At 64.9% G+C, this 57,671-nt stretch carries 44 protein-coding genes (1 of these 44 running past the window's edge); 14 read left to right on the top strand and 30 right to left on the bottom strand.

Annotated elements, in window-relative coordinates; all coding sequences use genetic code 11:
• Positions 1-135, top strand: the 3' portion of a protein-coding gene (locus tag W930_RS0112750; RefSeq protein ID WP_023597306.1) for a helix-turn-helix domain-containing protein. The gene continues 795 nt to the left of window position 1, outside the view; 135 of the gene's 930 nt are visible here — the last part of the coding sequence; the start codon falls outside the window, past its left edge; it ends in the stop codon at positions 133-135.
• 52 nt (positions 136-187) lie between these two features.
• Here W930_RS0112750 and pcaD read toward each other — a convergent pair whose 3' ends face one another.
• The 5 genes from pcaD to pcaH form a co-directional block, all read right to left on the bottom strand.
• Positions 188-1,009, bottom strand: a complete 822-nt coding sequence (gene pcaD / locus W930_RS0112745; RefSeq protein WP_028731027.1) for a 3-oxoadipate enol-lactonase — start codon at positions 1,007-1,009, stop codon at positions 188-190.
• Positions 1,010-1,022: 13 nt separating this feature from the next.
• Positions 1,023-1,448: a 4-carboxymuconolactone decarboxylase gene (gene pcaC / locus W930_RS0112740; protein WP_023597308.1), complete on the bottom strand. Its 426-nt coding sequence runs from the start codon at positions 1,446-1,448 to the stop codon at positions 1,023-1,025.
• Positions 1,445-2,821 carry a 3-carboxy-cis,cis-muconate cycloisomerase gene (locus W930_RS0112735; RefSeq protein ID WP_028731026.1) on the bottom strand — a complete coding sequence of 459 codons (1,377 nt, stop codon included), beginning with the start codon at positions 2,819-2,821 and terminating at the stop codon, positions 1,445-1,447. Before W930_RS0112735 ends, pcaC begins: the two co-directional genes overlap by 4 nt.
• A 111-nt stretch (positions 2,822-2,932) precedes the next feature.
• Positions 2,933-3,523: a protocatechuate 3,4-dioxygenase subunit alpha gene (pcaG, locus tag W930_RS0112730; RefSeq protein ID WP_023597310.1), complete on the bottom strand. Its 591-nt coding sequence runs from the start codon at positions 3,521-3,523 to the stop codon at positions 2,933-2,935.
• Positions 3,524-3,526: 3 nt separating this feature from the next.
• Entirely contained in the window at positions 3,527-4,237 is a 711-nt protein-coding gene (gene pcaH, locus W930_RS0112725; RefSeq protein WP_023597311.1) for a protocatechuate 3,4-dioxygenase subunit beta, read from the bottom strand.
• A 131-nt stretch (positions 4,238-4,368) separates the two neighbouring features.
• Between pcaH and pcaQ the strand changes: the two genes are divergently transcribed.
• A complete protein-coding gene (pcaQ, locus tag W930_RS0112720) occupies positions 4,369-5,316 on the top strand; it encodes a pca operon transcription factor PcaQ (RefSeq protein WP_023873283.1) in 948 nt (315 codons plus the stop codon).
• Between the two features lie 19 nt (positions 5,317-5,335).
• Here pcaQ and W930_RS0112715 read toward each other — a convergent pair whose 3' ends face one another.
• The 14 genes from W930_RS0112715 to W930_RS0112650 all read right to left on the bottom strand — a co-directional run bounded on the left by W930_RS0112715 (position 5,336) and on the right by W930_RS0112650 (position 25,689).
• The gene (locus tag W930_RS0112715) at positions 5,336-6,244 is read right to left on the bottom strand and encodes an amidohydrolase family protein (RefSeq protein ID WP_023873282.1); all 909 of its coding nucleotides are present in this window, start codon (positions 6,242-6,244) and stop codon (positions 5,336-5,338) included.
• Positions 6,241-7,989, bottom strand: coding sequence for an acyl-CoA dehydrogenase family protein (locus tag W930_RS0112710; protein WP_023873280.1), 1,749 nt, complete (start codon positions 7,987-7,989; stop codon positions 6,241-6,243). The genes W930_RS0112715 and W930_RS0112710 overlap by 4 nt, the downstream gene beginning before the upstream one ends.
• 1 nt (position 7,990) lies before the next feature.
• The gene (locus tag W930_RS0112705; RefSeq protein ID WP_024788917.1) at positions 7,991-9,865 is read right to left on the bottom strand and encodes a feruloyl-CoA synthase; all 1,875 of its coding nucleotides are present in this window, start codon (positions 9,863-9,865) and stop codon (positions 7,991-7,993) included.
• Between the two features lie 83 nt (positions 9,866-9,948).
• The gene (locus W930_RS0112700) at positions 9,949-11,400 is read right to left on the bottom strand and encodes an aldehyde dehydrogenase (RefSeq protein ID WP_023873278.1); all 1,452 of its coding nucleotides are present in this window, start codon (positions 11,398-11,400) and stop codon (positions 9,949-9,951) included.
• Between the two features lie 52 nt (positions 11,401-11,452).
• Positions 11,453-12,283: a p-hydroxycinnamoyl CoA hydratase/lyase gene (locus W930_RS0112695; RefSeq protein WP_023597317.1), complete on the bottom strand. Its 831-nt coding sequence runs from the start codon at positions 12,281-12,283 to the stop codon at positions 11,453-11,455.
• A gap of 139 nt (positions 12,284-12,422) precedes the next feature.
• Positions 12,423-13,532, bottom strand: a complete 1,110-nt coding sequence (locus W930_RS0112690) for a porin (protein ID WP_028731025.1) — start codon at positions 13,530-13,532, stop codon at positions 12,423-12,425.
• A 237-nt stretch (positions 13,533-13,769) separates the two neighbouring features.
• Positions 13,770-15,026 carry a 3-(3-hydroxy-phenyl)propionate transporter MhpT gene (gene mhpT, locus W930_RS0112685; protein ID WP_023873276.1) on the bottom strand — a complete coding sequence of 419 codons (1,257 nt, stop codon included), beginning with the start codon at positions 15,024-15,026 and terminating at the stop codon, positions 13,770-13,772.
• 301 nt (positions 15,027-15,327) lie between these two features.
• Positions 15,328-15,855: a MarR family winged helix-turn-helix transcriptional regulator gene (locus tag W930_RS0112680; RefSeq protein ID WP_023597320.1), complete on the bottom strand. Its 528-nt coding sequence runs from the start codon at positions 15,853-15,855 to the stop codon at positions 15,328-15,330.
• Between the two features lie 77 nt (positions 15,856-15,932).
• A complete protein-coding gene (locus W930_RS0112675; RefSeq protein WP_023597321.1) occupies positions 15,933-16,298 on the bottom strand; it encodes a response regulator in 366 nt (121 codons plus the stop codon).
• Between the two features lie 46 nt (positions 16,299-16,344).
• Entirely contained in the window at positions 16,345-16,989 is a 645-nt protein-coding gene (locus W930_RS27235) for a chemotaxis protein CheX (RefSeq protein ID WP_023597322.1), read from the bottom strand.
• A 40-nt stretch (positions 16,990-17,029) separates the two neighbouring features.
• The gene (locus tag W930_RS0112665; protein ID WP_023873274.1) at positions 17,030-17,584 is read right to left on the bottom strand and encodes a hypothetical protein; all 555 of its coding nucleotides are present in this window, start codon (positions 17,582-17,584) and stop codon (positions 17,030-17,032) included.
• Between the two features lie 26 nt (positions 17,585-17,610).
• On the bottom strand, positions 17,611-18,339 hold the full coding sequence (locus W930_RS0112660) for a methyl-accepting chemotaxis protein (protein ID WP_023597324.1): 729 nt from the start codon (positions 18,337-18,339) through the stop codon (positions 17,611-17,613).
• 97 nt (positions 18,340-18,436) lie between these two features.
• Positions 18,437-20,881 carry an MCP four helix bundle domain-containing protein gene (locus W930_RS27230; RefSeq protein WP_023873273.1) on the bottom strand — a complete coding sequence of 815 codons (2,445 nt, stop codon included), beginning with the start codon at positions 20,879-20,881 and terminating at the stop codon, positions 18,437-18,439.
• Between the two features lie 419 nt (positions 20,882-21,300).
• A complete protein-coding gene (locus W930_RS0112650; protein WP_023873272.1) occupies positions 21,301-25,689 on the bottom strand; it encodes an Ig-like domain-containing protein in 4,389 nt (1,462 codons plus the stop codon).
• 238 nt (positions 25,690-25,927) lie between these two features.
• Here W930_RS0112650 and W930_RS0112645 point away from each other — a divergent pair, with 238 nt between their 5' ends.
• Positions 25,928-28,216: a hypothetical protein gene (locus tag W930_RS0112645; protein WP_023873271.1), complete on the top strand. Its 2,289-nt coding sequence runs from the start codon at positions 25,928-25,930 to the stop codon at positions 28,214-28,216.
• A gap of 147 nt (positions 28,217-28,363) precedes the next feature.
• Here W930_RS0112645 and W930_RS27225 read toward each other — a convergent pair whose 3' ends face one another.
• The 8 genes from W930_RS27225 to W930_RS27220 form a co-directional block, all read right to left on the bottom strand.
• Entirely contained in the window at positions 28,364-30,628 is a 2,265-nt protein-coding gene (locus tag W930_RS27225) for an autotransporter outer membrane beta-barrel domain-containing protein (protein ID WP_058952726.1), read from the bottom strand.
• Positions 30,629-30,801: 173 nt separating this feature from the next.
• Positions 30,802-33,057 (bottom strand): autotransporter outer membrane beta-barrel domain-containing protein, encoded by a 2,256-nt coding sequence (locus tag W930_RS0112635; RefSeq protein WP_036655888.1) that lies wholly within the window; start codon positions 33,055-33,057, stop codon positions 30,802-30,804.
• Positions 33,058-33,455: 398 nt separating this feature from the next.
• Positions 33,456-35,093: a gamma-glutamyltransferase family protein gene (locus W930_RS0112630; protein ID WP_023597330.1), complete on the bottom strand. Its 1,638-nt coding sequence runs from the start codon at positions 35,091-35,093 to the stop codon at positions 33,456-33,458.
• Between the two features lie 58 nt (positions 35,094-35,151).
• Positions 35,152-36,084, bottom strand: a complete 933-nt coding sequence (locus W930_RS0112625) for an ABC transporter permease (RefSeq protein ID WP_023873269.1) — start codon at positions 36,082-36,084, stop codon at positions 35,152-35,154.
• 26 nt (positions 36,085-36,110) lie between these two features.
• Positions 36,111-37,055, bottom strand: coding sequence for an ABC transporter permease (locus tag W930_RS0112620; protein ID WP_023597332.1), 945 nt, complete (start codon positions 37,053-37,055; stop codon positions 36,111-36,113).
• A 10-nt stretch (positions 37,056-37,065) separates the two neighbouring features.
• Positions 37,066-38,565, bottom strand: coding sequence for an ABC transporter substrate-binding protein (locus tag W930_RS0112615; RefSeq protein ID WP_023873267.1), 1,500 nt, complete (start codon positions 38,563-38,565; stop codon positions 37,066-37,068).
• A gap of 53 nt (positions 38,566-38,618) precedes the next feature.
• Positions 38,619-39,725 (bottom strand): ABC transporter ATP-binding protein, encoded by a 1,107-nt coding sequence (locus W930_RS0112610; RefSeq protein WP_024788920.1) that lies wholly within the window; start codon positions 39,723-39,725, stop codon positions 38,619-38,621.
• Positions 39,722-40,747: an ABC transporter ATP-binding protein gene (locus W930_RS27220; RefSeq protein ID WP_023873265.1), complete on the bottom strand. Its 1,026-nt coding sequence runs from the start codon at positions 40,745-40,747 to the stop codon at positions 39,722-39,724. Before W930_RS27220 ends, W930_RS0112610 begins: the two co-directional genes overlap by 4 nt.
• A 127-nt stretch (positions 40,748-40,874) precedes the next feature.
• On the opposite strand from W930_RS27220, the gene W930_RS0112600 reads away from it, so the two are divergent.
• Positions 40,875-41,744, top strand: coding sequence for a LysR substrate-binding domain-containing protein (locus W930_RS0112600; protein WP_023597336.1), 870 nt, complete (start codon positions 40,875-40,877; stop codon positions 41,742-41,744).
• A gap of 66 nt (positions 41,745-41,810) precedes the next feature.
• Here the strand turns inward: W930_RS0112600 and W930_RS0112595 are convergent, their stop codons facing one another.
• Complete coding sequence (locus W930_RS0112595; RefSeq protein WP_023597337.1) at positions 41,811-43,145, bottom strand: MFS transporter; 1,335 nt, start codon at positions 43,143-43,145, stop codon at positions 41,811-41,813.
• Between the two features lie 160 nt (positions 43,146-43,305).
• Here W930_RS0112595 and cyoA point away from each other — a divergent pair, with 160 nt between their 5' ends.
• The 5 genes from cyoA to W930_RS0112570 all read left to right on the top strand — a co-directional run bounded on the left by cyoA (position 43,306) and on the right by W930_RS0112570 (position 48,329).
• Complete coding sequence (gene cyoA / locus W930_RS0112590) at positions 43,306-44,343, top strand: ubiquinol oxidase subunit II (protein WP_023597338.1); 1,038 nt, start codon at positions 43,306-43,308, stop codon at positions 44,341-44,343.
• Between the two features lie 65 nt (positions 44,344-44,408).
• Positions 44,409-46,400, top strand: coding sequence for a cytochrome o ubiquinol oxidase subunit I (gene cyoB / locus W930_RS0112585; RefSeq protein WP_024788923.1), 1,992 nt, complete (start codon positions 44,409-44,411; stop codon positions 46,398-46,400).
• Entirely contained in the window at positions 46,393-47,061 is a 669-nt protein-coding gene (cyoC, locus tag W930_RS0112580) for a cytochrome o ubiquinol oxidase subunit III (protein ID WP_023597340.1), read from the top strand. Before cyoB ends, cyoC begins: the two co-directional genes overlap by 8 nt.
• Positions 47,058-47,468 (top strand): cytochrome o ubiquinol oxidase subunit IV, encoded by a 411-nt coding sequence (gene cyoD / locus W930_RS0112575; protein ID WP_023873263.1) that lies wholly within the window; start codon positions 47,058-47,060, stop codon positions 47,466-47,468. The genes cyoC and cyoD overlap by 4 nt, the downstream gene beginning before the upstream one ends.
• A 12-nt stretch (positions 47,469-47,480) precedes the next feature.
• Entirely contained in the window at positions 47,481-48,329 is an 849-nt protein-coding gene (locus W930_RS0112570; protein ID WP_024788924.1) for an SURF1 family protein, read from the top strand.
• Position 48,330: 1 nt separating this feature from the next.
• Here the strand turns inward: W930_RS0112570 and W930_RS0112565 are convergent, their stop codons facing one another.
• Complete coding sequence (locus tag W930_RS0112565) at positions 48,331-48,561, bottom strand: hypothetical protein (protein WP_023873260.1); 231 nt, start codon at positions 48,559-48,561, stop codon at positions 48,331-48,333.
• Positions 48,562-48,573: 12 nt separating this feature from the next.
• On the opposite strand from W930_RS0112565, the gene W930_RS0112560 reads away from it, so the two are divergent.
• The 3 genes from W930_RS0112560 (at position 48,574) to W930_RS30830 (ending at position 53,070) form a co-directional block, all read left to right on the top strand.
• Entirely contained in the window at positions 48,574-49,233 is a 660-nt protein-coding gene (locus W930_RS0112560) for a M24 family metallopeptidase (protein ID WP_023873259.1), read from the top strand.
• 578 nt (positions 49,234-49,811) lie between these two features.
• Positions 49,812-51,434: a gamma-glutamyltransferase gene (gene ggt, locus W930_RS0112555; RefSeq protein ID WP_369798656.1), complete on the top strand. Its 1,623-nt coding sequence runs from the start codon at positions 49,812-49,814 to the stop codon at positions 51,432-51,434.
• Positions 51,435-51,810: 376 nt separating this feature from the next.
• The gene (locus W930_RS30830; protein ID WP_024788925.1) at positions 51,811-53,070 is read left to right on the top strand and encodes a serine hydrolase; all 1,260 of its coding nucleotides are present in this window, start codon (positions 51,811-51,813) and stop codon (positions 53,068-53,070) included.
• A 75-nt stretch (positions 53,071-53,145) separates the two neighbouring features.
• Here W930_RS30830 and W930_RS0112545 read toward each other — a convergent pair whose 3' ends face one another.
• Positions 53,146-54,660, bottom strand: a complete 1,515-nt coding sequence (locus tag W930_RS0112545) for an MFS transporter (RefSeq protein WP_051399324.1) — start codon at positions 54,658-54,660, stop codon at positions 53,146-53,148.
• Between the two features lie 328 nt (positions 54,661-54,988).
• Between W930_RS0112545 and W930_RS0112540 the strand changes: the two genes are divergently transcribed.
• Complete coding sequence (locus tag W930_RS0112540; protein ID WP_023873257.1) at positions 54,989-57,049, top strand: OPT family oligopeptide transporter; 2,061 nt, start codon at positions 54,989-54,991, stop codon at positions 57,047-57,049.
• A gap of 417 nt (positions 57,050-57,466) precedes the next feature.
• On the top strand, positions 57,467-57,671 hold a 205-nt coding region (locus W930_RS30825; RefSeq protein ID WP_235195540.1), incomplete at its 3' end, for a hypothetical protein.

Raw genomic sequence — 57,671 nt, 5'->3', positions numbered from 1 at the left:
GTCTCGCATGTGGCATACGAACTCGGATTTCAGGATCCGGCCTACTTCTGCCGCGTTTTCAAGCGGCATGTCGGCGTTACGCCGTCGACCTTCCGGCGCGACGCGCAACACGCCCATCTGGGCGACGAACCGTAAACTCCGGGGCGGGTTGGCGGGGCAACGCCGTCGCGCGCCCCGCCCCGCGCTCTCACGCCGTCATCGGCACGGCGCCGACCGGCGTCTTCCCCCGCAGGAAAGTCAGCAGCGCCTCGGTCACGGCGCTCGCGCATTCGATGTTCGACAGATGCGCGCCGGGCACGATGACCTGGCGTGCGCCGCGAATGCGCTCGACGATGGCCGTCGACATGACCGGCGGCGTGGCGAGATCGCCCTCACCGGTGACGACCAGCGTGGGCGCCTCGATCGTGGCAATCTCGTCGAGCTGGTTCATCTCGCGCACCGCGGCGCACGCCGCCGCATAGCCCGGCGCCGAGAGTGAGCGGAACATCGCCTTCATGCGCTCGACGAGCGCCGGTTCGCGCTGCGCGAACGCCGGCGTGAACCAGCGCGACACCACCGCATCGACGACGGCCGCCATGCCTTCGGATTGCACGGCACGAATGCGCGCGTTCCAGCCGTCCTCACCGCCGATGTGCGCGGACGAGCACACGATCGCCAGACGCGCCAGGCGATGCGGCGCATGAATGCCCAGCCACATGCCCGTCATCCCGCCCATCGACACGCCCGCCAGACTCGCGCGCCCGATCTCCAACGCATCGAGCAGCGCAAGCACGTCGCGGCCGAGCTGGCCGATCGTGTACGGACCCGGCGTCACCGACGATCCGCCGTGGCCGCGCGTGTCGTAACGAATCACCCGGAATTCCCGGGCGAGCGCGGGCACCTGCGGTGCCCACATGTCGAGTGTGGTGCCCAGCGAGTTCGACAGCACCAGCGCGGGTGCGCTCTCGTCGCCATCGATCGCCACACGCAGCGTGGCGCCGTCGACTTCGACCAAACGTTCCATCGTCATGCGGTCCGCCTCCTCAGCCCTGAGCGCCATCGCGCGCGCGCGTGGTCGAACCGGGGTTGGCGGCTTCCATCTCCGCGAAGACTTTCTCTGCGTCGTGGATCGCCTGGTTCGCCGCGGGCAGACCGCAATACAGCGCGGCATGCAGGAACAGTTCCTTCATCTCCTCCCGCGTCACACCGTTGTTGAAGGCGGCACGCACATGCATGCGAAATTCATCGCCGCGGTTGAGCGCGATGAGCAGCGAGAGGGTGACCATGCTGCGCATGTGGCGCGTGAGGCCCGGACGTGTCCACACGTCTCCCCAGGCAAAGCGCGTAATGAAATTCTGGAAGTCGTCGTTGAAGTCGTTGATGTGGCTTAGCGAGCGGTCCACGTGCGCATCGCCGAGTACGGCGCGGCGCACCTGCATGCCGTTGTCGTAGCGTTCCTGATCGTTCATTGGGATTTCCTGCCGGAGAGGTTGAGCGCGAGCGCCGCATCGGCCAGCGCGAGCACGCGGCTCACGAACGTGTCTGCGGCGCCCAGATAATGTTGCGGATCGGTCAGACGTTCGAGCGTCTCGCCGGAAAGAGTGCGGGCGATCTCGGTGTCGTCGCGCAGCACGTCGAGCAGATGACGCTGCTGCGCGATGGCTTCGCGGCAGCAGGCCTCCACGCGGCGGTGCGCTTCGAGCCGGCCCATGGACTCGCCCAGCGCCATGGTCACGGCCTCGGCCATGATCAGCCCGCGCGTGATGTCCACGTTCTCGCGCATGCGCGCGGTGTCGACAGTCCAGTCCGCCACGAGCGTGCGTGCCGTCGCCAAGGCCCCACCGCACAACATCAGCAGTTCGGGCAATACTTCCCACTCGGCGTGCCAGGTGCCAAGACCACGCTCATGGTCCTGCTGCATGGCGGAGAACAGCGTGGCGGCGAGTTGCGGCGTGCGCGCCGCGGCGGTGAGTATCGCCGCGCAGCCGACCGGGTTGCGTTTGTGCGGCATGGTGGACGAGCCGCCGCGTCCCGGTCCCGACGCCTCCGCGATCTCGCCGACTTCGGTCTGCGTGAGCATCGCCGTGTCGCGTGCGAACTTGCCGAGGGAGCCGGTGAGCGATGCGGCCCAGCTGCCCACGCGCACGATGCGGTCGCGCTGGCCGTGCCAGGGCGTCGCGGCGTTGCGCAGGCCGAGATGCCGGGCAAGCGCCGCGGCCACCGCCGGGCCATGCTCGCCGAGCGACGCCAGCGTACCCGCCGCACCGCCAAACTGCACACACAGGGCTTGCTCGCGCACCTCGGCCAATTCGGCCCGGGCGCGCAGCAACGCGTCGAGCGTGCCGGCGAGCTTGAGCCCGAACGTGATCGGCAAGGCATGCTGCAGCCAGGTGCGTCCGACCATGACGGTGGCGCGGTGCTGCCGGACCTGCTCGGCCAGTTGCGCGAGCAGGCCGTCGAGGTCGGCGCCGAGATCGTCGAGCGCGCCGCGCACTTGCAGCACGAGGCCGGTGTCGATGGCGTCCTGGCTGGTGGCCCCCCAGTGCACGAAGCGCGCGGCTTCGGCGTCGCGCGCGGCAACGAGGGCGGTGAGTTGCTTGACCAGGGGGATGGCGAGGTTGCCCGCGCGGGCCGCGGCATCGCGCAGCGCGGGCCAATCGAGGTCGCCGGCGCGCGCGGAGGCGGCAATCGGGGCGACGGCTGCGCCCGGAATCACTCCGGTTTCGGCTTCGGCGGCGGCGAGCGCCGCTTCGAAGTCGAGCATGCCCTGAAGCGTGGCGTCGCGCGAAAAACGCGCCGTCACGGCGGAGCCGCGCAGCAAGGAGTCAAGCAGTTCCGTCATCGGAGAATCGATGGTTGGTGCGTTGCAAAAATGCAGATACGACCTCGGGCCGCCGGCACCATCGTGCCGGCAGCCCGAGGCCGCGCCAGTTTCAGCCTTGCATGACCGACATCAGAGGTCGAGGAACACCGTCTCCTCGTCGCCCTGCATGCGGATGTCGAACCGGTACGACACACGGCCGCCGGTCACCTCGCGGCGGGCGATCAACGTGTGGCGCCGCTCGGCCGGCACTTGCTGCAGCACGGGGTCGGCCGCGTTGGCCGATGCCTCGTCGTCGAAATAGATACGCGTAAACAGATGATTGAGCAAGCCCCGCATCGTCAGGATCACGTCGATACGCGGTGCCTCGCCCGGCGCGGCGGCGCCCGGCTTGACCGTCTCGATGACGAAGCGATTCTCCGCATCGGTGCCGGTGCCGCATCGGCCGGCGCCCGCAAAGCCGGTGCGCTCGATGTCTTCGGCGGTGCGCACGTAGTTGCCGTGCGCGTCGGCCTGCACCACTTCGATCAGGGCATCGTTGATCGGATTGCCCGCGCCATCGTACACGCAGCCGATCAGGCGGATGCGCTCGCCCTCGGCGCGATCGCCGGCCACCACGGGCGTGAAGGCGCTCTTGAAGTCGTACAGGTACTGCTCCGGCGACAGGCCGTAGGCGAAATACGGGCCGACGGTCTGCGACGGCGTTTGCTGGTAATCGGACATGACTCAGGACTCCATCGGCGTTTGGTCGGCACCGCGCAGCACGATGTCGAATTCATAACCCAGCGCGTACTCGGGCTCCGTGATATCCATCGAGAAGCGCGCGATCAAACGGTCCCGGGCGTGCGCCGGCGTGGCCTGGAAGATCGGATCGTAGGCCAGCAGCGGGTCGCCCGGGAAATACATCTGCGTCACCAGACGGGTCGCGAAGTAATGGCCGAACACCGAAAAGTGAAGATGCTGCGGACGCCATGCATTGTGGTGGTTCTTCCACGGATAGGCGCCCGGCTTGATGGTCAGGAACCTGTAGCGGCCCTGCGCATCGGTCAGCGCACGGCCGGCGCCGAGGAAGTTCGGGTCGAGCGGTGCGTCGTGCTGGTCCACCTTGTGCACGTAGCGGCCGCAGGCGTTGGCCTGCCACAGCTCCACGAGCGTGTTCGGGACCGGACGGCCGCCCTCGTCGAGCACGCGGCCCGTGACGATCATCCGCTCGCCGAGGGGCTCGCCGTTGCGCACCGCATTACGCGTGAGATCACCGTCGAGCGCACCGATGATGCCGTTGCCGTAGACCGGCGAGCGCAGATCGGCGAGGTTCTGTTTGACGGGGATGAGCAACTGCTTGGGACCGCGCAGCGCCGTGGACTTGTATCCGCTGTCGATGAGCCTGGGATGCGAATCCCAGTCGCGCGGGCGCAGGACGGTTGTCGTGTTCGACATGGTCTCACTCCATTTCGTGTTGTCTGTCCGGGCAGGCGTCGTGGTCTGTCACCGGTCGGTTTTCGACACTATATCCATAATCAAAGGATATATTTATTGACATTTTCTTAGGCTTTTCATAACTTTCCGGCATGGAAAGACACCTACTCGATGGGCGCATCAAGCTGCGCCATCTGCAATGCCTGCTGGCCGTGGCGCAGCACGGCAGCCTTCAGCGCGCCGCCGAAGCCCTGTCCATCACGCAACCCGCCGTGAGCAAGACGATTGCCGAACTCGAGGACCTGCTTGGCGTGCGCCTGTTCGAGCGCGGGCGCAACGGCGCCCGGCCCACCGCGCAGGCCGAGTTGTTCCTGCGGCATGCCGGGGCGAGCGTGAGCGCCCTGCGTCAGGGCATCGATGTGCTCTCGCGTGCCGTCGGCCAGACCGGCGGCGTGATCTCGCTTGCCGTGCTGCCCACGCTGGCCGCCGCCATGATGCCCGCCGTGCTCGAAACGTTCCGGCGGGAATGGCCCGGCATCGTGGTGCAGGTACACACCGGTGCGAACCAGCAATTGCTCACCCGGCTCAAGTCCGGCGAAATGACGCTCGCGCTGGGCCGGATGTCCGACCCCGAAGGCATGGCGGGGCTCACGTTCGAGCACCTTTGCGCCACGCCGTTGTGCGTGGTGGTGCGCCCGGCGCATCCGCTCGTGCAGCAGCGTCGAGTGTCGATGGCCGATCTCGCGGATCATCACGTGATCCTGCCGCCGCATGGCACGATCCTGCGTCATACGGCCGACAGCTTCTTGCGAGCGCATGGCGTGGGCACGCTCGATGACTATTCCGAGTTGCTTTCGATGTCGCTCGCCCGTGCCATGACGTTGCGCGACGACGTGGTGTGGATCGCCTCCGAGATCACCGTGCAGGACGATCTCGCCGACGGCACGCTGTGCGCACTGCCCTTCGCCACGAAAGGGACCGAGGAATCCATCGGCATTCTGTGGCGCAATGACACCGTGCCCACCCCGCCCGAGCAGACGCTCATCAGCGCCATGCGCGAAGCGGCGCGCGTGCGCTACGGCGTGCCGGGGCTGCGCTGAAGCGCTCGCGCGCGAGCCGTCATCCATGGGACCCGGCCACCGCGTGTCCGGGCGCCGAAAGCCCGAGCATGCGCACCGCGTTGTCCTTGAGCAGCAGCGGCCTGACCTCGTCGCGAAAGCCGGCGGTCTCGAAGTCGCGCAGCCAGCGATCCGGCGCGATGAGCGGAAAGTCGGAACCGAACAGCATCTTCTCGCGCAGCAGCGAGTTGGCATACTGGATCAGCTCCGGCGAGAAATACTTCGGCGACCAGCCCGACAGGTCGATGTAGACGTTCGGCTTGTGCAGCGCGATCGACAAGGCCTGCGACTGCCACGGCCAGGACGGATGCGCGATCACGATGTTCATCTCGGGGAAGTCGGTCGCCACATCGTCCAGGTGGATTGGCTCGGAGAACTTGAGCCGCAACCCGCCCCCGCCCGGCATACCGGATCCGATGCCGGAATGTCCGCTGTGAAACACGGCCGTGAGGCGATACTCCGCGACCAGCTCGTACATCGGGTACGCCATGCGGTCGTTGGCGAAAAACCCCTGCATGGTCGGATGGAACTTGAAGCCGCGCACGCCGAATTCCTCGACGAGCCGCCGCGCTTCGCGCACGCCCATGCGACCCTTGTGCGGATCGATGCTCGCGAACGCGATCATGATGTCCGCATTCTCCTGAGCAAAGCCCGCGATCTCTTCGTTCGGAATGCGGCGGCGCCCGATGTTCGCCTCGCAATCGACGGTAAACATCACGAAGCCGATGTTGCGCTCCCGGTAATGCTCGATCGTCTCGGGAATGGTGGGCCGACGGTTCTGCTTGAGCACGGTGCCGAAATACTTGTCGGCGGCATCGTCGAAGGCCTTGCCGAACAGGTCCGGCGGCTGGCAGCACGACACCTCGGCGTGCACGTGTGTATCGATGGCGACGAGTTTGTCGAGATTCATTCGGCCGTCTCCGGGTCGAGGATCTGCGCCGCGACGATCGCCAGCGCCCGGCGCGTCTCCGGCAGTTCGAATTTCAGCCAATGGCGCGCGGCGCGACGCTTGCCGTCGTGCGCCGACTGGCCGGATGCGGCCACCCGGTGCTCCGCGAGCGCTGCCTGCGCCCACAAGCCCGCCAGCGACAGCCCGTGAACCACGCGCATCATCTCGCTGGCCACACACAGCGCCGCGCGCGGCGAGGACTGTGTGAGAGCGACGATCTGCGGCAGCATCGTCACGCCTTCGTCGAGCACGGCCATGGCCGCGCCAAACCCGTCGAGACCGGGGAGCATGCGCGCCTCGGCAGCCTGCGCGCGCGCCCAGGCGAGCCATTGACGCAACACCGTGCCATCGTCGCGCGCGATCTTGCGCAGCATCAGGTCGATGGCCTGGATCTCGTTGGTGCCCTCGTAGATCATGGGAATACGGGCGTCGCGCAGGTACTGTGCAATGCCCGTCTCCTCGACATAGCCATAGCCGCCGAATACCTGCAACGCAGCGCTCGCCCCGTGGAAAGCCTGTTCGGTCGACATCGCCTTGACCACTGGCGTGAGCAGCGCCGCCAGCGCATCCGCCTGCGCGCGCGCCGGTGCCGTATCGGCGTGGTGCGACTCGTCGATGGCCAGGGCGGCGCGATACAACAGCAATCGTGCGCCCTCGACGGCCACGCGTTGCCCTTCGAGCAGACGCCATACCGCCGGATGCCGGGCAATGGGGGCACCGGCCGGCGCGCCGGGCACGCGCGACTGTACCCGCTCGTTCGCGTGACGCTCGGCCATTTCGCATGCTTGCTGCGCCAGTCCAACGCCCGAAGCCCCGACATGAAGCCGCGCCGAATTCATCATCGCGAACATGGCTTCGAGTCCTCGATGCGGCTGGCCGACCAGATATCCGATCGCCCCCTCGAAGGCCATCGAGCATGTGGCGCTACCGCGAATGCCCATCTTGTGCTCGATGCCGGTGCAGTGCACGGCATTGCGCTCGCCGCCGGCCAGCACCTTGGGCACGAGGAACAGCGACAGACCGCCGCTTCCGGCCGGGGCTTGCGGCGTACGGGCGAGCACAAGGTGCACGATGTTCGGCGTGAGATCCTGCTCGCCGCCGGAGATGAATATCTTCTCGCCGGTCACGCGCACCGTGCCCGACGCTTCGTCGAGCCATTCGGCGCGCGTGCGGATCTGGCCCAGATCGCTGCCCGCTCCCGGCTCGGTGAGGGCCATCGTCGCGAGCCAGTCTCCGCTCACCAACGGCCCAAGCCACGTCTCGCGCAATGCCGCGCTACCGAAACGGTGGACACACTCGTAAGCACCATGAAGGATGGCGGGATACATCGTCCAGGCGAGGTTGGCGCCCGCCGTGAGTTCCTGCACGGCCACTTGCGCGACCACCGGCAGGCCCTGCCCGCCGAGTGACGGATCGCACGGCAGCGACGGCCAGCCGGCATCGCGGTACTGGCGATAGGCGTCGGCGAAGCCGGCGGGGGTTCGCACCTCGCCGTCGCGCCACGTGCAACCCTCCCGATCGCCCACGGCGTTCAGTGGCGCGAGTACCTCGCGCGCGAAGCGCGCCGCCTCGTCGACCACCTGCACCAACGTCGCCGTATCGAGCTCCCGGTAGGGCGCCAGGCGCGTGAGCGCCTCGCCCACGCCGAGCTTGTCCAGCACGAACGCAATGTCGTGCGCCGCGCTTTGCAGTTTCGGTTCGTGCATGTCAGCGTCTCGCGGGCGCGAGGATGATGTGGGGCGTGCCCTCGCACGCCGCGTGCAATGCCTCGACCGCGGCCGCGCGATGATCCTGCACCGCGCGCTGGTTGATCGAGCCCTTGTCGGTCACTTCGCCGCGATCGAGCGACGGCGGCGTGTCGAGCAACATCAGGCGGGCCACGTAGGTGGCGCTGCCGCCCGCCGACGCGTTGAGCGTTGCCAGCAGTGTCGTGAAGGCGTCCCGCACGGGCGGCGCGGCGAGTACGTCGGCCAGCGGCGCATCGTTGGGCAGGCCGCTCAGGCGCCGGCAATCCTCCACGCGGGGAAAGATCATCAGGCCGATGTCATCGCGATTGATGCCGGTGACTACCGCGTCCTGGACGTAAGGCGCACCTTCCGAAATCACACGGGCGCGCAACGGACCGACGCTCACGAACGTGCCGGAACTGAGCTTGAAATCCTCGGTGATGCGTCCGTCGAATTGCAGGCCGATTTCCGGGTGCGCCGGGTCGACGAACGTCGCCGCGTCGCCGGTGCGGTAGTAGCCCTCTTCGTCGAATACCGGATCGGTGGATTCATGTCGCCAGTACCCGGCCATGACGTTCGGCCCGCGAAACCGCACTTCGAGCTTGCCGCCCACGGGGGCGAGCTTGACCTCGCAGCCCGGCGCCGGCAAGCCGATGTAGCCCGCGCGCATGATCGGCCCGGTCGTGAACATGCAGCTCGGCGACGTCTCGGTCATGCCCAGCCCCGACATGATGCGAATGCGCTCGCCGCAATGCTGCTCCGTCACGCGCTCCAGCCGGTCCCACGCCGCCTGCGACAGTCCCGCCCCGCCAAAGAAATACAGGTTCACCCGCGCGAAGAAGCGCTCGCGCAACGCGGCGTCGCGCTCGAGGGCGATGGCGAGGTCTTCCCATCCCTTCGGCACGTTGAAGTAGACGGTCGGCGAAATCTCGCGCAGGTTGCGCAGCGTCTCCTCGAACTTCCCGGCGACGGGCTTGCCGTCGTCGATGTAGAGCGTGCCGCCGTTGTAAAGCGCGATACCGACGTTATGACTGCCGCCATAGGTGTGATTCCACGGCAGCCAGTCCACCAGCACCGGCGGGGCCTCGCCGAAGGTCGGGAAGGTTTGCAGCAGCATCTGCTGATTGCTGCACAGCATGCGCTGCGTGGTCGGCACCGCCTTCGGCGAACGCGTCGAGCCGGACGTAAAGAGGATCTTGGCCACGGTGTCGCCGTTGACCCGGGCATGCGCGGCGTCGATATCGCGCGGCACCGCCTCGAGCAGCGCGTCGAAAGCCAGCGTGCCGCCGTCACCGCACGCCGTGACGCGAATCACGTCCTCGCCCAGCACTGCGTCCATCGCCTTGCCGTAAGCGTTCGCATCGGTTGCGTAGACGAGGCCCGGGCGCAGCACGCCCAGCGTGTGGCGCAGCTTGCCGAAGTCCGTCGACACGATGGAATACGCCGGCGAAATCGGCGCGAACGGCACGCCCGCATACATCGCGCCGAGGGCCAACTGAAAATGTTCGAGATCGTTGCCGGACAGGATCGCGATGGGACGCTGCGCCGACAATCCACGGTCGCGCAACGCCTGACCGATGGCGCGCGCGCGCAACAGCATCTGCGCGTATGTGATGCCGACCCACGCGCCGTCCGGACCGCGCCGTGCGATCAGCCACCGGTCAGGATGCCGGGCCGCGCCCGACACGAGCCGATCGGTCAATCGCTCGGGAAAGTCGCCCAGCGCTTCACGCGAGCGCAGATACCAGAACTCGCCGTCGCGACGCACCTCGACACCGGGATTGCCGATGCTGACCGGCCGATAGCGGTGCGCGGCGATGTCCGGGCTGGCCGCCGTGTTGTTGCCTTGGTTCAAAACACTGTCTCCTGCTTCGAACCCGCCGCGACGCGTTCTCGGTCGCGTTCGCCGGCGGGCACATCCTCATCCCTTCGGGAAGTTCAGATCGGGTAGTGGCGCGGGGTCGTCTGCACGGTGATCCAGCGCAGCTCCGTGAACTCGCCAATGGACGCCTTGCTGCCGAAGCGACCGTATCCGCTCGCCTTCACGCCGCCGAACGGCATCTGGGCTTCGTCGTGCACGGTCGGGCCGTTGATGTGACAGATGCCGGATTCGATGCGTCGCGCCAGTTGCAGCGCACGCGACACGTCGCGGCTGAAGATCGCCGCGGACAATCCGAACTCGCTGTCGTTGGCGAGCGCCACCGCTTCGTCGTCGCCCTGAACGCGTTGGATCGTGACCACCGGGCCGAACGACTCTTCGCGATACAGGCGCATTGCAGGTGTCACACCGTCGACGATGGTCGCCTGCATGATCGCCCCCTCGACGCGGCAGCCGAGCGGCAGCCGTGCGCCATGCTCACGGGCATCTTCGACAAGTGCCGCCACGCGCGACGCTGCCTGCGCGCTCACCATCGCGCCAAGCACGCTCTCGGGCGACGTCGGCGCGCCCGCGTGCAACGTTGCCGCCTTGGCGGTGAGCTTCTCGACGAAGGCGTCGGCCACGCGGGCGTCGACGATCACGCGCTCCGTCGACATGCAAATCTGCCCCTGGTTGAAGAACGCACCGAACGCAATGCCATCGACCGCGGCGTCCAGATCGGCATCGTCGAGCACCAGCACGGGCGCCTTGCCGCCCAGCTCCAGCAGCGCGGGCTTCAGATGCTCGGCCGCCACACGGGCGATGATGCGCCCCACATGCGTGGAGCCGGTGAAGTTCACGCGTCGCACGGCCGGATGCGCGATCAGGCGCGCCACGATCTCGCCGGCATCCTCGGGCGCATTCGTCACGACATTGACCACGCCGTCACCGAGGCCTGCCTCGTGCAGGCAGGCGCCGATCAGCGCGTGCACGCCGGGACATTGCTCCGACGCCTTGAGCACGACCGTGTTGCCACAAGCCAGCGGCATGGCCAGCGCGCGCGTCGCGAGAATGACCGGCGCATTCCAGGGCGCGATGCCCAGCACCACGCCGACCGGCGAGCGCACGGCCATCGCGAGACTGCCGGGCACGTCGCTTGGAATGACGCTGCCGTCGATCTGCGTGGTCATTGCGGCGGCTTCCCGCAGCATGTTGGCCGCCAGCATGACATTGAAGCCATACCAGTTGGCCATCGCCCCCGTCTCGGCTGCGCCGATGGCGATGAAGTCCGCCGCGCGGGCGTCCATGCGTTCGGCGGCCGCGAGCAGGCGCTGACGGCGTGCGGTCGGCGAGAGCGCCGCCCACGCCGGGAACGCCGCCTGCGCAGCGTCGGCGGCGGCATCGGCGTCGGCGAGCGTTGCCGCCGGCGCGCGCGACGCCACGGCGCCCGTCACCGGATCGATCCGCTCGAACGTCGCTCCCCCTTGCGCGCCGCGCCACTGGCCGCCAATCAGCATCTGTACGTCGTGCATCGCGTCATCCTCTCTCGTTCGTTGCGTCGCGTGAGTCGGTGTTCGCCCAGCTTCAGCGCTTGTAAGCCTGCAAGCCCGGCTTGATCGACTTGTCGTCGAGGAACTGCTTGAGCCCCTGCTCGCGACCGTGCTCCGGATCGCGCAGTTGCGCCTGATCGAGCTTGGCGTACAGGTAGTCTTCGCTCTGTTCCCACGTGAGTTCGCGCGCACGCTTGAAGCCATGCTTGGCCGCGCGCAACACCACCGGATTCTTCTCGAGCAGCTTGGCGGCCAGCGCCAGCGTGGTCTCGCGCAATTGGGCGAGCGGCACGCTCTGATTGACGAGGCCCATTTCCGCAGCCTGCACGCCGGTGAACGTGTCGCCAGTCATGATGTAGTGCAGCGCCCGACGATGGCCGACAGTATCCGCCATCGCCTTGCTCACCAGGTTGCCCGGCGGAATGCCCCAGTTGATCTCGGACAGGCCGAACACGGCCTCGTCGGCGGCAATCGCCAGATCGCACGCGACCAGCGGCGAAAAACCGCCGCCGAAGCACCAGCCGTTGACCATGGCGATGGTGGGCTTCGAATACATGCGCAGACGTCGCCACTGCCAGTCCGATGCGTCGCGGCGTACACGTTCCTGCACGATTTCCGGACCGCCGTCGATTTCGCGGAAGTACTCCTTCAGATCCATGCCCGCGGTCCAGGCCGCGCCCGCACCGGTGAGCACGACGACTTTCACGTCGGCGTCGAGCTCGATGGCGTCAAGCACCTGGTTCATCTCGGTGTTGAGCGTCGGGCTCATTGCATTGCGCTTGTCCGGACGGTTGAACATCACCCAGCCAATACCGCCCTCGACTTTCACGTCAACCGTTTTCCAGCGTCCTTCGTATGCATTCATTTTGCGAAATTCCCAAGTGTGCGGGGCAACCTGCACCGCGCGCCGGGAGTGGCGCGCGGTGTTGCCGACACACACATTTAATATCAGGTAACCTTACATTGCAAGCGCTGTGTTTTCAGTGGAAACCCTTAGCGCATTTTTAAAACGTGTGACGCATGCCAAGCATCACGCCGGCCTGGCCCTCGCCAGCGGGCGGCGTGGTGCCGCCTCCGCCACCGCTGACCGAATAGGCCGCGTGCGCGCTGTTGAACAGATAGGCGGCCTGCGCATAGACGGCGGTACGCACCGACAGCGAATAAGTGGCGCGCAACGTGGTCATCGTGCCGCGCGTGTTGTGATCGCTGTTGATGATGCGATAGACCTGACCGTCGACCAGCCAGGCCGGGGTGATGTTGTATGCCGCGCCCAGGTAGAACAGGTTCGAATGTGTGTTGACCGCTGACGTCGAGACACGGCGGCCCAGCCAACCGCCGCCGACCTTGAAGGCGCCGTACTTGTAGTACGCGCCGAGGGTCGTGCGCGCGTCCTTGTCGCTGCTGCTGGCGAAGGCCACCGTCGGCTGCCCGTCGAAGAAGTTGGCCGCCGCATTGGTGCCGCCGCGTTGCTCCTCATACGACGCCGCCACACCGAAGTTGCTGGCGTCGTACTTGAGCATCACCGACCAGTCGCGGCACTGCACAGACTGTCCCGGCACCTGTCCGGCGCAGGTGCCCTGGCCGGGCGAGTTGCCTGTACCGCCCGAATCGCGCCCAAAGGAATACCCCGCGCCGAAGCTCAGTCCCTGCCACGCCACCTGGTACGTGACCGAGTTGTCGGTCCGCGCGTTGGGAATGTATGCGTCGAACGAACCCATGCCGTAGATGTCCGGGCCGAGCACGTCGGAGCCCATCAGCGCGTAGAACGTCATCGAGTACTGCCGCCCGAAGGCGAGCGTGCCGTACGGTCCCTTCACGCCCACGAAGGCCTGGCGCCCGAACAACCGGCCGCCCTGTCCCTGATCGCCGCCGCGCAGGTTGAAGCCGCTCTCGAGCTGGAAGATCGCGGCAAGTCCGCCGCCAAGATCCTCGGTGCCTCGCAGGCCCCAGCGCGAGGGCAACTCGCCCGTTACACCGGGCATGCGAAAGACGGCGCCATTGGCGCTCGCGTGGGAAACGTATTCGATGCCGGTGTCGACGATGCCGTACAGCGTGACATTCGATTGCGCGTCGGCAATGCCAGGCGCGGCGAATGCGGTGGCGACGCCGATCATTGCGAGCGCGCGGGTGCGGAAGAGAAGTGCCATGCGAGTCTCCAGATTATTGATGTCGTTATCGTTAAAACGGGGCAAAGCGGCAAATTGGGCAAGGCAAGCCAGGCGATGAAAAGCTTGCCGCACCGAAAACGCGTGGCGCATGCGGATGCGCCCGCGAGGTCCACAAGAAAAAACGCGACGAGGCAGCCGTAACGCCGTCCGTCGCGTGCAAGCGAGGCCAACCGGTAAAACGGTTCAGTCAGCCGCGCGGGGACGACGGATCAGCGTGAGCGCGGCCAGCGCGGCCACGATCGTCACCGGGATGCTCGCGCCGATCACGACGGCCGCGCTGCTTCCCACGGCCAGCAGCATGCCGGCGGCGAGCGGGCCCACGACCGAACCGATGCGGCCGATGGCCACCGCGGCGCCCACGCCGGTGCCACGCATTGCGGTCGGGTAGTAGGCCGCCGCGAGCGCATAGAGCACGGACTGCCCGCCGATGATGAACATGCCCGCGAAGAATGCCGCCGTGGCCAACACACCGAAGCCATGCGCGGCCGCCAGCCCGACGAGCGACGCGATCATGCCCAGATACATGCCACCGATGACGAGCGACATGCGCGCCCGATCCATCAGGTAGCCCAGCGCGAGCACGCCCACGGCGCTGCCGACGTTGAAGAGAATCTGCACCCAGCCGATCTCGCCGCGCGCCAGACCGCGCGACCCCATGAGCGACGGCAGCCAGTTGAGCAGGAAGTACAGCACGATCAGCGTGCAGAAGTAGGACAGCCAGAGTTGCACCGTCGACAGGCCGCGCCCCTCGGAGAACAGCACCGACATCATCGGCGCAGGGGCGACACGCTCGCCCTGCGCCGTCGCCGCCTTGAAGGCACGCGACTCGGGCAGGCACCAGGCCAGCAGCGGCAACAGCAGCAGCGGGCCGACGCCGCCGACGTAGAAAATGTGACGCCAGTCGGCATCGCTCACGGCGAGCATGCCGATCGTGGCCGCGATGCCGCCGCCTAGCGGAATGCCGCAGTACATGATGCTCACCGCGGTGCCGCGCTTACGCGGCGCGACGGCTTCCGAGGACAGCGCGATCAGGTTCGGCATCGCCCCGCCAAGGCCAATGCCCGTGAGCACACGCACGATCACCAGCATCCAGAAATCCGACACGAACGCCGTGGCGATCGACAGCACGCCGAACAATGCCGCCGAGAGCATCAACACCCGTTTGCGGCCGATGCTGTCGGCCAGACGGCCGCCCACCATGGCGCCCGGCAGCAGCCCGAACGTGCCGGCCGAAAACGCGATGCCCATTTGCGCAACGCTCAGGCCGAACTCCTTCGACATGCCGCGCGCCGCCACGCCGACCGACTGCAGGTCGAGGCCTTCGAGCAACGCCACCGCGAAGCACAACGCCAGCGTCATGACGACCGGACTGGTGCCGCTCGCCGTGCCGTCCGCGCCGATGGGCAACGCTCGCGCGCCGCCATCCCGATTCGATTCCATGGTGTCTCCTGTGATCTTCTTGATGGTCTTCGGTCACCGCCCGAGCTGGCGGCGCCTGATACGAAGCCCATCCACGCCGCAAGCGAAGCCCCAGGCGTGCACTGGCACGGATCATTTAATCAGGTAACCTGATATTAACGACGCGAGTGCGGTGCACACGACGATGCCGTTACACCCGGTTCGTCGCTTTCGTCTTGCCGTGTCGATGGAATTCGGTCGCACGCGTATGCGGCGACGGACTCCATTTAATATCAAGCTACCTGACAATACAAGCAATCGGCAGGTCGGGACAAACCCGGAGTCAGTCGCGCAGGTTGCGAACGAACAATTCGAGATGGCGCTGCACGGCGGCGGCGTCTTCGCGGCTCACGTCGGCGCGCATGCGCGCGTCGATGTCGCGGGCCACCGCCTCGCACTGGGCGAGCACGCGGCGGCCTTCGTCGGTCAGTTGCAGCAGCACGATACGCCCATGGTTGGGATCGGGCTCGCGCGTGATCCACTGGCGCGCCGCCATCACGCTCACGACCTCGTTGGCCGATTGCGGCGTGATGAACGAGCGCTGGGCGAGTTGTGCGTTCGAGAGCTTGCCGCGGGCGTCGAGCACCGACAGCGCGGTGAATTGCGCCAGTGTGAGGCCCAGCGGCGCGAGCGCCTCGGACATGTGGCGACGCAGCAGGCGGTCGAGACTGGCGATGACGTACGTCAGGCGCAGCTTCGAGCGGCGAGGCCGCGCTTCCGCGGTTCCCGTCGCCGCATCGACAGGCTCGTTGCCGGATTCGTGGGCGACGGGGTCGTGGGCGGGCTTCTTTTTCTGAGGGACGACGCTCATGATGGGTGGGCGAGATTGCGCGGAAGGTCGCGCAGTGCGGGAAAGCCCACAGTGTAACGCCGTCGCCGCCCGGTTGGTCAGCCGGCCAGCTTGCGGAACGTCTCGAGCACCGCGTCGCCCTTGAACGGCTTGACGATCCAGCCCTTCACGCCGGCGGCCTTGCCGCGCTCCTTCATCGCCGGGCTGCTCTCGGTGGTGAGCATCACGACATTGACGGCGTGATTCGCCAGTTCGCCGCGAATCTTCTCGACCATCGTCAGGCCGTCCATGTTGGGCATGTTCACGTCGCTGATGATCAGTTTCACGCCCGGGCTCCCCCTGAGCTTCGCGAGGCCGTCCTTGCCGTCGACGGCCGTGTCCACGTCCAGTCCGTTCTTGCGCAGGAAACCGGCGACTTCGTCGCGCACGGTGCTCGAATCGTCGACCACGAGAATCTTCGACATGATGATGTCCTTTGTGTGTAAGAGATGAAGTTTCCGAGCCGGGATCTCAGAACAGTTCCAGCGCCCCGGTCTCGACGGGTGCGGCCGTCGCTGGCGTCGCTTCGCGGAACGCTTCGGGCGACCAGTTCAGGCTGAAGACGAAATGCTGATGCAGCGTGACAATTCGCGCATCGACCGGGTCGGCAACGCGATAGACGAAACACAGCTGGGGATTGTCGGTACCGAACGAGATGTACTTCTGTTTGTGATTGATGAGCAGCGGCACCTGCACCTGCGCGCGGTCGGCGGCCGACGCCTCGCCCAGATAGCGATTCTTGAACCCGCCCCAGATGAGGTTGGTCATCTCGCCGAGCATGCCGTTGAGCTCGCGAAAGCCGGCCTGGCCTTCGCAGCGGCCCGTGTGCTCGAGCAGTTGCATGAACGGCACCTGCTCGGCCTGCATCATCATGTAGCCGCGGCACCAGGCGCTCTCGAGCGGAATCAGGCTGAAGACCTCGCCGAAGATGATGCGATCGCGCACCACGCTGGGCGACTCGCACGTGAGCGCGATGTCGTCGCCGAACAGGCCTCGAAACACGCCTTCGGTGATATCGATCATGCCGCGCACGAGCGCTTCGGGGTATTCGTGTTCGACGTTGTCGTCGAGAATCAGGAACTGGCTGACCGACTCTCGGGGGGTACTTCGGTTCATGGTCGTAATTTCCCAGCGCTTGACGGAGCGCGTTGCCGCTTCAAAACAATTCGAGTTCGCCGCTGCTGTCCTGCGTCTCGCTCACGTCCGCGTGAAAGTCCAGCGGCGCGTGCGCGCAGACGCACAGCGTGGCCGCGAGCCGCACGTCGCCATCGAGCGTGATCGCCCACGAGGCCAGATGATTCGGCCTGAGCTGCATGAGGTGCGGCACGCAGCGCCCGCTCAGCACGTAGGGTGTGGACATGCCCAGATCGGGGAAGTGTTCGAGCAACGCCTGGTTGATCGCACCGCAGCACAGGTTGCCGATCTCGAGGAACACTTCGCGAAACGGCTTGTCCTGATCGTCCCGTGAGAAGTAGGCGAGCGTGGCGTCGTCCTCGTCGAAATGCAGCACGAGCAGCATGCGAAAGCCGATGGACGAGATCGTGAGCACGACCACGTTGGCGTGCCGCGCCGCTAGATCGGCGCCGTGCACCGACGTGTCGGAATTCAACGGCACGATCTCGCACGCGGCGTCGGGCGCGCGGGCGAGACGGGTGTGCACGGCCTTGTGCAGAATGCGTTCGAAACTGTCGCGAGCGTGAGCGCTGATCACAACGGAACCTGCCTGCTTGGGATTGACTAGTGAAGACGGGCGTGCAACTGCTGCGCCAGCGCCTCGACGCTCGACAGCGACGCCGCGATCATCTTGCCGCCGGCCTGAATATCCTGGAACGTCGCCGTGGTCGTCACGTCGTTACGGTGCAGACTGTCGCGGTAACTCTTGGACAGCTCCTCGGAGCGCGTGGCCAGTGCGCGCACTTCGCTCGCGACGATGCCGAAGCCGCGTCCCGCCGCGCCCGCGCGCGCCGCCTCGATGGACGCGTTGAGCGACACGATGAGCACGTGCCGCACGATCGACGCGAGTTCGTGATTCTTCGCGTGCATATCCTGGTTCTGCGTCATGAGCGAGATCATCTGCTCGTGCCAGCGCTCGAAGGTGGCGGCCAGTCCGCGCAGGCGGGCCGCCTCGCCGGCAATACGTTCGGCTTCGCCCTGCCACATCGCCTTGGCTTCGAGCACGGCGGCCTCGGACTTGCGCGCTGCCTGCAAATCCAGTTCGGCCTGCGCGAGCGCCGACTGGTGCGCCGCCATGGCGTCGTCGTGCGCCTGGCTCCTTTCGTCCCGGTCGACGACCGCCACGCGTTCGCGCTCGAGCGCCTGCGCCAGCGCTTCGTCGTGCGTTTTCGCCAGCGCGCGCCAGTGTGCGGTCGCCTGCGCCATGCGCCAACGGTGAACAACCAGAGCCACCATGCCCGCGCCCGCGATTCCCGCGAGGGCTCCCGTCAACACCCATTGCACTGCTTGCATACTCACTTCGTCTCCGAAATCTGCCTTGCGGCCCGTCGGCGACGGACCGGCGAGGTCCGCGCCACAGTGCCCGTCGATGCGTTCCGCGGTGCCGGCGTCAGACCTTGCCGGGTTGCGGCAGATCGCCTCGCGATGCCACCTCTCCGGACGAACGCACCGGCATTGCGGGCGCGTCCAGCGTCGGCAGGTCGACGGCATCGGCCGCGACACTGTTCAGGTCGAAACCGTCGACGACCAGATTGTCGGGCAGACATACCACCGTCTGGAACTGGCGGAACTCCGCCCCCTTGCGATCGTCGGTAAAGCGCAGTTCGATGCGCCCGTGCTCGCGACGCACGAAGTCCTGCACGGCGTCCATGCCCACGCCGCGGCCGGACACTTCGGTGACTTGCGCGGCCGTCGAGAATCCCGGCCGGAAAATGAACTGCGCGATCTGCTCGTCGCTGACGTATGTCTCGGATGTGATCCAGCCCCGTTGCACCGCGATGGCGCGAATGCGGTGCAGCGCCAGCCCGCGACCGTCGTCCGTGAGCGTGACCTGCAGCATGTTGTGGTCGAGGCCGACTTCGACGTCGATGGTTCCGGCCGCCGGTTTGCCTTTCGCGCGCCGTTCCTCGGCGCCCTCCAGCCCATGGTCCATCGAGTTGCGCAGCAAGTGCATGAACACGTCGCGCAGGATACGCACGGCAGGCGCACGCAGACGATAGCCGTTGTCATCGATGCGCACGACGGGAGCCGGCTTGCCCAGCTCCGCGGCAAGCGATGGCAGTGAATCGAGCACCCCGCCCAGCGCCTCGCCCACGCCCTCGGTGCCCAGCAGACGCAGCGTCTGATGCACCGCGTCGCGCATGGCGACCAGTTGGTGCAGATCGTTCGGATCGGCCGCCTCGAGCATGCGCAGGCTGGCGCGGATATGTGCGCGATCGACCACCATCGACTGCTCGTCGGCGGCACGGCCCGGGCCCTTCCGGCCGAGGCTCATTTCGTTGATCTGCGCGTAAGTGTCGACCGCCTCGCGCACGCGCTCGAGTTCGCGCATCAGACCGTCCTGATCCCACAGGCGCGCGACGTCGGGCTGGCGCAGTTCGTGATAGCGCTGCTCGGTCTCGTGCACGACGTTAGTCAGGTACTGGAGGTTGTACGTGCGCGCGTTGCCCTTGATGGTGTGCATGTTGCGGAACAGTTCCGCGATGGCCGCGCTGTCGGGCTGGGAATGCTTGCGGATGATGCGCTCGTTCTCGCGGATGAAGCCGGTCGAACTCTCGATGAAGTGATGGAACTTCTCCTGGCTCACGGCGAGAATCTCGCCGATCATCTCCAGACGCTGCTTCTGTTCGTTGGCTTCGGCCGCGAGCTCGCGCAGCTCGGTCACGTCGCGCACGCACAGCATCAGGCGCAGGATCGTGTCGTCCTCGTCGGTGATCGCCGACCATGTGAGATCGAGCTGCTTCACACGGCCGTCGGGCATGCGCTTGCCGATCTCGCCAACGAGCAGGTGTTCGTTGAACGCGAAGTTCATGGCGTCCTGCCCGATGCAGGCGTCGATGGCGGCTTCGACCTGCGAGAGCGCGTCCGCGCCCAGATCGCTGTCGCCGAAGACCAGATCCATCACGCCGCGACCGGCGATGTCCTGCGTCTCGAAGATCGCTTCGAGATAGGCGGAGTACTCACCATGAACCTTCGCACCGTCAACGACCGTCAGAATGCCCTGCTGCATGTTCTGCAACATGGCCTGTATGTCGGCCGTCTTCTGCTTGAGCTGCGCGGAGCGTTCCTGAATCTTCTCGATCATGCCGTTGAAGGCCACGATCGAATGGCCGATTTCGTCCATTCGGCCGACGGGCACGCGGCGAGTGAAGTCCTGGCTGTTGGCGATCTCGCTCATCATGGCCTGCATACGCGAGAGCGGACGCGTGATCTGCCGGTACAGCAGCGCGCCAATGGCGGTGAGCAGCAGGATGGCCAGCCCGGTAACGATGCCGATGGCGGTGGTGGTCGTCGAGAGCGTGTCGTTGAGCGTGGCAATGGCGGCGTCTTTCTGACGGTTCTTCTCGACCCGCAGCGTATTGACCACGCCTTCGAGTTCGTCGCGGTACTGCGCCACCATCGCGAACAGGAACGCCTGCGCCATCTCGGTCTTGCCCGCCTGCTTGAGCTTCGCGGTGTCGTGGATGGCGTTGAAGTAGTTCTCCACGCTCTCGCGCGCCTGCGTGACGAGCCCCTTCTGGGCGTCGCTCGCGGCCCCGTCGGCCTGGCGGGCGAGCGAGCGGTCGATCTCGCCGCGCAACGCCTTGAGCTTGTCGAGCGCCTGTTCGACAACGGTCTCGTCCGGTGCGTAGACCAACGTCATGGTCGCGATCTGTACCGCCTTGACCTGCGAGACGAGATCCGCGGAAGCGAGCGCGCTGGGCACCACGCCTTCCGTCACCTGCCGCACCTTCTGCGCACTGGCGCGGGTCTGGTACACCGCATAGCCGCCGATGATCGAGAGCGCGACGAATGTCAGGATCACCAATAGCGTAATTCGATGACGGATGGTCATTGCGTCATTTCCCCGGGTCGCACCGGCGCCCGGTGCCCCGCGTTATCTGACGCAGTCGCCCGGCCGCCGAATTAGTTTGTCGATGCTTCGTGCGCCGTGATTATTGCGGGCGAACTGTGACGGTTCGATGAATCAACGGAATCTTCATGTGTGCTCATGACGGTAATGCCGTGTAGGAATCCGAGATGAGTGAGTACGCACGAACTTTCAAAGCATGGGCGCTGTCGTTCCGATCTCTCGGGGGGGACGGAGGGGAAGGCATGGGGGAAAAAGCGCGAACGACAGCGGCAGGAAAATGCCGCGGCGCGAAGGCCGCGGCGAATGTTCCACCGATCGACAGGGCGATTCGAGCGGTTCCGCTGCTGCTGGGGCTGGGGCCTGGTCCGGCTGACGCCACCCCAATGACGCCACAGTTGCCGTCAACCGTTCTTTGGTATCAGACAGAGCGCCTTCGCATTGCGCCCGCCCACTGTGTCAAAGCCAGCGCAGCCAACGGAAACGGCATACTGACCGAGCATGTGGCAACGCCCCGTGCCGCAACTTCCCTGTTCACAGGTGTAGGCGAAATATCCGCCGTTGGCAGCCCACACCTTCGTGTATTCCACCTTCAATGATTCGACCTCCGTTGGACCGATTCCACGCCCCCCCGACAGACTTTGCCGCCACGCAATCGCTTGTGCAGGGCTAATACCGACCTGGTGATTATCGATCGTCGTATAGACGTTACTCACCTCCACCGTGTAGGAGGCCGTCGTTCCCTTGCTGTCACGAACCGTAATGGTTGCAGTACCGTTGCCCTCGCCCACGACCCGCCCGGATTCATTGACGGTGGCCACCGACGGCTTGCTCGACGAATAGGTATAGGGCGGCACGCCTCCGGACGCCGCACGCGTTTGCGAGTTGCCCGGAGGGTACGCCCCCGTGCGCGTCCAGAACGATTTAACCGACAACCCGTTGAGCACCATCTTGTCCGGGTCCACCGTAATCGGCGGCACCACCTGCATCGTCACGCGAAGCAGCGGGAAGATGACGGCTTGCAGTTCATCGTCATTGCCGTCGAAGGCCACCTTGAACTCGACGCGCAGCTCGGATTCGTTCCTGAGCGCCGCCAGTCGCGCCCGCGGAAGCGGTTGCGAGATACCCGACGTCGCTTCACCCGCCGTCACGACGTGGCGAATCAACAGGACGATGACGTCCGGCGTGCCGTTGGCGAGCGTGGCATGACAACGCAACCAGACCTTCTGCCCTGCGGCGATCAGCGGCCACGGCGCGACCTTGATTTCGGCGTCCCCCGTAAAGCTGTCGAGCTTTAGCACACCGTTCTGTGCCTGGGGAATCACCGGTGTGGGCAACTCGCCTTCGCCGAAATCGTTGACCGTGAGTTCAAGAATGCCGGACGCGTCGTAGTTGCCGCTGCGCGTGACGATATAGCTGATCTTCACCGAACGTCCGACATACGGACTCAGCATCGCCCCTGACACGGAAATGTCCACGCTGCCCGTGGTACTACCCGGCACCTCGTCGAACGCATCGGCGCCGTCCAGCACCAGCTTGATGAGGTCGGTGGCACGCATGTCGTCGTAGGTGACGCGCACTGTCACGCCCTTCTCGGCTTCGATCGGATCGATTTCGTCATCCGGCGCCTCGAGCACGACAGGCGCAGGCAGTGTCAGGCTGTGCGCGAGCTTCAACGTGCGCTCGCGGAAGGTCACGGCATCGGCCTCGCTGGCGCTGCCGTCGAACGTGACTTTCACCTGAATACGCAGGTCCGAACCATCGAGCAACTTCTCCAGATCCGAGCGGCGCAATACCCGGTCGAGTGGCTTGCCCACCTCTTCCTCGGTCACCTCATGTCCGAGCTCGAGCGAAATCGTCGTCGAATTTCCGGTGGACTGCGTGCCGAAGACTCGCCACCAGACGCGCTGCCCCACGGCCATCAACGGCCACGTCGGCACGCGCGCCGTTGCGTCCGCCGTGAAGTCCAACAGATTGAGCACGCCGCCGCGTTGCTCCACGACGGTCGGCAACGGCAGATTGCCGGGCAGGAAGTTGTTGATGGTGAGCTCGAGCGCTGGCGAGACGGTCTCGAAGCCGAGGCGGGTCACCGTGTACGACACCAGAATGGTTTCGCCCAGATGAAGCGCAATCTTTGCCGGCGGCACGACGATGTCGACCGATCCCGTCTCGCTGCCGGTGACGGTTGCGAACGACGAGTCAGCATCCCAAGTCAACTGGATCACGTCTTCCGCCTGCATGCCATCGTAACTGATGCGCACGGTGGCGCCTTGCCGCGCATCCACAGGCTTGAGCACGTTGTCGATTGCCTCGACCACCACTGGCGCCGTGAGCGTGGGCAGCTCGATGCCGACACGAAGGTGAAGCACTTCGGACGGCATCACGCGATTGCCACGCTTGATCGTATACCGCACCGGCACTTCGCGACCGAGCCAGGTGTCCACCTGCTCCTTTCGCATGAAGAACTCATAGTCCATCGGGCCGAGAATATCCAGCGTGTCGTGATACATCTCGGCGCCTTCGCCCCAGTACAGATCGATCGTGTCGCCAACGCGCATGCCCGTATGCCAGCGCACGATCGTGTTCGCGCCTCGCTCGTAGGCGTCCTCCGGCAGGTACTCGCCGTCGGCTTCGCGCACTTCCGGTGCGGGCCACACCACCGCCTTGCTCACCTCCAGTGTCAGATCCTCCGAGCGCGTTTCGACGCCGGCGACCTCCACGGTGTAGTTCACGGTGATGGTCAGGCCGTCGAGTTGCTCCACGGATTCATGCGGCACGTACAAGTACAGCGGCTGGCCCACCAGACCATCGGAGATCTGGACCCGCCGGGTCGCCTCGCCGACAGTGCCTTTGGCGAACCAGACCGTCACGATATCGTTGCGGGCCATGCCTTCGTATGGGTCAACTCTCACCGTGGCGTCGTCGAGCGTATGGTTTGGATCGAGCACGCCGTCGATCTGCTCCTCCACAATGGGGGCAGGCAACAGTGCTGAAATCGGCAGAACCACGAACGATTTAGGCAGCGACGTCTCTTCGCCGCCCGCTGCCCGCGTGACCCGATACAGTACGTTGACCGTATCGCCGCCATCCGCATTGGCTTCAATTACGCCACGCGGTACGGTAACCACAATGTCCCCTATCGCCTCGACAATCACCTCGCCCGTGGCCTGACCGCCTTCGGAAAGTCCCAGCCAGAACCAGTTCACCACATCGCCAGGTACCATCCCCGGCCACGCGGGAATTGTCACCTTCGGGCCATCGGGCACCAGCGCCGGGTCGAGCGCTCCGCCGACCTCGCCCTCCACGATCGGCGGCTCGAGGCTGGCAACCCCCAACACCGTCAGGGCCAGCGTCTTCGAGGTCCGCTGGCTGTTGCCCGACTCCACTGTGTAGTGCACTTCGACACGGCCGCCCGCAATCGGCCCGATCTTGCTGTACGGCACGTCAAACTGCACCGGATCGGTGATATTTCCGGGCGTGATCTCATAGATGTCGGCGTGCGGTATCAGATCGCCGCCCGGCGTCCATCCGTTCCAGCGAAGTCGCACCAGATCGCCCACGCCGTAACCCGGCCATGGCTCGATCTCGACCGTCGCGCCATTAGGCACCGCCGCCGGATCGAGTTCGCCGTCGGCGGTGGCTTCGAGCACCTTCGGGGCGGGAAGCGATACGGCGGTGCCAACCAGCGTGAACGGCGCACGATAGGAACGCCCCTTGTACACCCCGGCGGTGCTGACCCGATAGAACACTGTTCCCTCGCCGGGAACGACCTGGCCGAGCGTTGCATTCGGCACGTCGAACATCATGACCGTGCCGCTCAGCGTCGCCGTCTGCGTGTGCTCGACTTCCAGTCCTTCGTATGATCTCCCCTGAAACACCAGGGACACGCCATCGCCCGACGCCATGTCGTGGTTCTTCATGACGACGACGGTCGCATCAGCACCGTCCAGTGCGTCGTAGTCCAGTTCGTTGTTGTCGTTCAACCCCGCCACGGCCGGGGCGTCGTAAATCGCGTCACCCACCTCGACGTCGATGAACGCCGATGGCGCACGTCCCGACCAGTTCTGTACCAGATCGACCAGTTCGTACGTCACCGCGACATCCTCGCCGGCGCCCGCCTCGTTGATCGTTGTTTCGGGCACCATGACCACCACCGGCTGGCCCACTTCCGGCTGTCCGATCGGGCCGTACACAACGCCTTTTGCACTTCCCCAGAGAACAGTCACCACGTCACCCGCCGTCATGTGCTCCCACACCGGGATTTCCACCGCCAGCCCCTCTGGCGGAACGGTTTCGATCGGGCCGGGTGGAAGAATGGCCTCGGCCAACGCCTCGTTGATGGGCCATGTCGACTGATCCGGGTCGTCTCCCCCCGGCACCGTGGTCTTGACGAGTACCTGCGCATGGGGCGACTCGATCGGAACCGGATCGCCGAACGACGAGATACGCTCGTACCAGACGTCGATCAAACCGTCGCCCACGCGAGACACGTCCGGCACCGGTGCCTGCAACGTGAAGACCGAATCGTTCGGGTTTTCGATCTGGATCGTATCGATCGGCAGGCCGGGCATTCCCCAGTAGAGCAGGAGCATGTCTCCGCGCAGGAAACCGGTCGTCCACGACACCAGCACTTCCAGCTTGTCGTTGATATTGCTTTCCAGATCGTCTTTCCGAATACCCCCTTTTCGCGCCGCCGGCACGGTCGGCGCGTACAGCCGGGCCGATTTGTCAATCGCCTCGTCGCTCTCCAGGGTGATGCCACTGCCTTCTGCGAACCTGTCGCGGATATTCATGACGGACCTCCTCATCTGCCGCACCACGGAACGCTCCTCGCGCCACAACGGCCGGGATACGTCAAATTCGCAGCAGGGCTTTCATCTCGCCACGGCGATCCTTGCCCGCCAACTGTCAACGTTGACAGGCCCCGCGCACGGCGAGGCTTTCCGGCACCTGACAACCTTGACAGTTTCTCGTCGGCATTTGCGGCGCCACACTCACCGGACGTTTCACCCCACCGCAAGGAGGTTCATCATGACCAGCAAAAGCATGACGTTGCTTCGCACCGATACCGCGCCGGCCCGGCTAAGCAGCCCGGTCAGCCGGGAAGAGGGGAAGAATTATCATCCGAACGTGGCCGTTATCGATCCCACTATCCTGGCCGACCGTCCGGCGGACTTTCCCGCTGACGCACCGCCATACAATCTGGTCAAGGCGTCGGCGGTGGGACCTGAGATCCGTTTCGAGGCAGCGTTTCTTGATCAAATGACGGTCGGCTGGAAATACGTCGTGTATTTCGACGGGGATACCGACGACGTCATCCGTGTGGTCACGGCAGAAGACCATGCCAAGCGATCCATTACGATCATCCTGCCCCCCGAACAGGCGTCAATGGAGGACGTTCACAATCTGCAGTACGTGGCAAGAAGCGAACTTGAAGACGAATGGAGTTTCCTCAGCCCGCCATCGCTGTTCACCATTGACACGCAGCGTCCCGGCGAGCCAAGGCCAGGAGAACTGGAATTCCCGGACGGCATCGAGCAGGACGGGCTGACGGATGCAAAGCTCACGGAGTTGGGCGACGTTCTGCGCGGCACCGTCCCGAGCTATGCCGAGCGCATGCACGGCGATACTCTGGTAGGCATACTGCGTCGGGAAGATGGCACGGAAGTCGGGCGCCTCCCACCGCATCAGATTCCCTACGGCGAAACCTACGATCCTCCCACCGAGCTTGTCTTTCCGCGCACGCTCATTGAGCAGGCCGGCGACGGAAAATTGGGTTTTTCTTATGAGATCACCGACCTGGCCGGCAATGTCAGCGCCGAATCCGATGTCGTGGTGATCGACGTCTTCCTGCGCCCGGGTATTGCCGATCTGCTGCCACCGCTGGTGCCGGCGTATGATGACGACCCGCCGCCCGACGCCAAGCTGATCGACGAGGCGGACGCGCGCGCCCCCGTCGAAGTCGAGATTCCCGGTCACGCGGAAATTGAAACCGGCGATGAGATTGCCGTGCTCTGGGGCGGACGCGAACAAAACCGCGTGGTCTTCAATGGCGCCGACAGCACGCTGCCCGTCATCCTGTCGATCAGGGTGCCCTACGGCGAGGTACTCGCGGAATGGGCCGACGCGCCGCCGGACGCCGACGGCTATGCGAGAGTCCCGGTGAGTTACATCGTTTATCGGGCGGGGCGCGAAGCCGGCCGCCCGAAGACGCCGCATTCGGTGGTCGTCAACCTGGATCAGGGCGGCGGCGTCGATCCGGATCCGGATACGCCGTGGAACGATGCCCTGGGCCGGCCCGTCGTGCACCACTCGGGGTGGAGCACTGGGGAACGCGAAGACTTCATTCCCGACGCCTCGATCCAGGAAGACCACGAATTCATCGTGCCGTGGTTCCGGCGCGATATCGACGGCAACATCACCGGCGAAGACGCCTTTATCGCCGGTGACATCATCTACGCGGTCTACGATGGCGTGACCATCGAGCCGCGCTATACCGTGGGCGGTGACGACGTCAGTCAAAAAGTCGACCTCGTCATCTCCCTTCCATGGGCGGTTGTCAAGGCGCAGGGCAGCGGGCTGAAGCCCACGGTGTACCTGGTCACGCGCTATCTCAACCCGGAGCAGCGCGAGAATACCAGTGTGTCGCCGACCGCCGAGGTGGAAGTCGCCGACAGCGGCGACATTCCGGGCGGCGACGACGGTCTGTTCCCCGCTACGTTCCCGAACGGCAAGGTGATCTGGTCGAATGTTTCTCCGATCGGGCATGAGCCGATCGAGGTTCCCGCCTATGAAAACATGCGACTGGGGGACGTGATCCGCATTTTCGTCACAGCCGACTTCTATGATCCTGTCGATCAAACCTATGGGGCGCCGATCACCCGTGCCTACTTCGGCGGCGACAACGGCGAGAATCCGCACCCCGATTATCGGTTCGAGATTTCCCTGGCTCAAGAGAACATCGGAGAGCCGGTCCGGTTCGGTTGGCCGAAGGAGTTGATCGAGTGGGGCTACCCGTATGGCATGTGCCGCATCGATTACACCGTGACCCGTGCGGACGGCAGCCACAAAACATCCGCATCGACCGGTGCTGAAACGCGCCTGGATACCAGTGCGAATTACCCGGGCCCGTATCCGTTCGGGGTCAGGCAAACGCACGTGACCTTGTCCGAGACAATGGCGCTTGCGAAGACGACACCGGACAAACGGCAGTCGATTCTCAATGCGTTTGTTCGGCAGTGGCTCATGAGCGCGGCACAGCGCCGCTCCTACCGGCAGCGTGAAAAGCAGGCGCTGGCCCTGGCAATGAAGCAGCGTTGAAGCACCCGAACGCCCGACAAGGGAATACGAGGCAAAGAAAAGCGCCTGACAGTCGCGAGACTGTCAGGCGTTCCCTCCCTCGGGAGACCTTCCATCGGTCGCATCTGACACGACAGCCGGTCCATCCCGCTTTTCTCACAAAGACGCTCAGAAGCTGTAACGCACACCGACGTTCACGCCCCACGGCTTGTCCAGACGCTTGCCTATCGAGTAGCTGCCGTCGGCATAAGCCTGCAAACGCTGAGTCATTTGCGCGGCAATGCCCGCACCGACTTCGAAACGCGTGCCGGAGATATCGTTCTCCAGACGAATGTCGTTGATCGTGACCGAATTGCCACCAGCGAACTCATGCGTGACGGCCAGCTTCATATACGGCTGGAACGTGCCCTTCGACGTCTCGAACGTCTTGCCGACGTTGACGCCCAGCGTACCCAACAACGACATGGCGCGGCCCGAGCGGGCATGCATGCCGTTATCCAACGTGAAATCGGTGCCGCTCGCCCACAAGCCGGCGACCTGCGCGAACGGTTCGACGAACCAGCGATTCGACCACTCGATCGTGCGGCCGAACTCGGCCGACAAACCCACGCCGTGATTGGCGAAATCCGCCTTGCTTTGCGTGCCGTCGCTCATGCGAACGTCAAGTTCATTGCCGAAACGGTTGTACTTCAGCACGCCGTCGAAGTAGTAGCCCTGCTTGCCAAGCCATGTGGCATACGCCCCCGCCGTGTGGCTCTCGACAGTTCCCCGGGAGCCGGAATTGAAATTGAGACGGCTCGTACTCGTGCCGAGCATGCCGCCCACCAGCCAATGGCCGTGATCGCCGCGCATGACGACCGCATCGGCGCCGGCGATCACCCCCCACTGGTCCTGCGAGTAGCCGCGGCCCAGTGCCGGGCGGGCGTTATAGCGTGAACCGAACGTGCGGGCCCATGCGCCCCCCTGCTCGCCAGCGCCCATGCGCGCCTCACCGAGTCGAGTGCGAAGCGCGCTGTGCTCACCGAGCCACACGGTAGACAGCGCGTTATGAATGCCGAGCACCGTGTCGGCGCCCGACGAGATCTCTTCGTTGCGCTCCAGGTACCACGACTGCTCCCCGCCGGCTTCTCCGCCCTGCTTGAGCGAGTAGGTGTACACACCGGCGTCGACCTTGTCGCCCACGAGCGAGAACGTCGCGTCGCCGCCGGCCTGCTCGACGAGCAACTGCGTATCCACCCCGCCCTCCTTCCCCGAGTTGGTGACGTGCAATCGGTGGGCGCCGGTGGCGTCGGTAACGTTGAGCCGGTCGGCTTCGCCGATCGCCAGATCGGCCTGCATGCCGAAAGTGCCGTTTCCCGTGAGCTCGCCAATGTCGAGCGTATGCCAGTCGCCCGACGACGCGGTGCCGTGAATGTCAATCATGCCACCACTGTCCATGGCGACCTTTGCCACATGGTTGTCTCCCGTGAGCGACCATTTCCCACCGGTATTCAACTTCAGCGAATCAACATTGACGAGAGCGCCGGTAATCGATGCCTGGTTTTGCAGCGTCAGTTGCATCTCGCCCTCGCCGCTGCCCACGATATTGCCCGTCAGTTGCGTGTTATCGACGGTGATGTCCGACGCGAGATCGCCAACAGCTTCGATCAGATTGCCGTTGGCCCCGGTGATCGATGTGCCGTTGGCAATGACGAGCGTTGCCAACGACTGCACGCCCTCGGGGTCCTCCTGACCGGGCTGTCGCTGAATCAGGATGCCTGCGCCTTCGGTGCCGGTGACTGCGACCCCATCGAGCACGGCGCCCACGCGTGGGGCCGTCCCTGCGCGGCTCGTGGACAGCCACAAACCGTGACTTCCGGTGAGCGAGCCGCCACTGGCCGTGAGCTCTCCGCCGAGATTCATGACGCCCGCGTTGAATCCGGCTTCCTCGCCGCTTCCGGACGTCACATCGGTATCGTTCAACACCAGCGTGGCTCCGCCGCCCATATTGACACCGAACGCATAGCCGCTAATCGTGCTATTGCTCACCGTTGCCGTGGACACGCCGTTGTTCGCCCCCATTCGGCCCATGGCCAGCCCCGTGCCCAGCGCGCTCGAGATCCGGGAGTTGGCGATCGTTGCATGCCCCTGCCGCAGCGCGACTGCCGTCTGGTTGCCCGTAGTCTCGATGGTGGCACCGTCGGCAATGAGGCGGGAGTCGGACTCGATGACGACTGTTTTGGCCGCCGCCCCCGGGTTCAGGATCAATCGGCCGCGATTACGCACCGTCCAGGATTCGTTCGGATCGCCCGGTGCGTCGACGATTGCCTCACCGTTGTCGATCAGCGCGGCCTGCGCCGGCGCAACCAAACAGGCAAGGAGCAGCGCAACCCCTTGAGCGATAAGCCGTGGCGCGTGCGGGGCGGCAGCCTGCCGCAGAGAAGTGATACGCATGGTGGTCGTTTTCGAAAGGTTTGGAAACGACCGCAAGCGTAGGACAAACGCTTATGAATTCTGCATATTCACACAACAAAACACCAATATTCACTGAAATTCATTAATTTTCCTCCAACTTCCAGGCTTTCCGTCTTTCACTCCCTGATTCACCGGTAGCGCTGTCATCACACTCAGAAGGTATAGCGCAGACCCAGCTGCACGCCCCACGGCTGGTCGATCTTGTGTCCGACACTCGATTCCACTTCAGAATAGATTTGCAGATGCTTCCGAATCTGTCCCACCAGACCGGCGCCAAACTCGAATCGGGTGCCCGACAGGTCGTTGTTGAAATTGATGCCATTGACCGTGATCCGGTTGCTCTTGACGAACTCCTGCACCAGCGCCACCTTCAGGTACGGCTGGAGGATTCCCCCGCCGGTCAACGCGATGCTCTTGCCGAAGGCGGCGCCAACGCGCGCCTGTACCGAACCCGTGTGTGCGGTGTTCGATTGCATGCCGTTGGTCAGCGTGAAATCGTCGCCTCCGACCCGCAACAGTGCGAGGTGCACGTAAGGCTCGACAAACCAGTTGTCGGCAAGCGTCAGATGCCGTCCGAACTCGGCCGTCATGCCGACACTGTTCTCGCCAAAGCTGCCATGCGCGCCCGTGCCGTCGTCCATGATCACATTGGCGTCGTTGGAAAAATGGTTGTACCGAAGCACTGTCTCGAAGTAATAGCCCTGTGCACCCAACCAGGTGCCATAGAGCCCCGCCGTGAAGCTGTTCACGCCCCCAGTGGACCCGCCGTCGATTCGCAGCGTGCCATGCCCTGTGCCGAGCAATGCGCCAACGAGCCAGGTGCCGCCCCAGGCCTGCCCCACGACACCGTCGATGCCGCCCATCACGCCGTATTGCGTGAGCCGATAGTCCACACCGGAGACGGGCGTGCCGTGAAAGCGCTTGCCATACGTGCGCACCCACACACCGCTATTGCCCTGATCTCCAATCCGGATGTCGCCGAGGCGGCTGCGCAGGATCGCCTGCTCCGCCCCCCAGACGACCGGCGCGATCCCGGACAGGCCAATCACGGTCTGCGCACCCGGCGTCAAATCGGGCCCCCCGGGATCGCCCGGGTCATGCGGGTCAGTGGCCAGCACCCAATTGTTGCCGTCCTGCCGCAGGTCGTACCGATAAACGCCGGCATCGACGGTGTGTCCAACGAGCGAGAAAGCGGCGTCGCCACCGCCTGTGGTCACCACCGTCAGCGGCGTCAGATCGCTGGGCTCCGCCCCACTGTTCGCGATATGCAACTGGTAATTCCCCGTCGCATTGCCCGTCACCGCCAACAAGTCTCCCGCATGGGTGGCGATATTGGTGTTCATCTTGAATGTGCCGCTTCCCGACAGGGTGCCTGCCGTCAGCGTGCGGAACGTTCCCGTACCCGCCGCTGTGCCGGAGATGTCGATCGTGCCGCCGCTCATCGTGACAGTGGGAACACTGTTGTTGCCGGCCATGATCCATTGCGCCCCGGAGTTCACGGCGAGCGACGTGAGGTTGACCAGATTGCCGGTAATCGACGCATTGTTCTGCAACGTGAGATTGACCACCGCAGTGCCATCGCCCGTCACGTTGCCTGTGAGTTGCGAATTGTCGACGGTCACAGCCGAGGTCATTCCACCCACGGCCTTGATCACATTTGCGTCGGCCCCGGAGATGGTCGTGCCCCCGCCAATGACGAGGGTAGCGTTTCCGGCCGTCAGCCCCGGCTGTGGCTCGATCAGAATGCCGGATCCGCTGGTACCGACGATCCGGGTGCCGTTGAGCGTCGTCGTCGAAGACGTCCCGCCGCTACCGGTGCTGATCCAGAAGCCGTTCGCGCCCGTGCTCGAACCGCCATTCATCGAGACGGTGGAGTCGAAGTTGACGACGCCGGCGTTAAATCCCGCAACCGTTCCCGCGCCCGCACTCAAGGTCGTGCCGTTGAGCGTCAGAACGCCTCGCGAACTAACCTGCGCCCCGAAGGCAAACCCGGAAATCGTGCTGTTGTTGACCGTGGCCGTCGGCACGGTCGTGTCGGCGCCCTGGGAGCCGAGCGACAGACCGCTGCCGACGGTGCTGCTGATGCTGGAATTGTTGATGGTGGCAGTCGAATTGAGCAGCCGCACGCCGGGATTGGTTCCTGTCGATGTAGCCACGGTCGCGCCGTTGAGGATCACGCTCGCCCCCGAATTCGCGGCAATGAAGTTGGTCGCCGCACCGGGCTCCACTGTCAGAATCCCCCGGTTGAGGACCGACCAGCTTTCCGCCGGGTCGCCTGGGGCAGACACTGTTGTCGCGGTGTTGTCGACAACCCCGGCATGCACTTGCGCCGCAAGGCACGCAGCCAGCGCGGCGACCGCGCTGGCAACCTGATGACGCGAAGGCGTCCATGGCATTGGCGTTTTCATACGGTCTCTCCTGAGCAAGCGGTGCAAACCACCGAGCGATACGACAGGGCCGCAGACATGGCACTTGGCCATGATGACCGGATCGCCCCCTCGAACAGCGATGTCGTCCCGATGCCGAAGGACGCCTCCGCCAATCCCGCCGCGACGCAAAAAACCGCGTGCAATTAACGGGTTGCGGAACTTTTATTACGTAACGTTATGCGCAGCCGCGACGCACTACACCTGTCAACGTTGACAGGTGTGGCATGGGCATATCTGTGGAAAAGTCGAGGCGCCGCCGTCGCGGCGAGTGCGACGGCAGGCAGGGTCGGTCATCCGGGCAGCTTTGGGCGAATCACGCCGTTTGCGTGTTTCGAGGACATCGCGCCCTCCAGCCCGACGGGCGCGCTGCCGCCCGCTCAGTAGCCCGCGGCCAGGCCGTCGCGACGAGTGTCACTCGCGGCCACGTAGCCGCGCTCCGGATCGTTGCGATCCAGACGCCAGATGTACTGGCCCGAGCCGAAGTCCATATAAGGATCGTCAATGGACTTGAGCTTGTGGCCCAGCGCCACGAGCCCCGCCACGGTCTCACGATCCATGGTCGACTCGATGTCGACCGTGAAGTCGCGGTTGACCTTCCAGCGCGGAGCGTCGCACGCCGCCTGCGGGTTCTGGCCGTAGTCCAGCATGCGCACGACCGATTGCAGATGGCCCTGCGGCTGCATGTCTCCCCCCATCACCCCGAAGCTCATCACCGCCTCATGCCTGCCGTCGACCTTCTGTGTGAGGAACGCCGGGATGATCGTGTGGAATGGGCGCTTGCCGCCTTCGACCACGTTGACGGACTTCGGATCCATCGAGAACCCGCAGCCGCGGTTTTGCAACGCGATGCCCAGATCGGGCACCACGACGCCCGAACCGAAGCCCATGTAGTTCGACTGGATGAAGCTCACCATCATGCCCTGCTCGTCGGCCGCCGTCAGGTAGATCGTGCCGCCCGACCTCGGCATGCCGAAGTCGAAGTGCGTGGCCTTGTCAGGGTCGATGAGCCGCGCACGCTCGGTGAGGTATCCATCGTCGAGCATCTGCTCCGGCGTGACTTCCATCGAGCGCGGGTCAGCCACGTACCTGTAGAGATCGGCGAACGCGAGCTTCATCGCCTCGATCTGCAAGTGCTGAGAATGCACGCGATCGACGGCGAGACCCGACACGTCGAACTTGTCGAGGATACCCAGCGCGATCAGCGCCGCGATGCCCTGACCGTTCGGCGGGATTTCGTGCACGGTGTAGCCGCGATAATCCTTCTCGATGGGTTTGACCCAGTCGGCGCGGTAGTTGCGCAGGTCGCCGGTCGTCATGGCGCCGCCGTGCTCGGCCGACCAGGCCGCAATGCGCTCGGCGATCTGGCCTTCGTAATACGCACGGGGGCCCTCCTGCGCGAGCAGGCGCAGCGTGCGCGCATGGCCCGGCATGCGGATCATCTCGCTGGTGGTCGGCGCGCGGCCGTTGGGCATGAATGTCTGGGCGTAACCCGGCTGGTCCTTGAGCTCAGGCACGGCCGCCGCCCACTTGCGCGCGACAATGTGCGCGAGCGCGTGCCCCCGCTCGGCAATCTCGATGGCCGGCGCCATCAGGTCGCCAAACGGCAGCTTGCCGAATTTCGCATGCAGGGCTTCCCACCCGGCGATCACGCCCGGCACCGTGACGGTGTCGAGACCGCGCACCGGTTGCTTCGCAATGCCGTGCTGCTCGCCGTACTTCTTACGGAAGTAGTCGACGTTCCAGGCTGCGGGCGCCACGCCCGACGCGTTCAGGCCGTGAACCTGCTTGCCATCCCACACCAGCGCGAAGCAATCACCGCCCAGGCCATTGGAGACCGGTTCCACGATGGTCATGCATGCCGCGGCCGCGATCGCGGCGTCGACGGCATTGCCGCCCTGCCACAGGATACGCAGGCCGGCCTGCGCCGCGAGCGGGTGCGACGTCGACACAATGTTGCGGGCGAACACCGGCATGCGCGGCGTCGGATATGGGTTTTGCCAGTTGAATTGCGTCATGGGACTGACTCTCGACCTCTGTCTCGAATGGTTGGAATTAGGGTACCGAATGCATCACTCACGACTGCTCGCGCGGATCCAGTGCGTCGCGCAGCCCGTCACCCAGCAGGTTGAAACCAAGTACCGTCAGGAAAATGGCGATACCGGGGAAAATCGACATCCAGGGCGCCTGCTCGACGAAGTCCTTGGCCGTGTTGAGCATGGAGCCCCACGACGGCAGCGGCGGCAGTTGCCCCAGCCCGAGAAACGACAGGCTCGCTTCGGCGATGATCGCCGTGGCGACCGTCAGACTCGCCTGCACGATGATCGGCGGCAGCACGTTGGGCAGGATATAGCGAACGATGATGCGCGCATCCGTGAGCCCGATCGCACGCGCGCCCTCGACGTACTCCTCGGCCTTCACGCTCAGCGCCTGTGCCCGCGCCAGACGCACGAAACGCGGCATGGCCGAAACGCCGATGGCGATCATGGCGTTCGTGAGGCTCGCCCCGAGAAATGCCGCCATCGCAATGGCAAGAATCAGGAAAGGGATCGACAGCAGGGCGTCCGCCAGGCGCGAGATGATGGCATCGACCCAGCGCCCGAAGTAGCCCGCCAGCAAGCCCAGCGGCACGCCCACGAGCACCGCGATGCCGACCGACACCACGCCGGCGGCGAGCGACGCCCGCGCGCCGAAGATCATGCGCGCCAGCACGTCGCGCCCCAGTTCGTCGGTGCCGAACCAGTGAAGCGCGCTCGGCGCCTGACGCACCGTCATGAAACTCGTGGCGATCGGATCGTACGGCGAGAGCCAGGGCGCGAACAGCGCCACGAAAACGGCAAACACCACGATGAGCGCGCCGGCCACCGCCGCCCGGTTGCGCGCGAACTTGCGCAGCCCGCGGTAGCGCCGCCGCGGCAGTCGCTCGGAGGCGGCGGCTGCCGGTGCGCGCGCCGCACCCGGAGTCGGCGAGGCCTGTGAGGAGGATGAGGTCGTGGGCAATGCGGCCATGTTCGGTGGGCGTTCGTTCGGTAGTCTCAGGCGCGACGCAGGCGCGGGTTGAGCAGGACATAGAGCACGTCGGCGAGCAGGTTCAGCACGATGAAGCTCACGGCGGTGACCAGTACCACGCCCTGCACCACCGCATAGTCGCGGTTGAACACGGCGTCGACCACCAGTTTGCCGAAGCCCGGAATCGTGAATACCTGCTCCGTGAGCACCGCTCCCGCCAACAATTCGCCGAAGAGCAGCGCCAGCACCGTGACGATCGGAATCAGTGCGTTGCGCAATGCATGCTTGAGCACCACGGTGCCGCGCAGCAGACCCTTGGCACGTGCCGTGCGGATATAGTCGGTGCGCAGCACGCCGAGCATGGCGCTGCGGGTATGGCGCATGAGTTGCGCCCCGAGCGCGGCGCCGAGCACGAACGCCGGCATCACCATTGTCTTGAGGCTCATCCAGAGATCCTCGCCCGGCGGCACGTAGCCCGACGACGGCAACAACTGCCAGCGTACCGAGACGAGGAATATCAGCAGGATGCCGAGCCAGAAGTTCGGAATGGACATGCCCGAGAGCGCCAGCACGTTCGCGCCATAGTCGATCGCGCTGCCGCGATTGGCCGCCGAAAGAATGCCCAGCGGAATGCCGATGCCGATGGCGATCACCAGACCGAACAGCGCCAGTTGCAGCGTGACGGGCAACTTCTGCGCGATGAGCGTCGTCACCGGCTCGCCGGTGCGCAGCGAGGTGCCGAGATCGCCGCGCATGACGTCGCGCATCCACAACGCATACTGGGTGGGCAACGGCTTGTCGAGGTGATACTTCTCGCGCAGCGCGGCAATGACCTGCGGGTTCTGGTCCTCGCCGGCCATCGCGAGCACGGGATCGCCGGGCAGCATCTTCTGCAGCCCGAAGATCATCATCGAGACGATGATCAGCGTGGGAATGGCTACCAGCGCGCGATGAACGACGAGGCGCAGCATGACGGCTCCCTTACTTCACGCTCACGCCGCGCAGGCGAATCAGCCCGTCGGGGTATGGCACGAACCCCTGCACCTTCTTGCTGAGCACGTACGGCCACGGTTGCACGTACAGGTACAGGATGGGATCTTCGTCGGACAGAATCTTGTTGGCCGCGTCGTAGATGGGCTTGCGCTCGGCCACGGTCGATTTCACGCGCCCCTCGTTGAGCAGCTTGTCGACCTCGGCATTGCAGTACTGACCGTAGTTCAGGTTGCCCTTGCAGGTCACGAACTGGTGCAGGTTGCCATCCGGGTCGACACGGCCGGACCAGCCGTTGTAGAGCACGTCGAAGTCGCCGCGATGCGCCGCGTCGAGCGCCGCCGCATAGTCCATCGGGCGCAGCTTGAGCTGGATGCCCGCCTCGGCCAGCATGGCCTGCAGCATCTGCGCCATCTGATTGGCGACCGTGTTGTTGCCGAAACTCAGCGTCACGTCGATCTTGTCGAAGCCGGCCGACTTGAGCAGCGCCTTCGCCTTCGCCACGTCGCGTTTGGTCGTCTTGATGGCGGTGTCGTAGTACTGGCCCGAGCGCGGCAACGCCTGATTCGCGGGCGTGAAGATGCCGCCGCCGATCACCTGGTTGATCGCGTCGCGGTCGATGGCAAGGTCGAACGCCTGACGCACACGCTTGTCGCGCAACGCCTTGGGGGCGTTGGCCGCCACGTTGAACGTCAATCCGTAGTAGCCCAAACCGTCGATGGACACGAAGTTCAGATTCGCATCGCGCTTGACCGATTTGACGTCGGACGGCGCAAGACGCTCGAGCATGTCGAGCGAGCCGGAACGCACGTTGGCCAGCCGCACGGTCGTATCGGGAATCGGCAGGTAGATGACCTTCTGGATGGGATACTTGTCCGCCTCCCAGAACCCCGCGAATTTTTCCAGGACCACACGATCGTTCTGCACGCGCTGCACGAACTTGTACGGCCCGGAACAGACCGGGTGCGATTGCACGGCCGCGTCGTCGGCGAGGGTCTTGGGCGCGAGCATCATGCCCGCGCGATCGGACAGCGTGGCGAGCAGCGCGGAATCGGGTGCCTTGAGCACGATGTTGACCGTGTGGTCGTCCACCGCGTCGACACGATCGATCGACGACAGCTCGCTCTTCCGGTTGCTGGCCGGCAAGCTGCGCGCGCGATCGAGGTTCGCTTTGACGGCCTTGGCGTCGAACGGTTCGCCGTCGTGGAACTTCACGCCCTGGCGCAATTTGAAGGTCCACGTCTTGCCGTCCGCGCTCACGCTCCACGAGGTGGCCAGCATCGGCACGAACTTCAGATCCGTGCCGATGTCGACCAGCGAGCTGCACAACGAGCGCAGCACCATGCGGTCGACGACCTGCGAACTGCGCGCCGGATCGAGCGAACCGATGTCTTCCTGCAGGCCGATGCGAAGCGTCGACTGAGCCATCGCCGAAGCGGTGCCGGTCGCGAGAAGCGCCGCCAACGCCATATCGAGCAGAACATTGCGCATGCGTGAGACCCCTTTGTCAGTAACGGTGTTGTTGATGTGTGGAAAAGCCATGCTCATGCCGGAACCGGCGTGCCCGGCCGATTCCCCGCATCGATCTGCGCCTGGCGCGCCCGGTACAGCGCGAGACGCACGCCCAGTTTGTCGCTCGGCGCCACTGAGCGGGCCGGGCTCGCACCCGCGTTCTGGATCTCGCGCCAGAAATGGCAGGCGACCTGTCGTCCGTCGGGCAGCACTTCGTCGATCGGGCGCTGTTCGCGGCACGCCGCGCGCGCATGCGGGCAGCGTGGATGAAAGCGACAACCCGGCGGCGGTGCGGTCGGACTCGGCAGCTCACCGCCCAACGGCGCGCGCTCGCGTCGCATGTGCGGACGGCTGGCCGGAATCGCCTGCAACAGGGCCTGCGTGTAGGGGTGCAGCGGGTTGTCGAACAGCGCGTCGGCGCTGGCCAGCTCGACGATTTCCCCAAGGTACATCACGGCGACACGGTCGCTCATGTGACGAATCACCGCGAGATCGTGCGCGACCATGATCAGCGTCAGGCCGAAGTCGTGCTTCAACCGCTCCAGCAAGTTGATGACCTGCGCCTGTACGGAGACGTCGAGGGCCGAGACAGGCTCGTCGCCAACGATCACGCGCGGCTCACCTGCCAGCGCCCGGGCGATGCCGATGCGCTGACGCTGGCCTCCCGAGAATTCGTGCGGGTAGCGCTGTGCGTAGTCAGGCTGCAGGCCGACGGTGCGCAACAGTTCGGCCACGCGCTCGTCGCGCGCGCGGCCACGTGCCAGACCGTGTAGCGCGATGGGCTCGCCGATCAGCCCCCCCACGGTCATGCTCGGATTGAGCGACGCGAACGGGTCCTGGAAGATAATCTGCAACTCGCGCCGCAGCCGCCGCATCGCGCCCGCCCCCAGCGTCATGAGGTCCTCGCCCTGGTAGCGAACCTCACCGCGTGTGGCGTCGAGCAGGCGGAGCAGCAATCGCCCGAGCGTGGATTTGCCGCATCCCGACTCGCCGACGATGGCGAATGTCTCGCCCGCCTGAACGCTGAACGACACGCCGTTCACGGCGTACACCGTGGGAGCGCGGGAAAAGCCGACGCGGTGACCGCCAAAGTGCCGGGTCAGGTCGCGCGCTTCGAGCAATGCGGGAGACGCGTTCATGCAACAACCTCTTCCATCGGGGTGGACGGGGGGGTGAGCGCTTCGACGGGCGCGAGCCAGCACGCCACCCGATGCGAGCCCGACAGCGTACGCTCGACGGGGGCCTCGCGCGTGCAACGCGCTTCGGCAAACGGGCAGCGCGGCGCGAAACGGCAGCCCGCCGGCATGCGCTCGGGGGGCGGCACCGCCCCGCGAATCGTCGCCAGGGTGCCTTCCCGCTTGCCGATGGACGGAATCGCCCCCATCAACCCAATCGTGTAAGGATGCTGCGGGTCGTCGAATATCTCGTCGACCGTGCCGTACTCGACGATGCGCCCGGCGTACATGACAGCGACGTCGTCGGCCACTTCCGCGACCACGCCCAGGTCGTGCGTGATCAGCACGACGGCAGTCCCGGTTTCGCGCTGCAATGTCTGGATGAGCGTGAGCACCTGCGCCTGAATGGTCACGTCGAGCGCGGTGGTCGGCTCGTCGGCGATGAGCAGCGCCGGACGGTTGGCGAGCGCCATGGCGATCATCACGCGCTGGCGCATGCCGCCGGAGAGTTCGTGCGGATAGTTATCGAGCCGTGTCTCGGGCGCGGGAATGCGCACCCGCTTGAGCATTTCGAGCGCCTCGGCGCGTGCGGCACGCCTGTCCAGTCCGCGATGGCGGCGAATTCCCTCTTCGATCTGATGACCGATGGTGAACGCCGGATTGAGCGAGGTCATCGGCTCCTGAAAGATCATCGCGAGACGATTGCCGCGCAGATCGGCAAAGTCGCGCTCGCGCAACGCGAGCAGATCCTGGCCCTCGAACATGGCGCGGCCAGCCACCAGGTTCGCCGGCGGGCTGGGCAACAGCCCCATGAGCGCGAGCGACGTCACGCTCTTGCCACACCCCGATTCACCGACGATACACAGCGTCTTGCCGGGATGCACGGCGAACGAAACACCGTCGATCAAATTGGGCGCGTCGGGCGCCTGGCTGAATTTCAGCGACAGTCCGGCGACTTCGAGCACCGGTCCGGCGTTGGCGGGCATGGTCATGGGCGCGGGAAAGAGGTGGCGATCCGGTCATGAGGAATGTGCATGACACGATTATGTCTCCCGCGCAGCCACAGGAAATATTAATATTTCTTTTTCACGCGTAAGTTATTTTTAAGTCCCGATGCTCACGTTGCGCATGTTGAAAACCTTCCGGCTGGTCGCGCAGACCGGCTCGTTTGCCGCGGCCGCCGAGCGCGCCGCGCTCACGCAGGCGGCCGTGAGCCTGCAGATGCGCGGCCTCGAGGACGCCGTCGGCCAGCGTCTGTTCGACCGGCGCGGCCGCCAGATCACGCTGACCCGGCAAGGGCGCGAGTTGTTTCCACGTGTCGAACAGATTCTCGCGCTCGCCGCCGACCTGACCGCCACGCCCATCGACGCCATGCAGGGACCGGTGACCATCGGCGCGGTGGTCTCGGTCATCGGTGCGCTGTCGCTGGTGGTCGCCGAGCTGAAAACGGCGCACCCGCAACTCGACGTAAGGCTCACCTCGGCCCGGTCGGATGAACTGACGGATCTGGTGGAACAGGGCGAAGTGGATATTGCGGCCGTGGTCGCGCGAGCGGACGACGCGCGCGCCGAAGGTCTCGTGTGGACGCCCCTCTATACCGAGCCGATGGCGATGGTGGTCAATCGCGACGTCGCGCAGACGGATCCGCAGCACATTCTCGACACGCACGCCTTTCTGCGTTTCGACCGGCGCGTGCGCACCGGCATGGTGGTCGAGCAGGCACTGCGCTCGGCAAAGCTCACCGTCATGGAGTACCTGGAGCTCAACTCCATCGAAACGATCGTCGCGCTCGTGCGCAAGAACGTCGGTGTGTCGGTGCTGCCGCTGTTGCATCGCGGCGACTGGCAATCCGACCCGCTGCTGCGCATCGTGCCGATCGCCGATCCGCCCTTGCTGCGCACCGTTGGCATGATTCACCGCGCGCACGACGCGCGCACCCACAACATCACCACCGCGATCGTTCGCATGCTGCACGACGTCTAGCGGGAAATGCGACAACGGCGCGAACGATGTCGCGCCGTTGGCAAAGGACCGCAGTCGGGCTTCGATTCAGTCGCGTGTCTCGAGCGCCTTGTTGATGCGCAGCGCAAGCAGCGTGCAGACGGCGCCCGAGAGCAGGTAGCCGCTCACCGCGATCAGCCCGAATTCGGACGAGAGCCCCAGTGCGACGAGCGGCGCGAATGCGGCGCCGAACAGCCAGGCGAAGTCTGTCGTGAGCGCCGCGCCCGTGTAACGGAAGCGCTGCTCGAAGTTCGACGTCACCGTGCCCGCCGCCTGCCCGTAAGACAAGCCGAGGAGGCCGAAGCCCACCAGAATGAAGATGTCCTGCCGGGTCGAACCGCCGCCCATGAGGAACGGCGCGAACAGCGCGAAGATTCCGATCAGGATCGCGAACAGGCCCAGCGTGGTGCGCCGTCCGATCCGGTCAGCGATGCGCCCGGAAAGCACGGTGCAGACGATGGCGATCCCCGCACCGCACAGCTGCACGATCAGCACACTGTCCAGATCCTGCGTGTTCTGTAGCGAGATCCACGACAGCGGAAACACCGTGACCAGGTGAAACAGCGCGTAGCTCGCGAGCGCGGCAAACGCGCCAAGAAAGATGTTGTACCCCTGCGAGCGCACCATCTCCCGCGTGCTGATCGGCTCCAGCTGCCCTTCCTCCAGCATCTCGGTGTATTCGTGCGTGACCACCAGGCGCAACCGGGCGAACAGGGCCACCACGTTCACGGCGAACGCCACGTAGAACGGATAGCGCCAGCCCCAGGTGAGAAAGTCGTCGGACTCGAGACTCCAATGCAGGAACAGGAACAGCGCGCCCGCGATGATGAAGCCGATCGGCGCGCCCAACTGCCCCATCATCGAATACCAGCCGCGCCGCTGCGGCGGCGCATTCATCGCCAGCAGCGACGGCAAACCGTCCCACGAACCACCGAAGCCGATGCCCTGCAGCAGGCGGAAGAACGCAAGCAGCCAGATCGAGCGCTCGCCCAGCACCGAGTAACCGGGCAGGAACGCCATGCCGGCGGTGGCCGTACCCAGCACGAAAAGCGCCGCCGTGAGCTTCACGCTGCGCCCCCAGCGACGCTGCACGGTCATGAACAACGCCGTGCCGAATGGGCGAGAGATGAAAGCGAACGAGAAGATCGCGAACGCGTACAGCAGTCCGTGCAGATCGTCGGCGAACGGGAAGAAAACGTGGGGAAATACGAGGACGGCGGCAATGCCGAACACAAAGAAATCGAAATACTCGGAGGCGCGTCCGACAACCACGCCAACCGCGATTTCCTCGGGCGCAATGCGGGACTTGCTCCCGTGATCGTGCGCCGTGGTCGCGATGGGTACGCCCGGGGGCGTCGGCGATTGATGAGCACTGCTTGACATTATCGGACCCCCTTCGGATCGGGATGACGATGGCATACTCGCGCCAGAAAAGCATCGCAGGTATCGCCCGTCCCCGCCATAGGGTTTACCCTAAATTGATGCATCTGGGAGGGGAGTCCATGATGGGTACGGTCTGAGGCTACGGTTCATCGATCGCAGCATGACTTCCCCCAAGTTCCTTCGCGGGGTATTTTTACTCCCCGCCGCCGCACTGCTGTCCGGTTGCAATACCGTATTGATGTCGCCTTCGGGCGATCTTGCGGTAAGGCAGCGGGACATCATCATCGTTTCCACCATTCTGATGTTGCTGATCATCGTACCGGTGATCGTGCTGACATTGCTCTTCGCGTGGCGATACCGGGCGTCGAACAAGGCGGCGGTCTACACGCCCGAATGGGACCACTCGACTCTGCTCGAGCTGCTGATCTGGGCCGCGCCACTGCTCATCATCATCGCGCTGGGCGCCCTCACCTGGGTGAGCACGCACAAGCTCGATCCGTACCGCCCGCTCGAGCGCATCGACGCCAGGCGGGAGATCCCTCCCGACACCCGGCCACTGACCGTGCAGGTCGTGGCGATGGACTGGAAGTGGCTATTCTTCTACCCCGACCAGGGCATTGCGACGGTCAATGAACTCGCGGCCCCCGTCGACCGGCCGATCCGCTTCGAGATCACGTCGACGACGATGATGAATTCGTTCTTCGTGCCGGCGCTCGCCGGACAGGTCTACGCCATGCCCGGCATGGAAACCAAGCTGCATGCGGTCATCAACAAGGCCGGCGTCTATGACGGCTTCTCAGCGAACTACAGCGGCGCGGGCTTCTCCGGCATGCGCTTCAAGTTCCACGGCCTGTCGCCGGAGGCCTTCGATGCGTGGGTCCAGCAGGTCAAGACCAAGGGCGACAACCTCACGCGCGAGAAGTACGAGGCGCTCACCAGGCCAAGCGAGTGGGTGCCCGTGCATTACTACGGCGACGTGGCGCCCAATCTCTACGACGCCATCCTGAACCGCTGCGTGCAGACCGGGCAAACGTGTCTGAAAGACATGATGGATCAGCCCAACCATCAGCACGCGAGCCGTGCGGGGCGCACCGGCCCGACGCAGGCAATGCTTGCCGACGCCATGTGCACCGCGCAGAACACCATGCAGTTCGCGGCGCGGACCGGCCTCGCCCCCGGCGCGGCACTCACCCGGTGACGCGCACTGCGCCCAACCCTCGACAATGATGCGCTTCGCGCGCGAATGATCCCAGGTTCGAGCTTATGGACATCGTCAAGCTGATCTTCGGCCGCCTCACGATCGAGGCGATCCCGTACCACGAACCCATCCTGCTCGCCACGTTTGCAGGGGTGGCGCTCGGCGGCATCGTCGTGGTGGGCGCCATCACCTACTTCAGGCTGTGGGGCTATCTGTGGCGCGAGTGGTTCACCAGCATCGACCACAAGCGTATCGGCGTGATGTACGTGGTCCTGGGCATCGTGATGCTGCTGCGCGGCTTCGCCGACGCCGCGATGATGCGCCTGCAACAGGCGATCTCGTTCGGCGACAACATGGGCTATCTGCCGCCGCACCACTACGATCAGATCTTCACCGCGCACGGCGTGATCATGATCTTCTTCGTGGCCATGCCGCTCGTGACCGGTCTCATGAACTTCGTGGTGCCACTACAGATCGGCGCGCGCGACGTGGCCTTCCCGTTCCTCAACAACTTCAGCTTCTGGATGACCGTGAGCGGCGCGGTGCTGGTCATGATGTCGCTCTTCGTCGGCGAGTTCGCCCGCACCGGCTGGCTCGCGTATCCACCGCTGTCGGGGATTCTGCAGAGCCCGGATGTCGGGGTGGATTACTACATATGGGCGTTGCAGATCGCGGGGGTCGGCACCCTGCTCTCGGGCATCAACCTGCTGGTGACCATCGTGAAGATGCGCGCACCCGGCATGACGATGATGCGCATGCCCGTCTTCACCTGGACCTCGCTGTGCACCAACGTGCTGATCGTGGCGGCTTTCCCGGTGCTCACCGCCGTGCTGGCGCTGCTCGCGCTCGATCGCTACGCCGGCACCAACTTCTTCACGAACGATCTCGGCGGCAACGCCATGATGTACGTGAACCTCATCTGGATCTGGGGCCACCCCGAGGTCTACATTCTCGTGCTGCCCGTGTTCGGCGTGTTCTCGGAAGTCGTGGCCACGTTCTCGGGCAAGCGTCTGTTCGGGTATGCGTCGATGGTGTACGCCACGGTCGTGATCACGGTGCTGTCCTACCTCGTGTGGCTGCACCACTTCTTCACGATGGGCTCGGGGGCGAGCGTGAATTCGTTCTTCGGCATCACGACGATGATCATCTCGATACCGACCGGGGCGAAGATCTTCAACTGGCTGTTCACCATGTACCGCGGCCGGATCCGCTTCGAAGTGCCCATGCTCTGGACCGTCGGCTTCATGGTGACGTTCGTGATCGGGGGCATGACCGGCGTGCTGCTGGCCGTGCCACCGGCCGACTTCTCGCTGCATAACGGACTGTTCCTGATCGCGCACTTCCACAACGTGATCATCGGCGGCGTGATCTTCGGCATCATGGCGGCCATTACCTACTGGTTCCCGAAGGCGTTCGGCTACCGGCTCGATCCGTTCTGGGGCAAGTGCTCGTTCTGGTTCTGGTTCATCGGCTTCTATGTCGCCTTCATGCCGCTGTACCTGCTCGGCCTGATGGGCGTGACGCGCCGCGTGAGTCACTTCGACGACATGTCGCTGCAAATCTGGTTCCAGGTTGCCGCAGTGGGGGCGTTGCTCATCGCGATCGGTATTGCCTGCTTCATCATCCAGCTGGTGGTGAGCTTCCTGCGCCGCGATCAGTTGCGCGACGACACCGGCGATCCATGGCATGGCCGCACGCTCGAATGGTCGACCTCGTCGCCGCCGCCGGTCTACAACTTCGCCTTCACCCCGCTCGTGCATGACAACGACGCCTGGTGGCAGATGAAGCAACAAGGCTTCAAGCGGCCGATGGACGGCTTCATTCCGATCCATATGCCGAAGAACACCTCGGCCGGCATCTTCCTTGCCGGGCTGGCCACGGTGTGCGGGTTCGGACTCATCTGGCACATGTGGCTGGTGGTGATCGTGGCATTCGTCGCCTTGCTGGCGGTCGCCATCGGTCACACGTTCAACTATCACCGCGACTACTACATCCCGGCCGATCAGGTCGAACACACGGAGGCAGCGCGCACGCGACTGCTCGCCCAGCATGTCTGACACGACCGCAACCTTCCCGGCAGGCGGCGCCCCGCTCGGCGCCCATACGCCGGCGCCGCCGCGCGACGGCGAGCTGAAGTTCATGATGACGAGCGACTACCACCCGCCCAACGGGACGCTGCTCGGCTTCTGGGTCTACCTGATGAGCGACTGTCTCGTGTTCGCCTGCCTCTTCGCGGCGTATGGCGTGCTCGGTCGCAACTACGCGGGCGGACCGACCGGCGCCGAGCTGTTCGAGTTGCCGCTGGTCGCCCTGAACACGACCTTCCTGCTGCTGTCTTCGATCACCTACGGCTTTGCCATGCTCGAGATGCAGAAGCGCCGCCAGGGCGCCACGCTCGGGTGGCTGGCGATCACCGGTTTGCTCGGCGCGGCGTTCCTCTCGCTCGAACTCTACGAGTTCGCCAACCTCATTCACGAAGGCGCGGGGCCGTGGCGCAGCGCGTTCCTGTCGTCGTTCTTCACGCTGGTGGGCACGCACGGGCTGCACGTGACGTTCGGCATCATCTGGCTCATCACCCTCATGGTGCAGGTCGGCAAGCACGGCCTCACCGCGCCCAACCGCCGCCGCCTGATGTGCCTGTCGATGTTCTGGCACTTTCTCGACGTCGTGTGGATCGGCGTCTTCACCTTTGTCTATCTCATGGGAGTGCTGCCGTGAGCGCCCACGATTCGACCCTGCACGACGCCGACGGTCATGGTCACGACCACGATCACGACCACGATCACGAGGAAGGTCCGCACAGCACCCTGCGCGGCTACGCCACGGGCTTCATCCTGTCGATCATTCTCACCGCGATACCATTCTGGTTCGTGATGGGCGGTGTGTTCGAGAAATCGAGCACGACGGCGATCATGATCCTGTTCCTGGGCGCGATTCAGATCGTCGTGCACATGATTTACTTCCTGCACATGAACGGCAGGTCGGAGGGCGGCTGGAACCTGCTCTCGCTGATTTTCACGATCGTGCTCGTGGTCATTACCCTTTCCGGGTCGCTCTGGGTCATGTATCACCTGAACCAGAACATGATGCCGGGTATGATGCAGGATACGAAGAACCTTCCCTGAACGGCATTTCCCTTGAGCAGCAATCGACTTCACGATTCGGGGGACGCACAGCGTCCCCCGCGCACTTCCGGTGCGCCCTCCCGCTCCTCCCCCTTCCGGCTGGTCATTCTCGGCGTGATCACGCTGGCCCTGGTGGGTGTCTTCACCTCGCTCGGCACCTGGCAGTTGCATCGTCGGGCGTGGAAGCTCGATCTGATCGAGCGCGTGAATTCGCGTGTGCACGCGCCGGCCACGCCCGCACCGACACGCACGCAATGGCCGGGCGTCAACGCGGCTGGCGACGAGTACCGGCATGTCTCGCTGCGCGGCACTTACGCGTTCGACAAGGACACGCTGGTGCAGGCGGTCACCGACCTGGGCGGCGGATATTGGGTACTCACCCCACTGCGCACGGCCGATGGCAGCGAGGTGCTGATCAACCGCGGCTTCGTGCCGCCGGGCTGGAAGGAGGCCGTGCCGCCCACGCCCGCCGGCGAGGTCGTGGTCACCGGCCTGCTCCGCATGCCCGAGACGGGCGGCGGCTTTCTGCGCAAGAACGTGCCGTCGGAGAATCTCTGGTATTCGCGGGATGTTGCTGCCATCGCCGCCGCTCGCGGTCTCGCGGCCGCCGACGTCGCGCCCTACTTCGTCGACGCAGACGGTAAGCCTGGCGCAAGCGCGGCAGGCAACGCCGTGCGCGGCGACGCCGAAGCCATGACCGGGACGGCGGCGGTACGCGATTATCCCGTCGGCGGCCTGACCGTGGTGCAGTTCCCGAACAATCACATGAGCTATCTGCTGACGTGGTACGCGCTGGCCATCATGTCGGCGGTGGCGGGATGGTTCGTCATTCGCCTCGAACTGCGCAAGCGCGCCGATTGAATCACGCGGCGATGGCGGCAATCCGGGTTGCGATCTGCAGCAGCCGCGCATCGTCGAGCGCGGCGTAGCCCACCACCAGCGCCGACGCCGACGCCGCGAGCGACGAGCGCGTGAATTCCCGCAATCCTTCCACGAACACGCCCGCTTCGCGCAGCGCGGCCACGAGCGCCGCCTCGTCCACCTGTGGTGGCAGCCAGAGAACGAAATGGAAGCCCGCGTGCTCGCCATTCAATGGAGAAATTCGATGGAGTTGGCACAACGAGAAGCGGTCGGGGCAAAGTACAGCGCCGCCGCCATGCGGCGCGCGCAGGCGCTGACCTGGGAAGCGACCGAGAAGATCGCGGCGCTCATCAAACCCGGCATGCGCGAATCGGAAGCGATCGCCGCCGGCAAGGCGCTGCTCGGCACACTGGGCATGGACCGCATCTGGCATCCCGTACTGATCCGCTTCGGCGAGAATACGCTGCGCACCTTCAGCGAGCGCAGCGACGTCGACCCGGTGCTCGGAGACGACGACATCTACTTCATCGACATCGGCGTGGTCTTCGACGCGCACGAAGGTGACTGCGGCTTTACCCGCACGACAGGCACCGATCCGGAAATGCAGCGTTGCGCCCGCGACGCGCGGCGTCTGTTTGATGTCGTGCACGCCCATTGGCGCGAGCACGGCGTGAGCGGCCAGGCCCTGTACCAGTTCGCGAAAGCGCAGGCCGAGGCGATGGGCTGGGTGCTCAACCTCGACATCAGGGGCCATCGCGTGAGCGACTTTCCCCACGCCATCTACAAGGGCGGCAAGCTCGGCGACCTGGCGGACACCCCGAACGGCGGTCTGTGGATCCTCGAGATCCAGATTGCCCACCCGACGCGCCCTTTCGGCGCGTTCTACGAAGACTTGCTCGTCTGACCCCAGGCGTGGCGGATGCACAACGGGCCCGAATAGGACGCCGAGGCTTTTCCGACTTTTCCGAACTTTTGCGCCCGTCTTGCCGGGCGATACGCCCGGTTTCATCGCAGATGTTCGCGGCCAACATCTGACCCTTTATCGCGTTCCGCCAGCTCCGGCGCGGGAGTGGCCCCATTGAGACGAATTGTCCAGTGCGGCGCGAAACCTCGTTGCGGCCCGCCGTCAGGACTTTCGTTGCATCTTTCCCCAATTACCCATTTTGCGTTACCGTTCGTTAGTCGACGGAACGCTCACGCGCGGCGGCATGGCAACGGAGACGTCGCCGGCGTCCCTCTCTCGGGGATGCGGGCGAGTTGCCTGTCACGCATCGTCCGTCGTCGGCGCAGTGGAAATGGAAGTGGTGGTTTGTGGTTGTTAGCCGTTCCTCTCGTTCATCTCGCCCATCTCGCTCAGACAAGAACCATAGAAAGACGATGAAAAATCCAACCTTCACCAAAGCGCTCTTCGCCACGGCCCTGAGCTGTGCGCTGTTCAACGTTCACGCGGCATCGCAGGCGCCGGTCGGCGCCGAGAACGGCATGGTCGTGACGGCCCAGCATCTCGCCTCGAAAGTCGGCGTCGACGTGCTCAAAGCCGGCGGCAACGCCGTCGATGCCGCCGTTGCGGTGGGCTACGCCCTGGCCGTGGTGTATCCGGCCGCGGGCAACCTCGGCGGCGGCGGTTTCATGACGATCCAGCTCGCCGACGGCCGCAAGACCTTCCTCGACTTCCGCGAGAAGGCGCCGCTCGCTGCCACCGCGAACATGTATCTCGACAAGGACGGCAACGTCATCAAGGGCGCCTCGACCACCGGCTATCTGGCCGTGGGTGTGCCGGGCACCGTGTCGGGCATGGAATATGCGCGTGAGAAATACGGCACGAAAACGCGCCAGCAACTGATCGCGCCGGCCCTTACGCTCGCCGAAAAGGGTTTCGTGCTCGAACAGGGCGATGCGGACATGCTCTGGACATCGACCAAGGATTTCGAAAAGGATCGCGCCAACTCGGGCGCCATCTTCCTGAACAAGGGCCAGCCGTTTCAGCCCGGCGAGCGACTCGTGCAAAAGGATCTCGCGCGTACGCTCAAGCTGATCAGCGCCAAGGGCACTGACGGATTCTACAAGGGAGAAGTCGCCGACAAGCTCGTCGCGTCGATGAAGGCCGGCGGCGGCATCATCACGCAGGCCGACCTCGATCAGTACAAGACGCGCGAACTGGCACCGGTCGAGTGCGACTATCGCGGCTATCACGTGGTCTCGGCGCCGCCCCCGAGCTCCGGCGGCGTGGTGATCTGCGAGATCATGAACATTCTCGAAGGCTACCCGATGAAGGACCTCGGCTTTCACTCGGCCCAGAGCGTGCACTACACCATCGAGGCCATGCGTCATGCGTATGTCGACCGCAACAGCTATCTGGGTGACCCGGATTTCGTGAACAATCCGATCGCCCATCTGCTCGACAAGAACTACGCCGCCAAGATTCGCGCGGCCATCGACCCGCACAAGGCCGGCATCTCGCAAGAGATCAAGCCAGGGGTGCCGCCGCACGAAGGCAGCAATACCACGCACTACTCCATCATCGACAAGGACGGCAATGCCGTGTCGGTCACCTACACGCTCAACGACTGGTTCGGCGCGAAGGTCATGGCCAACGGCACCGGCGTGTTGCTCAACGACGAGATGGACGACTTCACCGCGAAGGTGGGCGTGCCGAACCTGTACGGTCTGATCCAGGGTGAAGCGAACGCGATCGGGCCGGGCCGCCGTCCGCTGTCGTCAATGAGCCCGACCATCGTCACGAAGGACGGCAAGCCGGTCATGGTCGTGGGAACCCCGGGCGGCAGCCGCATCATTACCGCCACGCTGCTGACGATGCTCAATGTCATCGATTACGGCATGACGCTTCAGGAGGCCGTCGACGCACCGCGCTTCCACCAGCAGTGGATGCCGGAGGCGACCAACATCGAAGCGTTCGCGCTGAGCCCCGACACGCAGAAGATTCTGGAGAGCTGGGGACAGAAGTTCGCGGGCCCGCAACCGGCCAACCACGTGGCCGCGATTCTCGTCGGCGCGCCGTCACTCGGCGGCAAGCCTGTCGGCAAGAACCGCTACTACGGCGCGAATGACCCGCGTCGCAACACAGGACTGGCCCTCGGCTATTGAGAGTGCGGTGCGATCCGGGCAACGTCCGGATCCGACAGGACGCCAGGGCCGCGCTCGCGGCCCTGCTTTTTTGCCGACGCCGTCATGTCGTCGCTGCACGGGTTGGCCGGATGACGAGGCTCGCTGGCCGAATCACGACAGCCGACGCGCCTCGCGATGGTCGAGCGTTGCTGAATTCGTACACCGAAGCGCCCACTTTTGTAACTTTTTGTAATACACCATCGAGAAATTCAGGAACTCCACGCGAGCGGGCCGTCCAACAGGTTTCCCCGTGTATTGCGCCCGCGTCCTGCGCGACGGTTCTCCGCCGTGCGCAGTCGTGTTTCTCTGCATGCACGCGTCGCCCGTCACCCTCTCACTACGGAACCGCGTGAAGATGTCCGCCTTGTGGTACCTGCCGCTCAGCCCCGACCTGCCCCGTCTCTACCGCCTGCCGCCGCGCACGATCGCGCTCGCCCGCTTCATGCTCTTCGGCGTGATACTGCTCATTGCGGGTCTGCCGGTGAGCGACGCGCTCGCCGCGAGCACCCACACCACAAGTACAGGCAAGCGGCGGAACGATGCGGTCAAGCAGAAGAGCACCGCCAAGGCGAGCGCGAAATCGGCCCATCGGAAAACGGCGACCGCGAGCCACTCGCGCAAGCGTGCGACGCGTCATGCGAAAGCACTGCCGACGCGCAAAGGGTATCAGGCGCGCAGGCACGCGAAGTCACCGCGCCACGCGAGGGCGGCCGCGCGGCGCTCGCCGACGGTAGCGCACCGCAAGCCGGTGCCGAAGGCCGCGGCCAGGTCGGTAAAATCCGCGAAGGCGGCGAACGCGGCAAAGTCGCCCGCGCCCCAGGTCAGTGCCAAACCCCGACTGCTCGCGCGTTGCGGCTTCACGCCGGCGTCGAGAAAACGCCTGTTTTCGCGCGCGGTCTACATCGTCGACGAAAAGACGCACACGCCGCTCTTCGCAAAGAATGCGGACCAGGTACGGCCCATCGCTTCACTCTCGAAGCTGATGACGGCCGTGGTGTGGCTCGATAGCGGCCCGTCGATGCGCACACCGCTCACAGTCACCCAAGCCGATCTCGATACCCTCAAATTCACGCGTTCGCGCCTGCTCGTGGGTTCGACGCTGTCGCGTGCGGACATGCTGCACATCTCGTTGATGGCCTCGGAGAATCGCGCCGCAGCGGCACTGAGCCGCGATTACCCGGGCGGACGACCGGCATTCATCGCCGCGATGAACGCCAAGGCCCGCGCACTGAACATGCCCAACACGCGCTTCGAGAATTCGACGGGTCTGTCGCCCCGCAATGTGTCCACCGCGCGCGAACTCGCGCGACTCGTGCGTGCCTCGAATCGCTATGCGCTCATCCGCCGGTACTCGATCGATCATCAGCAACGCGTGCGTACCGGCAAGGGGCAGTTGCAATACGTCAACACCAACCGGCTGGTCCGCTACGGCAAGGTACACGCCAGCGTCCAGAAGACGGGCTTCATCAATGAATCGGGGCACAACATGGTGATGCGGGTCATGGTGCACAAGCAGCGCCCTGTGATCGTGACGATGCTCGGCAGCGATACCCCTGAGGGCTCGCGACTCGATGGCGTACGTATCGCGCATTGGTTGTCGTGTTCGCTGCGCTAGGCGTCGCCCGATGCCTGGTCCTGAACGACGCGGGAGATGCCAGTATTGGCACCTCCCGCGCCATCGTATCGCCGGCTAACGCACCCGCGCATGCCACCGGCCCCACACGGCCGTAGCGAACAGCAACAACGCGCCGGCGCCGATCACGGCGTCGAAGCCCTGATTGAACGCCGCGTTGGCCAGCGCCGTGAGCGCGTTGGCCGTGGGTGCCGGCAAATGTTCGGCGACGAGCAGCGCTTCGTCGAGACTGTCACGCACAGCATCCGGCAGCCCCGCCGCTTGCGGCACATCCATCGCACGACCGTAGACGACCGTCAGCAGGCTGCCCATGAACGTAACGCCGAGCGCGCCGCCGAGCTCGTACGACACCTCTTCGACGGATGCCGCCATGCCGGCGCGCTCGGGCGGCGCGCTCTGCATGATGGTGCTCGACGCCGCCGTCATCGTCGCACCGACCCCAAGCCCCAGCATCGCGAGCGACGCGATCGACAACGCCAGCCCCATGTCTCGCACGACCAGATAGCCTGCCATGCCGGCCGCCGACATCAGCAAGGCAATCGGCAGAAGACGCGTGCTGCCCAGACGCGGCAGCACGCGCCCGGCGATCGGGCCCGCCACGAATGCCGCCAGCGAGAGCGGCATATTGGCCCAGCCGGCCTCGAGCGGCGAGTAGCCGAGCACCAGTTGCAAGCGCTGACTGAAGACAAGTTGCATGCCGATCAGGGCGGCCGCGGCCATCGATGCCGCCGCGACGGCGCCCGCGAAGGCCGGATTGCGAAACAACGTGAAGTCGAGCAGCGGCTCCGCGCTGCGCCGCTGACGGTGCACGAACGCCCAGAGGAACATCGCGCCTACCGCCAGCGCAACGGCCACCGCGAGCCATTCGGGCGAGGGCTTGCCCGCGCCCTTGATCGCGTACGTCACCGCGATCAGGCCCGCCATGAAGAGCAGCGAGCCGAACCCATCCCACGGCCGCGTGGACGTCGCTCGCCCTTTGGGAATCAGCCACCATGCCAGCGGGATCGCCACGAGCACGATCGGCACGTTGATCAGGAAGACCGATCCCCACCAGAAGTGCTCGAGCAATGCGCCCCCGACGATCGGACCGAACGCCGCACCTCCCGAAGCCACCGACGCCCAGATGCCGATGGCGAGCGCCTGCTCGTGGGTATCGGTAAACGTGAGGCGGATGAGCGAGAGCGTGGCGGGCATCATCATGGCCGCCCCCACGCCGAGCACCCCACGGGCGACGATCAGGCTGCCTGCCTCGGGCGCGAACGCCGCGGCAAGCGACGCTGCGCCGAATACGGCGAGCCCCGCAAGGAAGAGGCGCTTGTGGCCAAGCCGATCGCCAAGCGTGCCCATGCCGAGCAGCAGGCCCGACACGACAAGCGCGTAGGCATTGACGATCCACAGCTTCGCGGACGCCGTTGCCGCAAGATCATGGGTCAGACGCGGTAACGCCGTGTACAGCACCGTCATGTCGATCACGATGAGCAGCAACGCCACCGACACAACGGCCAGCACCAGCCAGCGGCGGGCGCCGGTCATCCCGGTCACGGGTTTCGGCAAAGTTTGAAGGCTGGCCATCGGAATGCTCCTGTTGTCGCACATGGGTTCTGGATTTCGCCTCCCCCGGGAACGGCATGGTTTGCCTGAATTAGGGGAAAACCCGCATGATCCATCAATAAACCGATTGATAAAAGTTGGAACCCATCTAGTGAACAGATGAGTCAGAATGACCTCGGCAGAAATGTCTCGTAGACGCTATTAGTGAGAAGACGACGCGCGAAATTTGCATCGGAAAATGCGAGTTGAACGCGCGTTCTACGGTGTTCAACAGGAGTGGCGATGCACCACGGAGGCGCATACAATTTGCGCCACTTTCCCATTGGGCGAAAATCCCCCCTATTCGTACATGGCATCCCATCCGACCCGAATTCCCGACGACGTCTCTCTTCCGGAGCTGACGGTACGCGGCATGATTCTCGGCGCGCTGATCACCGTGGTGTTCACCGCTTCCAATGTCTACCTTGGCCTGAAAGTCGGGCTCACGTTCTCTTCTTCGATTCCGGCCGCCGTCATTTCGATGGCCGTGCTGCGGGCGCTTCGCGGGGGAAACATCCTCGAGAACAACATGGTGCAGACGCAGGCGTCTGCGGCCGGCACGCTCTCGTCGATCATCTTCGTGCTTCCCGGCTTGCTGATGATCGGCCACTGGCAGGGCTTTCCCTTCGGTCTGACGCTCGCGATCTGCGCGTCCGGCGGCATTCTCGGCGTGCTGTTCACCATTCCCTTGCGTCGTGCCATGGTGGTCGACAGCGAGTTGCCTTATCCGGAAGGCGTGGCCGCGGCGGAAATTCTTCGCGTCGGCAGCGAGGGAGACGGCGTGTCGTCGGCTGAAGGGAAGTCGCCTGGCGAGGCGTCGAGCGGCGTGCGCGAAATTGCGTTCGGCGGTGTGGTCTCGGCATTGTTCGCATTCGCCACGACCGGCCTGAAGGTGCTCGGCGAGAGCATCACCGCATGGGTACCGGCGGGAGCGGCCGTCTTCCGTCTCACGACCGGATTCTCGTTGGCGCTTATCGGCGCGGGATATCTCATCGGTATCGTGTCGGGCCTGGCGATTCTGCTCGGCATCGTGCTGAGCTGGGGAATTGCGGTGCCAGTGCTCACGACGATTACGCCCAATGCGGACGGTCAGGCGATCGCCGCATTTGCCAACGGGCTTTGGCAGCACAAGGTACGATTCATCGGCGCCGGGACCATCGGCGTGGCCGCCATCTGGACGCTCATCACGCTCGCCAAACCAATGGTCGACGGGGTGAAGACGTCGTTCGCGGCGCTGGGACAGTCGCGCGGCGCCCAAGGCAAGGCGGTGACACTCGCGCGCACTGAGCAGGATCTGTCGCCTTACTGGGTGATCGGACTGACACTCCTTTGCGTTGCGGTCTGGGTCGTGACGTTCGGCATCTTTCTCGCGGACGCGCCATTGTCGTTCGGCGGCATTGCGACGCTGGTGATTTGCAGCGTGGTGTTTGCCGTGGTGTTCGGTTTTCTCGTGGCGGCGGCGTGCGGGTATATGGCGGGACTCGTGGGGTCGTCGGCCAGCCCGATTTCGGGCATCGGCATCGTCGCGGTGGTGCTCGTATCGCTGCTTATCCTGAGCGTCAGCCAGGCCAGCGGGCTGCTTGACGCCAGTGGTGGCGGCAAGCTCGGAATTGCGCTCGCGCTGTTCACGACGTCAGCCGTCATCGCGATTGCCACGATTTCGAACGACAACCTGCAGGATCTAAAGACGGGTTGGCTCGTTGGCGCGACCCCGTGGCGTCAGCAGGTGGCATTGCTCGTTGGCTGCGTGGTCGGAGCGGCAGTGATTCCGCCTGTGCTGAATCTGCTGTACAACGCTTATGGATTTATGGATGCACTGCCGCGTCCGGGCATGGACCCGTCGCAGGCATTGTCGGCCCCGCAGGCGATTCTGATGACGGCGATCGCGAAAGGCATCTTCACGCATCAGCTTGACTGGTCGATGCTCGGCATCGGCGCGCTGCTCGGTGTGGCGCTCATCGCGATCGACGCGGCGCTGGCCAAGCGCGGTGGCGTCGCACGTGTGCCGGTCATTGCCGTCGGTATCGGAATCTATCTGCCGCCGACGGTAGGCTCCGTACTCGTCATCGGCGCCGTGCTTGGCTGGATCGCACATCGTGTGCTCAGATCGCGTGCGCAAGCCCAGGGGAAGGATTTCGCCCCATTCGCCGAAGCAGCGGAACGGCGCGGCGTGCTGCTGGCGTCGGGCCTGATCGTCGGTGAAAGCCTGGTCGGCGTTGCGATGGCCATGGTGGTCGGCTTCACCGGCTCCGACGCCCCGCTCGCCATCGTCGGCAACGGTTTCGCCCCAACGGCGGAATGGCTGGCGTTGATCGTCTTCTCCGGGATCTGCATCGTGATCGTGCGTCGCGTGCTGGCTACGGGTCGTTAAACCGACGTTGTCGCGAAATGTTTCTGCAGGCATTTTTGGGGTGCCTGTGTTTTCCTGAGGTAGGTCAGGTCAGCAGGACTGGTTGCGCCCGAATAAGTTGACTATGTTGTTTGTCGCGCCGTGATCTGCTTCAGTTTCGGTCTGAGTCGCCGTCTCATGGACGTACACCTCAACCGAGGGCGTCGGCTCGTGACATCCCATGCGGGCTAATCGGTCGTGTGGTCGTGTGGACGTGTGGCAGCAGCGGCAAGCCCGGATCGACGCCTATCCGGTCATCCGGGCAAACGGGTTCACGCAAAGGGATACTTGCGTCGTTTGGCTGCGAACCCGTCTCCATGCGAACCCGGGCCGACTCGTCTTCGACTGAATTGGAAATCCCGAGGCAAATCCATCTATCGCAGTGGCCGATTGGGGGCTGTGGCCGTTGCGCCTTCCAAGGCGTTACCGCTCGAGCAGATCAAGGGGTTCCAGCGGTCGCTTTCCCTATCGAAGAAGACATCCGACACGTCCATGCCGAAAGTCGCGCCCGTCTCCGGATTCCGCCTGCGAACTCGCTCAAGCTCGACTTCGCCGCAGGCACTGATTACACAAATCGCGGATGTAAAGCAAAAACCCCTTGCTA

This window comes from Pandoraea sp. E26 (assembly GCF_000681415.1).
Classification (GTDB): domain Bacteria; phylum Pseudomonadota; class Gammaproteobacteria; order Burkholderiales; family Burkholderiaceae; genus Pandoraea; species Pandoraea pnomenusa.
This window is presented reverse-complemented; position numbering and strand designations above follow the sequence as displayed.

Bases quoted from the DNA above. Each gene is read 5' to 3' on its own strand.
- pcaD (WP_028731027.1), bottom strand. From the start codon at position 1,009: ATGACGATGGAACGTTTGGTCGAAGTCGACGGCGCCACGCTGCGTGTG.
- pcaC (WP_023597308.1), bottom strand. From the start codon at position 1,448: ATGAACGATCAGGAACGCTACGACAACGGCATGCAGGTGCGCCGCGCC.
- W930_RS0112735 (WP_028731026.1), bottom strand. From the start codon at position 2,821: ATGACGGAACTGCTTGACTCCTTGCTGCGCGGCTCCGCCGTGACGGCG.
- pcaG (WP_023597310.1), bottom strand. From the start codon at position 3,523: ATGTCCGATTACCAGCAAACGCCGTCGCAGACCGTCGGCCCGTATTTC.
- pcaH (WP_023597311.1), bottom strand. From the start codon at position 4,237: ATGTCGAACACGACAACCGTCCTGCGCCCGCGCGACTGGGATTCGCAT.
- pcaQ (WP_023873283.1), top strand. From the start codon at position 4,369: ATGGAAAGACACCTACTCGATGGGCGCATCAAGCTGCGCCATCTGCAA.
- W930_RS0112715 (WP_023873282.1), bottom strand. From the start codon at position 6,244: ATGAATCTCGACAAACTCGTCGCCATCGATACACACGTGCACGCCGAG.
- W930_RS0112710 (WP_023873280.1), bottom strand. From the start codon at position 7,989: ATGCACGAACCGAAACTGCAAAGCGCGGCGCACGACATTGCGTTCGTG.
- W930_RS0112700 (WP_023873278.1), bottom strand. From the start codon at position 11,400: ATGCACGACGTACAGATGCTGATTGGCGGCCAGTGGCGCGGCGCGCAA.
- W930_RS0112695 (WP_023597317.1), bottom strand. From the start codon at position 12,283: ATGAATGCATACGAAGGACGCTGGAAAACGGTTGACGTGAAAGTCGAG.
- W930_RS0112690 (WP_028731025.1), bottom strand. From the start codon at position 13,532: ATGATCGGCGTCGCCACCGCATTCGCCGCGCCTGGCATTGCCGACGCG.
- mhpT (WP_023873276.1), bottom strand. From the start codon at position 15,026: ATGGAATCGAATCGGGATGGCGGCGCGCGAGCGTTGCCCATCGGCGCG.
- W930_RS0112680 (WP_023597320.1), bottom strand. From the start codon at position 15,855: ATGAGCGTCGTCCCTCAGAAAAAGAAGCCCGCCCACGACCCCGTCGCC.
- W930_RS0112675 (WP_023597321.1), bottom strand. From the start codon at position 16,298: ATGTCGAAGATTCTCGTGGTCGACGATTCGAGCACCGTGCGCGACGAA.
- W930_RS27235 (WP_023597322.1), bottom strand. From the start codon at position 16,989: ATGAACCGAAGTACCCCCCGAGAGTCGGTCAGCCAGTTCCTGATTCTC.
- W930_RS0112660 (WP_023597324.1), bottom strand. From the start codon at position 18,339: ATGCAAGCAGTGCAATGGGTGTTGACGGGAGCCCTCGCGGGAATCGCG.
- W930_RS27230 (WP_023873273.1), bottom strand. From the start codon at position 20,881: ATGACCATCCGTCATCGAATTACGCTATTGGTGATCCTGACATTCGTC.
- W930_RS0112650 (WP_023873272.1), bottom strand. From the start codon at position 25,689: ATGAATATCCGCGACAGGTTCGCAGAAGGCAGTGGCATCACCCTGGAG.
- W930_RS0112645 (WP_023873271.1), top strand. From the start codon at position 25,928: ATGACCAGCAAAAGCATGACGTTGCTTCGCACCGATACCGCGCCGGCC.
- W930_RS27225 (WP_058952726.1), bottom strand. From the start codon at position 30,628: ATGCGTATCACTTCTCTGCGGCAGGCTGCCGCCCCGCACGCGCCACGG.
- W930_RS0112635 (WP_036655888.1), bottom strand. From the start codon at position 33,057: ATGAAAACGCCAATGCCATGGACGCCTTCGCGTCATCAGGTTGCCAGC.
- W930_RS0112630 (WP_023597330.1), bottom strand. From the start codon at position 35,093: ATGACGCAATTCAACTGGCAAAACCCATATCCGACGCCGCGCATGCCG.
- W930_RS0112625 (WP_023873269.1), bottom strand. From the start codon at position 36,084: ATGGCCGCATTGCCCACGACCTCATCCTCCTCACAGGCCTCGCCGACT.
- W930_RS0112620 (WP_023597332.1), bottom strand. From the start codon at position 37,055: ATGCTGCGCCTCGTCGTTCATCGCGCGCTGGTAGCCATTCCCACGCTG.
- W930_RS0112615 (WP_023873267.1), bottom strand. From the start codon at position 38,565: ATGCGCAATGTTCTGCTCGATATGGCGTTGGCGGCGCTTCTCGCGACC.
- W930_RS0112610 (WP_024788920.1), bottom strand. From the start codon at position 39,725: ATGAACGCGTCTCCCGCATTGCTCGAAGCGCGCGACCTGACCCGGCAC.
- W930_RS27220 (WP_023873265.1), bottom strand. From the start codon at position 40,747: ATGCCCGCCAACGCCGGACCGGTGCTCGAAGTCGCCGGACTGTCGCTG.
- W930_RS0112600 (WP_023597336.1), top strand. From the start codon at position 40,875: ATGCTCACGTTGCGCATGTTGAAAACCTTCCGGCTGGTCGCGCAGACC.
- W930_RS0112595 (WP_023597337.1), bottom strand. From the start codon at position 43,145: ATGTCAAGCAGTGCTCATCAATCGCCGACGCCCCCGGGCGTACCCATC.
- cyoA (WP_023597338.1), top strand. From the start codon at position 43,306: ATGACTTCCCCCAAGTTCCTTCGCGGGGTATTTTTACTCCCCGCCGCC.
- cyoB (WP_024788923.1), top strand. From the start codon at position 44,409: ATGGACATCGTCAAGCTGATCTTCGGCCGCCTCACGATCGAGGCGATC.
- cyoC (WP_023597340.1), top strand. From the start codon at position 46,393: ATGTCTGACACGACCGCAACCTTCCCGGCAGGCGGCGCCCCGCTCGGC.
- W930_RS0112560 (WP_023873259.1), top strand. From the start codon at position 48,574: ATGGAGTTGGCACAACGAGAAGCGGTCGGGGCAAAGTACAGCGCCGCC.
- ggt (WP_369798656.1), top strand. From the start codon at position 49,812: ATGGTCGTGACGGCCCAGCATCTCGCCTCGAAAGTCGGCGTCGACGTG.
- W930_RS30830 (WP_024788925.1), top strand. From the start codon at position 51,811: ATGTCCGCCTTGTGGTACCTGCCGCTCAGCCCCGACCTGCCCCGTCTC.
- W930_RS0112545 (WP_051399324.1), bottom strand. From the start codon at position 54,660: ATGGCCAGCCTTCAAACTTTGCCGAAACCCGTGACCGGGATGACCGGC.
- W930_RS0112540 (WP_023873257.1), top strand. From the start codon at position 54,989: ATGGCATCCCATCCGACCCGAATTCCCGACGACGTCTCTCTTCCGGAG.